The organism is Myroides pelagicus (genome assembly GCF_009711055.1).
GTDB classification, from domain to species: domain Bacteria; phylum Bacteroidota; class Bacteroidia; order Flavobacteriales; family Flavobacteriaceae; genus Flavobacterium; species Flavobacterium pelagicum.
Map to the genome: position 1 here is coordinate 1 of NZ_WMJY01000012.1, position 57671 is coordinate 57671.

General features: G+C 35.3%; 48 protein-coding genes, 1 tRNA gene and 1 pseudogene (1 of these 50 running past the window's edge). 33 read left to right on the forward strand and 17 right to left on the reverse strand.

Going from position 1 to position 57671, the window contains the following annotated elements; translation table 11 throughout:
- Window positions 1–76 precede the first annotated feature (76 nt).
- Entirely contained in the window at window positions 77–553 is a 477-nt protein-coding gene (locus GJV77_RS06885; RefSeq protein WP_155035639.1) for a regulatory protein RecX, read from the reverse strand.
- A 169-nt stretch (window positions 554–722) separates the two neighbouring features.
- On the opposite strand from GJV77_RS06885, the gene GJV77_RS06890 reads away from it, so the two are divergent.
- On the forward strand, window positions 723–1214 hold the full coding sequence (locus GJV77_RS06890) for a DinB family protein (protein ID WP_155035640.1): 492 nt from the start codon (window positions 723–725) through the stop codon (window positions 1212–1214).
- Between the two features lie 49 nt (window positions 1215–1263).
- On the opposite strand, the gene GJV77_RS06895 is transcribed toward GJV77_RS06890, so the two are convergent.
- Window positions 1264–1343 (reverse strand) — tRNA-Leu (locus GJV77_RS06895).
- 160 nt (window positions 1344–1503) lie between these two features.
- Here GJV77_RS06895 and GJV77_RS06900 point away from each other — a divergent pair.
- The 3 genes from GJV77_RS06900 to pth all read left to right on the forward strand — a co-directional run bounded on the left by GJV77_RS06900 (window position 1504) and on the right by pth (window position 3784).
- Window positions 1504–2445 carry a ribose-phosphate pyrophosphokinase gene (locus GJV77_RS06900; protein ID WP_155035641.1) on the forward strand — a complete coding sequence of 314 codons (942 nt, stop codon included), beginning with the start codon at window positions 1504–1506 and terminating at the stop codon, window positions 2443–2445.
- A gap of 29 nt (window positions 2446–2474) precedes the next feature.
- On the forward strand, window positions 2475–3083 hold the full coding sequence (locus GJV77_RS06905) for a 50S ribosomal protein L25/general stress protein Ctc (RefSeq protein ID WP_155035642.1): 609 nt from the start codon (window positions 2475–2477) through the stop codon (window positions 3081–3083).
- Between the two features lie 134 nt (window positions 3084–3217).
- Window positions 3218–3784, forward strand: coding sequence for an aminoacyl-tRNA hydrolase (gene pth, locus GJV77_RS06910; protein WP_155035643.1), 567 nt, complete (start codon window positions 3218–3220; stop codon window positions 3782–3784).
- Window positions 3785–3835: 51 nt separating this feature from the next.
- Here pth and aspS read toward each other — a convergent pair whose 3' ends face one another.
- The 3 genes from aspS to GJV77_RS06925 form a co-directional block, all read right to left on the reverse strand.
- A complete protein-coding gene (aspS, locus tag GJV77_RS06915; RefSeq protein WP_155035644.1) occupies window positions 3836–5593 on the reverse strand; it encodes an aspartate--tRNA ligase in 1758 nt (585 codons plus the stop codon).
- A 97-nt stretch (window positions 5594–5690) separates the two neighbouring features.
- The gene (locus GJV77_RS06920; protein WP_155035645.1) at window positions 5691–6845 is read right to left on the reverse strand and encodes an MFS transporter; all 1155 of its coding nucleotides are present in this window, start codon (window positions 6843–6845) and stop codon (window positions 5691–5693) included.
- Window positions 6846–6872: 27 nt separating this feature from the next.
- Window positions 6873–7946, reverse strand: coding sequence for an NADH:flavin oxidoreductase/NADH oxidase (locus GJV77_RS06925; protein WP_155035646.1), 1074 nt, complete (start codon window positions 7944–7946; stop codon window positions 6873–6875).
- Between the two features lie 138 nt (window positions 7947–8084).
- Between GJV77_RS06925 and GJV77_RS06930 the strand changes: the two genes are divergently transcribed.
- Window positions 8085–9017 carry a siderophore ABC transporter substrate-binding protein gene (locus GJV77_RS06930; RefSeq protein ID WP_155035647.1) on the forward strand — a complete coding sequence of 311 codons (933 nt, stop codon included), beginning with the start codon at window positions 8085–8087 and terminating at the stop codon, window positions 9015–9017.
- Between the two features lie 68 nt (window positions 9018–9085).
- Here the strand turns inward: GJV77_RS06930 and GJV77_RS06935 are convergent, their stop codons facing one another.
- Window positions 9086–9748, reverse strand: a complete 663-nt coding sequence (locus GJV77_RS06935) for a metal-dependent transcriptional regulator (protein WP_155035648.1) — start codon at window positions 9746–9748, stop codon at window positions 9086–9088.
- A gap of 104 nt (window positions 9749–9852) precedes the next feature.
- Between GJV77_RS06935 and GJV77_RS06940 the strand changes: the two genes are divergently transcribed.
- The 4 genes from GJV77_RS06940 (at window position 9853) to GJV77_RS06955 (ending at window position 15966) form a co-directional block, all read left to right on the forward strand.
- Entirely contained in the window at window positions 9853–12105 is a 2253-nt protein-coding gene (locus tag GJV77_RS06940; protein WP_155035649.1) for a TonB-dependent receptor, read from the forward strand.
- 9 nt (window positions 12106–12114) lie between these two features.
- Window positions 12115–12585 (forward strand): thioredoxin family protein, encoded by a 471-nt coding sequence (locus tag GJV77_RS06945; protein WP_155035650.1) that lies wholly within the window; start codon window positions 12115–12117, stop codon window positions 12583–12585.
- Window positions 12586–13497: 912 nt separating this feature from the next.
- The gene (locus tag GJV77_RS06950; protein ID WP_155035651.1) at window positions 13498–13860 is read left to right on the forward strand and encodes a BlaI/MecI/CopY family transcriptional regulator; all 363 of its coding nucleotides are present in this window, start codon (window positions 13498–13500) and stop codon (window positions 13858–13860) included.
- A gap of 24 nt (window positions 13861–13884) precedes the next feature.
- Window positions 13885–15966 carry a M56 family metallopeptidase gene (locus GJV77_RS06955; protein WP_155035652.1) on the forward strand — a complete coding sequence of 694 codons (2082 nt, stop codon included), beginning with the start codon at window positions 13885–13887 and terminating at the stop codon, window positions 15964–15966.
- A gap of 91 nt (window positions 15967–16057) precedes the next feature.
- Here the strand turns inward: GJV77_RS06955 and GJV77_RS06960 are convergent, their stop codons facing one another.
- Window positions 16058–16663: an ATP-binding cassette domain-containing protein gene (locus GJV77_RS06960; protein WP_155035653.1), complete on the reverse strand. Its 606-nt coding sequence runs from the start codon at window positions 16661–16663 to the stop codon at window positions 16058–16060.
- A 463-nt stretch (window positions 16664–17126) separates the two neighbouring features.
- On the opposite strand from GJV77_RS06960, the gene GJV77_RS06965 reads away from it, so the two are divergent.
- Together GJV77_RS06965 and GJV77_RS06970 are read left to right on the forward strand one after the other, a co-directional pair.
- Window positions 17127–17567, forward strand: coding sequence for a hypothetical protein (locus tag GJV77_RS06965; protein WP_155035654.1), 441 nt, complete (start codon window positions 17127–17129; stop codon window positions 17565–17567).
- A gap of 91 nt (window positions 17568–17658) precedes the next feature.
- Window positions 17659–18159, forward strand: a complete 501-nt coding sequence (locus tag GJV77_RS06970; RefSeq protein ID WP_377087486.1) for a septal ring lytic transglycosylase RlpA family protein — start codon at window positions 17659–17661, stop codon at window positions 18157–18159.
- A 121-nt stretch (window positions 18160–18280) separates the two neighbouring features.
- On the opposite strand, the gene GJV77_RS06975 is transcribed toward GJV77_RS06970, so the two are convergent.
- Window positions 18281–18748, reverse strand: coding sequence for a CYTH domain-containing protein (locus tag GJV77_RS06975; RefSeq protein ID WP_155035655.1), 468 nt, complete (start codon window positions 18746–18748; stop codon window positions 18281–18283).
- A 100-nt stretch (window positions 18749–18848) separates the two neighbouring features.
- Between GJV77_RS06975 and GJV77_RS06980 the strand changes: the two genes are divergently transcribed.
- Window positions 18849–20939 carry a recombinase gene (locus tag GJV77_RS06980; protein WP_155035703.1) on the forward strand — a complete coding sequence of 697 codons (2091 nt, stop codon included), beginning with the start codon at window positions 18849–18851 and terminating at the stop codon, window positions 20937–20939.
- Between the two features lie 81 nt (window positions 20940–21020).
- On the opposite strand, the gene GJV77_RS06985 is transcribed toward GJV77_RS06980, so the two are convergent.
- On the reverse strand, window positions 21021–22871 hold the full coding sequence (locus tag GJV77_RS06985; RefSeq protein WP_155035656.1) for a monovalent cation:proton antiporter-2 (CPA2) family protein: 1851 nt from the start codon (window positions 22869–22871) through the stop codon (window positions 21021–21023).
- A 235-nt stretch (window positions 22872–23106) separates the two neighbouring features.
- Between GJV77_RS06985 and dinB the strand changes: the two genes are divergently transcribed.
- From dinB to GJV77_RS07030, 9 genes and pseudogenes are all read left to right on the forward strand, one after another.
- Entirely contained in the window at window positions 23107–24177 is a 1071-nt protein-coding gene (dinB, locus tag GJV77_RS06990) for a DNA polymerase IV (RefSeq protein WP_155035657.1), read from the forward strand.
- 9 nt (window positions 24178–24186) lie between these two features.
- Window positions 24187–25083, forward strand: a complete 897-nt coding sequence (locus GJV77_RS06995; RefSeq protein WP_155035658.1) for a S66 peptidase family protein — start codon at window positions 24187–24189, stop codon at window positions 25081–25083.
- 8 nt (window positions 25084–25091) lie between these two features.
- Window positions 25092–25452: pseudogene (locus GJV77_RS07000) on the forward strand (YraN family protein).
- Between the two features lie 291 nt (window positions 25453–25743).
- Complete coding sequence (locus tag GJV77_RS07005; protein ID WP_155035659.1) at window positions 25744–28152, forward strand: TonB-dependent receptor; 2409 nt, start codon at window positions 25744–25746, stop codon at window positions 28150–28152.
- A gap of 86 nt (window positions 28153–28238) precedes the next feature.
- Window positions 28239–29381, forward strand: a complete 1143-nt coding sequence (locus GJV77_RS07010; RefSeq protein ID WP_193563673.1) for a PepSY-associated TM helix domain-containing protein — start codon at window positions 28239–28241, stop codon at window positions 29379–29381.
- Between the two features lie 98 nt (window positions 29382–29479).
- The gene (locus GJV77_RS07015) at window positions 29480–29890 is read left to right on the forward strand and encodes a BrxA/BrxB family bacilliredoxin (RefSeq protein ID WP_155035660.1); all 411 of its coding nucleotides are present in this window, start codon (window positions 29480–29482) and stop codon (window positions 29888–29890) included.
- A gap of 67 nt (window positions 29891–29957) precedes the next feature.
- On the forward strand, window positions 29958–30689 hold the full coding sequence (locus tag GJV77_RS07020) for a lysophospholipid acyltransferase family protein (protein ID WP_155035661.1): 732 nt from the start codon (window positions 29958–29960) through the stop codon (window positions 30687–30689).
- A gap of 69 nt (window positions 30690–30758) precedes the next feature.
- The gene (locus tag GJV77_RS07025; RefSeq protein WP_155035662.1) at window positions 30759–31757 is read left to right on the forward strand and encodes an acyl-ACP desaturase; all 999 of its coding nucleotides are present in this window, start codon (window positions 30759–30761) and stop codon (window positions 31755–31757) included.
- A 26-nt stretch (window positions 31758–31783) separates the two neighbouring features.
- On the forward strand, window positions 31784–32434 hold the full coding sequence (locus GJV77_RS07030) for an HD domain-containing protein (protein ID WP_155035663.1): 651 nt from the start codon (window positions 31784–31786) through the stop codon (window positions 32432–32434).
- 50 nt (window positions 32435–32484) lie between these two features.
- On the opposite strand, the gene pyk is transcribed toward GJV77_RS07030, so the two are convergent.
- The 5 genes from pyk to GJV77_RS07055 form a co-directional block, all read right to left on the reverse strand.
- The gene (pyk, locus tag GJV77_RS07035; RefSeq protein ID WP_155035664.1) at window positions 32485–33915 is read right to left on the reverse strand and encodes a pyruvate kinase; all 1431 of its coding nucleotides are present in this window, start codon (window positions 33913–33915) and stop codon (window positions 32485–32487) included.
- 3 nt (window positions 33916–33918) lie between these two features.
- Window positions 33919–34407: an IPExxxVDY family protein gene (locus tag GJV77_RS07040; RefSeq protein WP_155035665.1), complete on the reverse strand. Its 489-nt coding sequence runs from the start codon at window positions 34405–34407 to the stop codon at window positions 33919–33921.
- A 101-nt stretch (window positions 34408–34508) separates the two neighbouring features.
- Window positions 34509–35255, reverse strand: coding sequence for a ribonuclease III (rnc, locus tag GJV77_RS07045; protein ID WP_155035666.1), 747 nt, complete (start codon window positions 35253–35255; stop codon window positions 34509–34511).
- A gap of 12 nt (window positions 35256–35267) precedes the next feature.
- Window positions 35268–36521: a beta-ketoacyl-ACP synthase II gene (gene fabF, locus GJV77_RS07050; protein ID WP_155035667.1), complete on the reverse strand. Its 1254-nt coding sequence runs from the start codon at window positions 36519–36521 to the stop codon at window positions 35268–35270.
- A 193-nt stretch (window positions 36522–36714) separates the two neighbouring features.
- Window positions 36715–36951, reverse strand: a complete 237-nt coding sequence (locus tag GJV77_RS07055; RefSeq protein ID WP_155035668.1) for an acyl carrier protein — start codon at window positions 36949–36951, stop codon at window positions 36715–36717.
- A gap of 197 nt (window positions 36952–37148) precedes the next feature.
- On the opposite strand from GJV77_RS07055, the gene purN reads away from it, so the two are divergent.
- From purN to GJV77_RS07075, 4 genes are all read left to right on the forward strand, one after another.
- Window positions 37149–37715: a phosphoribosylglycinamide formyltransferase gene (gene purN / locus GJV77_RS07060; protein ID WP_155035669.1), complete on the forward strand. Its 567-nt coding sequence runs from the start codon at window positions 37149–37151 to the stop codon at window positions 37713–37715.
- Complete coding sequence (gene rnhA / locus GJV77_RS07065) at window positions 37708–38175, forward strand: ribonuclease HI (RefSeq protein ID WP_155035670.1); 468 nt, start codon at window positions 37708–37710, stop codon at window positions 38173–38175. Before purN ends, rnhA begins: the two co-directional genes overlap by 8 nt.
- Window positions 38176–38452: 277 nt before the next feature.
- On the forward strand, window positions 38453–39382 hold the full coding sequence (locus tag GJV77_RS07070) for a PfkB family carbohydrate kinase (protein ID WP_155035671.1): 930 nt from the start codon (window positions 38453–38455) through the stop codon (window positions 39380–39382).
- Window positions 39383–39444: 62 nt separating this feature from the next.
- A complete protein-coding gene (locus GJV77_RS07075; RefSeq protein WP_155035672.1) occupies window positions 39445–41343 on the forward strand; it encodes an amidophosphoribosyltransferase in 1899 nt (632 codons plus the stop codon).
- Window positions 41344–42005: 662 nt separating this feature from the next.
- On the opposite strand, the gene GJV77_RS07080 is transcribed toward GJV77_RS07075, so the two are convergent.
- Window positions 42006–43406 carry an SLC13 family permease gene (locus GJV77_RS07080; RefSeq protein ID WP_155035673.1) on the reverse strand — a complete coding sequence of 467 codons (1401 nt, stop codon included), beginning with the start codon at window positions 43404–43406 and terminating at the stop codon, window positions 42006–42008.
- Window positions 43407–43567: 161 nt separating this feature from the next.
- Complete coding sequence (locus GJV77_RS07085) at window positions 43568–44173, reverse strand: superoxide dismutase (protein ID WP_155035674.1); 606 nt, start codon at window positions 44171–44173, stop codon at window positions 43568–43570.
- Between the two features lie 110 nt (window positions 44174–44283).
- Between GJV77_RS07085 and GJV77_RS07090 the strand changes: the two genes are divergently transcribed.
- From GJV77_RS07090 to GJV77_RS07105, 5 genes are all read left to right on the forward strand, one after another.
- Window positions 44284–47451 carry a UvrD-helicase domain-containing protein gene (locus GJV77_RS07090; RefSeq protein WP_155035675.1) on the forward strand — a complete coding sequence of 1056 codons (3168 nt, stop codon included), beginning with the start codon at window positions 44284–44286 and terminating at the stop codon, window positions 47449–47451.
- A gap of 42 nt (window positions 47452–47493) precedes the next feature.
- The gene (kbl, locus tag GJV77_RS07095) at window positions 47494–48690 is read left to right on the forward strand and encodes a glycine C-acetyltransferase (RefSeq protein WP_155035676.1); all 1197 of its coding nucleotides are present in this window, start codon (window positions 47494–47496) and stop codon (window positions 48688–48690) included.
- A gap of 106 nt (window positions 48691–48796) precedes the next feature.
- Entirely contained in the window at window positions 48797–49813 is a 1017-nt protein-coding gene (locus GJV77_RS07100; protein ID WP_394349953.1) for a thrombospondin type 3 repeat-containing protein, read from the forward strand.
- On the forward strand, window positions 49711–50226 hold the full coding sequence (locus tag GJV77_RS15070) for an OmpA family protein (protein ID WP_394349954.1): 516 nt from the start codon (window positions 49711–49713) through the stop codon (window positions 50224–50226). The genes GJV77_RS07100 and GJV77_RS15070 overlap by 103 nt, the downstream gene beginning before the upstream one ends.
- A 65-nt stretch (window positions 50227–50291) precedes the next feature.
- Window positions 50292–53054 (forward strand): PD-(D/E)XK nuclease family protein, encoded by a 2763-nt coding sequence (locus GJV77_RS07105; protein WP_155035677.1) that lies wholly within the window; start codon window positions 50292–50294, stop codon window positions 53052–53054.
- 32 nt (window positions 53055–53086) lie between these two features.
- On the opposite strand, the gene GJV77_RS07110 is transcribed toward GJV77_RS07105, so the two are convergent.
- Window positions 53087–53878: an alpha/beta fold hydrolase gene (locus GJV77_RS07110; protein WP_155035678.1), complete on the reverse strand. Its 792-nt coding sequence runs from the start codon at window positions 53876–53878 to the stop codon at window positions 53087–53089.
- Between the two features lie 432 nt (window positions 53879–54310).
- On the opposite strand from GJV77_RS07110, the gene GJV77_RS07115 reads away from it, so the two are divergent.
- The 3 genes in view from GJV77_RS07115 to GJV77_RS07125 are tightly spaced (at most 51 nt apart) and all read left to right on the forward strand, a layout consistent with a single transcriptional unit that may run on beyond the window.
- Window positions 54311–55138 (forward strand): succinate dehydrogenase cytochrome b subunit, encoded by an 828-nt coding sequence (locus GJV77_RS07115; protein ID WP_155035679.1) that lies wholly within the window; start codon window positions 54311–54313, stop codon window positions 55136–55138.
- 17 nt (window positions 55139–55155) lie between these two features.
- Window positions 55156–57156, forward strand: coding sequence for a fumarate reductase/succinate dehydrogenase flavoprotein subunit (locus GJV77_RS07120; protein WP_155035680.1), 2001 nt, complete (start codon window positions 55156–55158; stop codon window positions 57154–57156).
- A gap of 51 nt (window positions 57157–57207) precedes the next feature.
- Window positions 57208–57671 carry the 5' portion of a succinate dehydrogenase/fumarate reductase iron-sulfur subunit gene (locus GJV77_RS07125; RefSeq protein WP_155035681.1) on the forward strand. 280 nt of this gene lie beyond the right edge of the window, so the window shows 464 of its 744 coding nt (coding positions 1–464); its start codon is at window positions 57208–57210; its stop codon lies beyond the right edge, outside the window.

A 57671-nucleotide genomic window follows, 5' to 3' on the forward strand; every position in this document is an offset into this window, starting at 1 on the left:
TTACATATGTAGTCAGGCTTTTTTTGTTTTTATTATTTTCGAAGGTAAATAGAATGGTTTAACAAAGAGATTTATCTTATTTTGATAGCTCTTTTATTTTGTCGTAGATAATGTCTGATTCGTATCCTTTACGATATAAATAAGCATGTAGTTTTTGTTTTTTCTTTTCAATATCTGAATCTCTTAAAGATTCCCATTTTATAGTACTTATATGTTCGAAAGTTTCATAATATTGATCCTCTGTTATTTCCTGTAGGGCCAATTTGATTAGGGAAGATGATATTTTTCTAAGCTTCAGTTCTGAAACTATTCTATTTTTACCCCAAGCGCTGATTCGATGTTTTCCTCTTGCAAAACTTCTCGCAAAGCGCTCTTCATTTAGAAACTTATTTTCAATTAGGTAAACAATAATTTCATCGTGTTCGTTACTGGGTATATTTAGTGTGTATAACTTAGTCGTTACTTCACTATGACAGCGTTCCTGATAAGCACAATAGATTTCTAATTTTTTGATAGCCTCTTTTGTCGAAATATGTTTGTTCGGTTCTGTCATGGAATAAAAGTTTATCGTTTAAGGATAAATAGTTTGTTGATAGATTAGGTTGTTTATTCTGATTGTTGCTAAATTAAAAAAATAAGAAGAAGGATAGTTACTGTTTAATTAAAACTTAATCTTAACTGTTGTGTTTTCTTTTTTGTTACATTTAAATAAATTTTAAACAATGAGTATTAGCAAAAGTTTTTTATTAGAATTAGGACGTGAAGTTAGTAGTACAAAAAAGATTATAGCTTGTGTACCAAATGATCAATGGGGATGGAAACCTCATATGAAGTCTATGAGTCTTGGTGATTTATCTAAACATATTGTAGGACTTACAATTTGGACGGAAAATATATTGACGAAAGATCATTTAGATTTTCAAGTTGATTATAAAGTGTTAGAGGCAACTACTACTGATGAATTATTAGTATTACTTGATAAGTATGAAAAAGCTGTTATATCTGCTTTAAATATGTTTGATGAAGAGAAATGGATGAATGATTGGAAACTTAAGTCAGGGGAGCATGTAATTGTTGAAATGCCAAAAGTAGCAGCAAATAGATTTATTGTGAATAATCATATTTATCATCATAGAGGACAGTTATCTGTTTACTTAAGATTATTAGATATTGTTATTCCTGGAATGTATGGTCCTTCTGCTGATGATAAATAAAAATTGATTGTAATAAAAAAGCCTAACTCATTGAGTTAGGCTTTTTTTGTGCCCGGAGTGGGAATCGAACCCACACTCCGAAGAACACGAGTTTGAGTCGTGCGCGTCTACCAATTCCGCCATCCGGGCTGATGACTTATTGTTTGTGAGTGCAAATGTATGTAAAAAAAATTAACTTCAAAGATTTTTTTTAAAAAAATATCGTATAGTGAATATATATTTTATAAATTTGCAACGCCTTAAACAATGAGTAAGGTTATAACTAACAACATAACAACTAATTATACAAATGTCATATTTCGAACCAGATGCAAAGATATTCGCTTGTTCACAAAGTGTTGAATTAGCAGAGAAAATAGCGAAAGAATACGGGTGTGAACTTGGAAAAGTATCTTTGTCACATTATAGTGATGGAGAATTCCAACCTTCTTTTGAAGAATCAATTAGAGGAAAGAGAGTTTTCTTGGTATGTTCTACATTCCCATCATCAGACAACTTAATGGAATTGTTACTTATGTGTGATGCGGCAAAACGTGCTTCAGCAAGACATATCACTGCAGTTATTCCTTATTTTGGATGGGCTAGACAAGATAGAAAGGATAAACCAAGGGTGCCGATTGGCGCTAAATTGGTTGCAAAACTTTTAGAATCTGCCGGTGCAACTCGAATTATGACAATGGACTTACATGCGGATCAAATTCAAGGGTTTTTTGAAAAGCCAGTGGATCATTTATATGCATCTACAATCTTTTTACCATATGTAAAAAGTTTAGGTCTAGATAACTTAACTATTGCTTCTCCTGATATGGGAGGGTCTAAAAGAGCGTATGCTTATTCGAAGTTTTTAGGATCTGATGTTGTTATTTGTTACAAGCAACGTAAACAAGCAAATGTTATCGATAAAATGGAACTTATAGGTGATGTTAAAGGTCGTAATGTCATTCTTGTTGACGATATGATTGATACAGGTGGAACTCTGGCCAAAGCAGCAGACATGATGATGGAAAAAGGAGCTTTGAGTGTAAGAGCAATTTGTACACATGCTATTTTATCGGGTAGTGCTTACGAGAAGATCGAGCAGTCTGCAATTAAAGAGCTAATTGTTACCGATTCAATTCCATTAAGTAAGCCATGTGAAAAAATCAGAGTACTTAGCTGCGCCTCATTATTTGCAGAGGTTATGCATAATGTGCATGCTAATGAGTCAATTAGCAAAACATTTGTAGTATAAGAATTTATTAATTTTTTAAATATATTTAAATGAAATCAATTACAATTAAAGGATCAGAAAGAGAAAGCGTGGGTAAAGTATCAACTAAAGCCTTACGTAATGCTGGAATGGTACCTTGCGTAGTATACGGAGGAACTGAGCCAGCTGTGCATTTTGCAGCAGAGGAAAAAGCATTCAAAAACTTAGTTTATACTCCAAACGTACATACAGTTGTGATTGAGTTAGCTAATGGTAAATCAATCAATGCAGTATTGCAAGATATCCAATTCCACCCAGTGACTGACGGGATCTTACACATCGATTTCTTCCAATTACACGATGATAAAGAAATCACATTAGAAGTACCAGTTAAAGTTACTGGAAACTCTAAAGGTGTTATGGCTGGTGGTGTATTAAACCTTAACTTACGTAAATTAAAAGTTAAAGCTTTACCTGCTAATTTACCTGACTTCGTAGAAGTAAATATTTCTGAATTAGATATGGGTAACAAATTATACGTTACTGACGTACCAGTAAATAACTATAAATTGTTACATCCAGACAATACAGTAGTTTGTCAAGTAAGAATCTCTCGTGCTGCAATGAAAGCGGCTCAAGAAGCAGCGAAAGCAGCAAAAACAGCTACAAAGAAAAAATAATTCTTGTAAAGAATTAAAAATTGTATTTTTAAAAGCACCTGTTTGTTCAGGTGCTTTTTTATTTTGTCAAATAAGGTTACTTTGCTGCATTAGTGTATTTTTGTAGAACAGTAAACGATGTAATTAGTAGAACAATGAAGAAGTTTTTGATTATCGGTTTAGGAAATATTGGTGTTGAATATATCCATACACGTCATAATATTGGTTTTAAGGTTGTAGATGAAATAGCAAATGAACTGGGAGGAGATTGGCAAACTGTTAAATTAGGTAGTCTTGCTGAAGTAAAAATCAAAGGACGTACATTGCTTTTATTGAAGCCTAATACATATATGAATTTAAGTGGTAAAGCTGTTCTCTATTGGATGGAGAAGGAGAAAATACCTGTAGAGAATATATTAGTGGTCACAGATGATTTGAATTTAGCTTTTGGAACTATTCGTATCAAGCCAAAAGGTTCTGATGGTGGGCATAATGGACTAAAGAGTATACAAGCAACTTTAAACTCTGCCGTCTATCCGCGTTTTAGATTTGGTATTAGCGACGAATTTAAGAAAGGACAGCAAGTAGATTATGTTTTAGGGGTATGGAGTGATCAAGAGAAAGAACTTATGCCAGAGCGCCTTAAAATGGCATCTAAAGCAGTGCAAGAGTTTGCTTTAGGTGGGTTAAGTAATGCAATGAATACTTACAATGGTAAATAATCGATTTAAAGAAAAAAGGAGTTACTCAACGAGTAACTCCTTTTTTTATAATTATGCCTGTGGTTGTACCACAGTGATGTGTAATTCTTCTAACTGTTCTGGTGTAATTGTCGCAGGAGCGTCAATCATAACATCTCTACCAGAGTTATTTTTAGGGAACGCGATAAAGTCTCTAATCGTTTCTTGTCCTCCTAAGATAGCAACTAATCTATCTAATCCGAATGCTAATCCTCCGTGTGGTGGTGCTCCGTATTGGAAGGCATTCATTAAGAATCCGAATTGTTTCTCAGCTTCCTCTTTGCTAAATCCAAGGTGCTTAAACATCAATTCTTGTGTAGCTTTATCGTGGATACGTATTGAACCTCCTCCAATTTCGTTACCGTTTAATACCATATCATAAGCATTTGCACGTACTTTACCAGGATCAGTGTCTAGTAATGGAATATCTTCTACTTTAGGTGAAGTAAACGGGTGGTGCATAGCGAAGTAACGACCAGCTTCTTCATCGTATTCAAATAATGGGAAGTCGATAACCCAAAGAGGAGCAAACTCATCTGATTTTCTCAATCCCATGCGGTTACCTAACTCCATACGCAATGCACTTAATTGTGCTCTTGTTTTATTAGCAGGTCCTGAAAGTACTAAGATTAAGTCTCCAGCGTTAGCACCAGTTACTTCAGCCCATTTCTTAAGATCATCTTGGTCGTAGAACTTATCTACAGAAGATTTATATGTTCCATCAGCTTCACATTTACAGTACACCATACCAGAAGCACCTACTTGTGGGCGTTTTACCCAGTCGATAAGCGCGTCTATCTCTTTACGCGTGTATGTAGCAGCACCTGGTACAGCGATACCAACTACTAATTCTGCATTGTTAAATACACCGAATTCTTTGTGTTGAGCAACAGCATTTAACTCGCCGAACTCCATACCAAAACGAATATCTGGCTTGTCATTACCATATTTGCGCATAGCTTCTTCAAAAGTCATACGAGGGAATTTTTTCACTTCTATTCCGTGAATAGATTTTAGTAAGTGTCTTGTCATTCCTTCGAATGTATCCATGATGTCTTCTTGATCTACGAAAGTCATCTCACAGTCTATCTGAGTAAATTCAGGTTGTCTGTCAGCGCGTAAATCTTCGTCACGGAAACATTTGACGATTTGGAAATAACGATCCATGCCTCCCACCATCAACAATTGTTTGAAGGTTTGCGGAGACTGTGGTAGTGCATAGAATTCTCCTGCGTTCATACGAGATGGGACTACGAAGTCACGCGCTCCCTCAGGAGTTGAACTGATTAAGTAAGGAGTTTCTACCTCACAGAAATCTTGAGCAGAAAGATAATTTCTTACCTCTTGAGCAACCTTGTGTCTGAACAATAGATTGTTTTTTACAGGGTTTCTACGGATATCTAGGTAACGATATTTCATACGAATATCTTCACCACCATCAGTTTCGTCTTCGATTGTAAAGGGAGGAACTGCAGATTCATTTAAAACAGTTAAAGTATCAACCAAAATCTCTATATCACCTGTTGGTATATTAGGATTTTTCGAAGTACGTTCTATTACTTTTCCTTTTACTTGAATTACAAACTCTCTTCCTAGGTTTCTAGCAGTTTCAAAAACTGTTTTATCTGTTCTCTCTGCATCAAAGATTAATTGTGTGATACCATATCGGTCACGTAAATCAACCCAAATCATAAAACCTTTATCGCGATGCTTGCTTACCCATCCTGATAGGGTAACTTCTGTATTTATATCCGAAGCTCTTAAGGCTCCGCAATTATGCGTTCTGTACATTACTGAAAATTATTTCCTACAAATTTATAAACTTATTGTGAATGATTGAATAAAAAGCGAGTACAATGTCGTATAGATTTTATTATTCAATAGTTTTTTAAGAGGTAGCTTTCTTTTTCATTTGGATAAATGTGTATGCTAAGAATGCTCCGCATAGTGCTAAACCAGCACCAACCCACTCAGGCGAATTATAGCCATATCCCATCGTGATTGGTATTCCTCCTAGTGATGCACCAAGTGCATTTCCAATATTGAAAGAGGCTTGTCCTGCTGAAGCAGCTAACATTTCTGAGCCTTTAGCATTGTTGATTAATAACATTTGTAATGGCGAACCAATTGTAAATGCGACTAATCCAGTTATTAATGACATTGCGTAAGCCATCCATTGAATATGTACTGTATAGTAAACGATAATCAAACAAGTAGCCATTGCACAAAATGAAAATATTACCGCCTTGGCTGGTGGGAATGTATCGGCTAGTTTACCTCCTACAAAATTCCCAAGGAACATACCCAGTCCTACTAAAGTCATGATAATTGGAATTTTAGCTTCTTCTATTTGTGCTATATTAGTCATCATTGGTGCGATATAACTAATCCAAGCAAAGAGACCTCCCGTGCCTATTGAAATAAGAGCAACCAAAACCCATGCTATTGGCGTCTTAAAAAAAGCAGTTTTTTTTTTTAAATTAGTTTCTTTATCTGCTTCTAATTTTGGTACCCAGATAAATATTGCAAGTGCTGAAATGATACCTAACGAAGCAATCAAGGTATAGGCAGTTCGCCATGTGTATTCTTGTCCGATATAGGTGCTTATGGGTACTCCGATTAAATTAGCTGTTGTTAGTCCAGCAAACATAATAGCTACTGCTTGTGCCTCTTTTCCTTGTTTGGCTAGTCGAGTAGCGACTACTGAACCCACACCAAAAAACGCTCCATGGGGTAGTCCTGACATAAATCTAGAAATGATTAATGTCGTGTAGTTTGGAGATAAAACAAAAAGCACATGGAATATTGAGAACATTAGCATTAATGCCATTAGTACTTTGTGTGGTGCATATTTGTTAGATGACATTACTAATAATGGTGCTCCTACCACTACTCCTAGTGCATAAGTAGAAATGAAGTTTCCTGCTTTCGGAATACTTATTGCCAAGTCCTTAGCGATGTCAGGTAGTAATCCCATCATTGCGAATTCTGTCATCCCAATGGCTAACCCCCCTACAGCTAAAGCTAGTAAACTTTTGTTCATTGTTGTTTGAGTTTGTATGTAATAATTTTATATTGTTTCTTTTCCTCTTTCGTATTGATTAGCCCATGCTAAATCAACACCCAATTCATGAGCTGCTTTCATAGCAAAGTGCGGATCTCTCAATAATTCTCTACCGATTAGGATGCAATCTGCAAAGCCCTCTTCTAGTATTTCTTCCGCTTGCGTACTGGTTTTAATTAGACCTACGGCTCCTACTAGAATATTTGTTTGTTGTTTGATTGCCGCCGCAAATGGCACTTGGTAATTCTGTTTAACCTTTATCTGTTGATGTTTCACGAGTCCACCTGTGCTTACGTCGATTAGCTCAACTCCTTTTGTGTGAACTATTTTTGCTAGTTCGATACTCTCTTCTAAAGTCCATCCTCCTTCTGCCCAATCTGTAGCAGATATTCTTAACCATAAGCTTTGTGTTGTCAATACTGATTTGACAGCTTCTATTATTTCAAGTGTTAATCGTATTCTATTTTCAAATGACCCTCCATATCGGTCTGTACGTTGGTTGGTCAATGGTGATAGAAATTGATGGAGTAGGTAACCATGTGCGCCATGTAATTCAATGATTTCATATCCAGCTTGTACTGCACGTTTTGCACCTGAATGAAAAGCATTGATTAGATCTGATATATCTTCTTGACTCATTGCTTTTGGTGGATTGTCTTCTTGGTTAAAGGGAATTACCGTAGGAGCAATAGTTTGCCACCCATTTTTCTCTCGAGGCGCAATTTGAGCCCTAGTAATCCATGGTTTTTCACAACTTGCCTTTCTACCGGCATGTGCTAATTGTATACCAGGTATGCAACCTTGACTTTTTATAAATGTTGTGATCTGTTTTAGTTTTACTATTTGTTCATCAGACCATATTCCCAAGTCAGCATAGGTAATTCTTCCTTCTGGACTAACAGCAGTAGCTTCTTGTATAATTGCCCCTACTTTTCCAATGGCAAATTGTCCATAATGTGCAAGGTGCCAATCTGTTGCTAATCCATCGATTGCAGAATATTGACACATAGGAGATACTATGATTCTATTTCCTAAAGTATTGTTTGACAACACTAAAGGTGTGAAGAGTTTTTTAGTCATAAGGTTGGTTTGAGGGTACAAAAGTATTAATTAATAGTTTGTCGTATAGGTCTTTTGTCCTAAAAGATGATTTTAATTATGCGCTTTGAAAAATGAATTCTATATTTGTTATTTGTAATCGTTTTAAATAATTTAATAATGAATAGATTTATTATTGTAAGTGCATCACTCTTGTTCGTTGCTTTAATGACCAGTTGTAATCAAGTTAATAAAGAAGGAAAATCTGAAGAGACTTTTAGTGTTGAGAATATGGGTAGAACCATTTCGTTAGATAAAAATATTAAGGATGTTGTTGTTTTCGACGTTGGTGCCATGGAAAATATGATTGAATTAGATATCCCGTTTAAAGGGATGGCCAAACAATATGCGCCAAATTTTTTAGATAGTTATATTAAAGATGATAAGATTACAGATGTAGGATACTTTATACAGCCTAACTATGAGCAAGTAAGTAAACTCAATCCTGATTTGATTATTATGAGTAATTGGTATGATAAGGATTATAGTGAGTTTTCTAAGATCGCTCCGACAATTTCTGTTGGAATAGCTGGTAGTGATTATATGAGTAGTGCTATTCGAGATCTAAAAACCTTAGGTCAAGTTTTTCATGTAGAAAGTAAAGTTGATTCATTAATTAGCCAGCTTGAAAATAAAGTGACGGCTGTTAAAGAAACGATTGCCTCTAGCGATGAGACTGCAATGCTTATTTTGTACAATAATCGCAACCTTAGTGTTTTTGGAAAAGAATCCCGTTTTGGTTTTATTTTTAAAGAATTAGGGGTAAAGTCAGCTATGGGGGATATCAAGGAAGGAAGTGATCATGGTAGTATTGTTTCTAGTGAGTTTGTAATGGAACAAAATCCTGATATTATTTATATTATTGACAGAGGTCTAGTAATGGATAATACTCCTTTAAACAAGGAAGAGTTGGAGAATCCACTTATTCAAAAAACGAATGCTTATAAAAATGGAAAAATCGTTTACTTAGATCCAAATATTTGGTATTTAGCAGGCGGTGGTTATACTTCGTTTAATAAAATGTTGGACGGAGTGCTTGAAGCATACAACTAGTTGTAATAATTGAATGACAAAAAGGGGGAGTAGACTATAAAAGTGTACTCCCCTTTTTGCTTCATTCTTTAAGCAGAGATTACTTTTACATATAAGTTACTTGCTATTTTTTTTGTAATAGTGATTGTATGTTGATGTAATCCGATGGTATAAGATTGATCAAATGGCTCGATGTCCACAATTTCAATAACTGTACCTAGCGATATTTTGTGTTTATCTAAGTATTGTAGAAATTCTGATGAAGAATCTTTTACTCCTACACAGACTACTTTTGTGTTAATATCAATTTCTGATAAAAGTTGTTTATCAACTAGTTTAATCTCTCCTTTAGCATTTGGTATCGGATCACCGTGTGGGTCTTGGGTAGGGTATTCTAGAAATGCATCTAGTTTATTGATCAATTTTTCAGATTTAATATGCTCTAATTCTTCAGCAACATCGTGAACTTCATCCCAATTGAAACCTAGCTTTTCAACTAAAAAAACTTCCCACAGACGGTGCTTTCGTACTATCATCTTTGCAGCCATAATTCCTTCAGCTGTAAGTGTAACTCCTTGATATTTTTGATACTTGATCAGTTGCTTCTCGTTTAGCTTCTTAATCATATCTGTGACAGAGGAAGCTTTAGTTTCTATTTTAGCAGCAATGGCATTTGTCGAAACTCCCTTCTTTTGACCTAGCGAAAGGTGGAAGATTGTCTTTAAGTAATTCTCCTCTGAATAAGTAAGCATAAATGGTGTATTTTATTTAATAAACAAAGTTATCATTTTTTCTTTACAAATATATTTTTAGATTTGTCTAAAATTTAGTTTAGATAATCAATTTAAATATTTTTATGCGTATAATAATTACTTTGGGGGTAGCCATATTTTCTGTTGCAAGTGTTCTTGCACAGCGTGTAACCGGAACCGTTCGAACGAGTGGAGAGCGTTTGCCATTTGCAACTGTTGTTATTGGAAACAACGAAAAGGCTTTAGTCACCGATGAAAAAGGAGATTTTGAGTTTGATGGTTTAAGGGAAGGGACATTTTATATTAGTGCTGAATTTGTAGGATATAAGAAGCTCGTAAAAAAGTTTCATGTGCATCAAGGAGAAGATGTTGTTGTAAATTTCAACTTAGAGGAAGATAGTAAATTAGATGAAATTGTGATTTCAGGTACCTTAAAGCCTGTTTCGAAATCTGAAGCTGTCGTGCCTGTTGAGATTTATAACCCTACTTTTTTTGCGAAGAATCCTACAGCCAATTTATTTGATGCAGTACAAATGATTAATGGGGTACAGCCTCAATTGAATTGCAATGTATGTAATACGGGTGATATTCACATTAATGGAATGGAGGGACCTTATACCATGATTTTGATTGACGGTATGCCTATTGTTTCTTCTTTATCTACTGTTTATGGACTTTTTGGTATTCCGACTAGTCTGATCGATCGTGTTGAAGTGGTTAAAGGGCCTGCTTCTTCACTTTATGGAACTGAGGCCATGGGGGGAATTATAAATGTAATAACTAAAGATCCTGAAAAGGCCGCTCAATTAGCTTTAGATGCCTTTAGTACGACTTGGCAAGAGCACAATGTAGATATGGGGGCTAGTTATAAATTGGGTAAAAATGCCAATGGTTTGTTTGGTGGTAACTACTTTAAATTTGGAAATTTAAAGGATAGTAACAACGATGGTTTTACTGATGTAACTCAACAAGAGCGCGTATCAGTATTTAATAAATTTTCTTTTAATAGACCTAGTGAAAAGGCTGCTAGTTTAGCTTTGCGTTATGTATATGAAGATAGATGGGGGGGACAGACAAATTGGAAAAGGAAACAGCACCGTGGTGGAGAGGAAGTATATGCGGAGAGTATATTTACGAATCGCTTTGAAGCAATTGGAATGTATCAATTGCCGACTACGGAAAATATCTATACTCAGTTTTCCTATATTTATCATCAGCAAAATTCAATGTATGGACCTGAATCTTATAATGCAAAACAACAGGTAGCTTTTGCTCAAGCATATTGGGATAAAACTATAGGAAATCACAGTCTGTTAGTTGGTTCTTCTTTTAAATATACTTACTATAACGACAATACCCGAGCAACTGGAATATACGATGAACATGGTTTGGTGAAAAATCAAGCACAAGAGACACCGATCCCGGGAGTGTTTATTCAAGATGAGTGGAAATTAAATGATAAGAATAAAGTCTTATTAGGTTACCGTTTTGATTACGATCAAAAGCACAAAGGAATTCATTCTCCTCGATTAGGATATAAATATACACCACATCCGCATCATACTATCAGAGGTAGTTTTGGTACAGGATTTAGAGTTGTCAATGTTTTCACAGAAGATCATCGTGCACTTACAGGAGCCAGAGAAGTTGTATTTGCTGAAGATTTAAAACCTGAAAAATCATATAATGTTAATCTAAATTATACTTTTAAAGTTCCCGCTAATTTTGGTGTTTTAAATTTTGATATTAATGGTTTTTATACCTATTTCACCAATAAAATTGATGCTGATACGGATACAGATCAATACAAAATTATTTACGCTAATCTTGATGGCCACGCTATTTCGCAAGGAGTTTCAGCCAATGTTGATTTAACCCTTGACATTCCGTTGAAGATAATGGCGGGAGTAACGTATATGGATGTATATCGCAAAGAAGAGGGAGAGCGCAATCAGATTTATCATTCGCCTAAGTGGTCAGGAAATGTTATTGCTAGTTATAATTTTGGGCATGGATTTACAGCAGATGTTACCTCTGATTGGAAAGGACCGATGCGTTTACCACGCGTAGAGAATGATTATAGACCAGAGTATTCACCATGGACGGTATTAGCTAATGTTCAGGTAACAAAGAAATTTAATAAGGGGTTTGAGGTTTATGGAGGAGTTAAAAATCTTTTTAACACCCTACCAAAGGAAGACCCAATCGCACGATGGTGGGATCCTTTTGGAGAGCCTGGCAATGGTGTGACACCGCCAGATGGACGTACAGATATTATTTTTGAGCCTAATGATTATAGCTATACTCCACTACAAGGTATTAGAGGGTTTTTAGGTGTTCGCTATCATTTGTTTTAGTCTTATAAAATGAGATGTATTATTTTTTTTATTTTTTTCAATTGCTTTGGTTTGGGTGTTTACGCCCAGGCCAAGGCAATTTCTTTTGAACAGTTAGATGAGTTGCAAGCAATAGAAGCTCGGCCAGTAGTTGTTTTTTTGTATACAAATTGGTGTAGCTATTGTACGCTTATGGAGCAAAAGACATTCAAGAATGACCATGTAATTAATCGATTAAATCAAGATTTTTATTTTATTCCTTTTAATGCTGAGCAAGATAAAGTGTTGCTTTATAAAGGGAAAGAATATGCTTTGAAAAAGCGTGGGATTAATACTAGTCAGCATGAATTAGCTATCAAATTTGTACAATCAAATGCTTATCCTGCTATTGTTTTTTTAGACGCTAATGGGGAAGTTATTTACCGGCATTTTGCTTATTTACGCGCAAAGGAATTATTGTATATGTTAGGTGTTATTCACTCACAAGAAAACAGGTTGTAAAGGAAGTCTTTTATTTCTTGTATTGATTATTAGTCAAATTTTTTAGGTTATTTATTGGAGTCTTATGCATTAATGGATGTATAAGGCTTTCTTATTGTATTCGGGGTAATAGAAGGTTCTACTTGATGGTTTCTTTTTTACTCTCTATTTTGTTTTTGTTATTTTCTTTTGTGCGTTGATGCTTGACCAATGCGTGCAGTATGGGTGCAGTTTTGTTGCCAAGAAGTGAGCTGTGGGCTAGTAAACTGCACGTATTCTGCACTGATGGCTCAATCTTGCGAGGAAAAAGTATGTGGAAGATGAAAATGAGCAAGGAATATTGTCATTTATTAACTTTGGTTTAGTGTGTGATGACTCTTGTTCGACTGCTTCGTTTGAGCCATTGTTGGATAGGAGTATTTTGTATAGTAAAAGGATTGAGCTAAGTTTAAAGTTGTAGACAACAGTTTATTCGTTAGATTTAAAGATATCGTTATTGTACCTGCCTGCTCTTTGTTGTGAAACAACAAAGAGCAGGCAGGTAGTGAATAATTGTTGAAGTATGGTGTAAAAGAGGTAATTGTCTTTACGATTTATTGAAATTTTTCATTTGTTATTTTGGGAAATTTGAGTGTTGGTCGAGGATTGCTTTTGTTCTGTTTTAGTCTTAATGGGAAGCGATCAGTAGAGTGCGTATAAAAAAACTAACATACTATAAAGACTACAGCTATTTTCTGTTGACCAGTTTAAGCATTAAAAACCATTGTTTACTTTTTTTTAAAAATAGTAAAATTGTGCAAAGAGCTTATTTTTCAAGGGTTATATAGGTGTTGATGAAGGTATAATATTGCTCTTTATACGAGGTAAACTAAATTAATAGTTGTGTAACTAATTTTTTAGTTATACATTTGAATTCAATATAAAGCAATGATTATGGAGAAGTTAACAAATAAAGAAGAAGATATAATGCGTATCCTTTGGAGGATAGAGAAAGGATTTATCAACGATATACTTGATCAGATGCCTGAGCCCAAGCCTCATTATAATACACTATCAACATTAGTAAGAATATTAGAAGAAAAAGGTGTGGTCGCTCATCAAGCTTATGGAAAATCACATCAGTATTACCCTATATTAAGTATCGAGGATTATAGAAAGCAGTTTATGGAAGATACGCTGCACAAATACTTTGACAATTCGTTTGCCAATTTGGTTAACTTTTTTGCAAAAGATAAGCAGTTGACTAGAACTGAATTAGATGAATTGAGTCAATTGATAGAGAAAAATAGAAAGTAAACCACCATTAAATTTGAGATTCAGATGACAAGTTTGCTACTGTATTTTTTGAAAGTAAATCTTTTATTAGCCTTTGTTTTTGCTTTCTACTATGTATTTCTAAGGAAAGAGACTTTCGTTAGAGCAATACGTTGGTACTTTAATCTAGGAATGCTATTAAGTTTTATTTTACCCACTATATTTTGGACACGCGAGATTATAGTTGAGCGAGAGGCAATTGATTTCGATGAGTTACTGGCGAGCTCATTAAGCTCGGCGTTACAAGAAAGTGAAGCGGTAACAACGATCTTTCCATGGGATGAATATCTCTTGTTGTTTTATGTATTGGTAAGTCTATTTTTTATTGGTCTGTTGTGTTATCGAGCTTTAAGACTTATGTATAGAGTTCGTCGATTACCACAGTCACCTTTTGGATCACATATACATATTGACGAGCAAGCTATAGATGCTTATTCTTTTGTTAGGTGTATTGTATTACCAGCTAACTATAAAGAGCTAGATCGATTGGATTTAGTTCTTTTGCACGAAGAGATTCACTTAGCGGAAAAACATTCATTTGATATGTTGTTTGTCTCTATAGTTCGCGCACTATGTTGGTTCAATCCGTTTATGTGGTTACTTCAAAAATCAATTAATCTAAATCTTGAATATATCGTTGATCAGCAAGTAAGCAGAGCGTGTGACTCCTATGAATATCAATCCGCATTAGTGCGTTTTCAATATCAAAAAATTGACGATGTACCTATCGTTAATGCGTTTCAATCCTCTGATTTAAAAAAGAGAATAATCATGTTAAATAAGCAAAAATCAACTATAATGAAAAGAGTAAAGTTTTTATTAATCGCTCCATTTATCACAGCCTTTTTTGGTCTATTTCAAGTAGAGGTAAAGGCTAAAGTAATCGAATTGCCGACAAGTGATTACTCAACGGATCAGCGTCCTCAAGAGATAAAAGTAAGCCACGTAAGAAATACTCCACAGGTACTTGATGTGGAAGAAGTTTCTAATGAGCCACAGTTCAAGCAAGTGAAAAGTGATGGGGTAGAGATTCGTACCGTTCATACAAATGCTACGTCAAAAGGGGTAGTAATTAAAGAAGAAAAGAATGTTAAAAAACAATATGTCTCTAATAATAAGGAGAAAGTAGAAGGTAATAAGGGGGTAGAAGAGAAAGGTGAGCCTATCTATATCGTAGACGGTGTTGAGCTTACGAAAGAGGAGGTGATGCGTATTAATGCAACTAGTATTGAGAAAATGGCTGTATTGAAAGGTCTCAGAGCGGTGGCTAGATATGGAGAACAAGCCAAAGACGGAGCTATCTTAATTATCACGAAAAAGACAGATAATGAAACAGCTAATCGCAGGAGAGACTTATTTCGAAAAGAATTAGAAGAATCTAGCGAAAACAGTATTGCGCTGCGCAAAGAACGAATTGAAAAAAGAAAAGAAGCTTTAACAGTTGATTTAGAAAAATTTGAAGCTGAGCATCAGGCACGCGTAGATGAGCATAAGTTAGAAGCAGCTGCTCGTAAAGAAGAACACCAATTGCGCAGACAGGAATTAGAAGAGGAACGACAAGCATATAAGGAAGCAGCAGAGTCTAGAAGAGAAGAGATAAAAGAAATGCGTAATAAGAGTATTAAAGCTCAAAAGAAAAATCGAAAAGAAAGAATAGACTTTCATGATTTAGATAGAGTAATGCGTGAAGCTGAAATGCAGAAAAAGGTAAAAGATCGCAATCGAAAGTTGGAGGAGGATAGTGCGAAACGTAGAAAAGAGAATGCAGAGCGACTAAAAGCAATGGAAGGAAAAGGTGCTGCTTCAACTAAAGAGAGAAAGACAGATATGTCAAAAATCATACATGTAGTTGATGGTAAGTTTTATGATTCAGAAGAATTCATGGCACAAGGTATAACTACAAAAGACATTAAAAAAGTAAAGGTTTATAATAAAGAAGATGCAAAAGCTAAATTCAACTATACAGGTGAGAAGACAATCTTTGAGTATACTTTTACGACAGAAGAGGATATTAAAAGAGCACAAGAAGTAGCTGAATTAACAAAGAGATATAAAGAAAAAATAAATGCTATTGAATTAGTAGACTAATATTTGATAGGTATTAAATTAATTTAACAACTGAAAAGATCTAGAGTGTTATCACTTTAGGTCTTTTTTTGTCTGTAATAAGAAGATTAGGTTAAAGGGCGCTGGAATTGGAAGGGACTCCTTTTAAAATACCTTGGTCTAATGTATATAGTTTAGTACAGGTATGTTGAAGTAGCGTGTGGTTGTGATCGGCAATTAGAATTCCTTTATTTGTTGATACACTTTTGATTAATTGGATAAGTTTTTCTTGAATTATGGGAGAAATTCCAGTAAAAGGTTCATCTAGGATACAAAAAGGTTGAGGTAAAATCAGTGTATAAATATTTTGCACTAAAAGCTGTTCACCAGAAGAGAGCTCTTTGAGTTTAGCTTTACTTTCAAGGTTGAAGTCATTTATTAATTGTCGAGGTAAGATAGTACTCAGCGAAAATTGAGTAGGGAGAGAAACAAATTGGGGAGCATAGGAGAATATCTTGTTCAACTTATGTTGTTTGATAACAGTGTTATCGAAACGGACGAAGCAAGAATCTGCTTTTTTTAGGCCAAATAGAATTGAAAAAAGAGTTGACTTACCAGTACCGTTACGACCAATTATGCCTATGATATCACTAGTTTGCATAGACAAAACAATACCGTTCAATAGTAGCTTCGAAGGTAATTGATAAACAAGGCTGTCAATGTGTAATTGATGCGACATATTTTAAAACAATTGTTTAAGAAGTGAGATAATAAAAAGATTGACAATATATATACAAATGTAAAAGATCAAGTAGTTTACTTGATGGTTTCGGAGAAAGATTGTTTCCTTCTTTCCCAAAGTGATGAGGTAAATATGAAATAAAGCTATTGCAATGGCAGCAATTAAGAATTGAGGTATAGCTGTAGTAATAAGACTTAGTAAGCACGTTATTATTAGAATAATAAGACTATGGTAAGCAAGGTAACGTTGAAGTAGAGTCATTAATCGTGTGATTATTTACAAATAATTATTGTGTAATGTACTAACAAATTAAAAATAAGGTATTTTTTTAAGGAATAGGAACAAAGTGTACATTATTTTATTTAGCATACACCATCAAGTGAATTAATTGTAATTCTTATAGATAGACTATTGTATTTAATAGTTTTACTTATATTTGCTCGAAACTAATAACATCAATATGGAATTCAGTACAATTATTAAACAAGCGCATTCAGGAGTAGCGTATTTAGCTCTAATCTTTTTGCTAATTGCAATTATTAATGCATTTGCAGGAGCTGCTTCAAAAAGACAATTTACAGAAAAGGATAGAAAATTAGGGTTATTTGCTCTAATCTTTACACATATCCAGTTATTACTAGGGTTAATCTTATATTTCGTATCACCAATGGTACAAACTTTAAGTGGAAATATGGGAGAAGTAATGAAAAATTCAGCATTGAGACTTTATGGAATAGAGCACCCATTGATTAATATCATTGCTATAGTGTTAATCACAATTGGTTGGTCAAAGCATAAAAAAGCAACTGATGATGCAAGTAAGTTTAAGAAATTTACAATTTTCTATACTTTAGGTTTGATTTTGATTTTATCAAGAATCCCATGGTCAGCATGGTTCTAATTACATAAAGAGCTTACCAAATAAAAAGGAGTCCGACAGGACTCCTTTTTATTTGGTATATTTATTGACTTACAAAAAGGAATAATTCATGATCGAAATGAGAAACGTAGTATTATTAATTGTCTTTTTTAGCTTCTACAGTTTTGTAGGAAAGCCACAGTTGATGAATAATGAATCGAAGAGCTATGATGAAGTACAGTCTGTATTAACGGATACAGTAGTGATGAGTATTGATTCGGTTGCTACCGAGTCAAAGGTAGAATTAGAAGAGGAGGAGATACAGTACGAACTGATAGATGAAGAGACAAAAGCTTCTTATTATCACGATAAATTTACAGGTAGAAAAACGGCTAGTGGAGCGGTATTCAATAATGCAGAGTACACGGCAGCCCATAAAACATTACCATTTGGAACTAAAGTAAAAGTTACTAATATTACAAATCAACGATCAGTAATACTTACAATAACAGATCGTGGTCCTTTCATTAAAGGAAGAAGTATTGATTTGTCAAAACGCGCTTTTTTTGATTTAACGGATAATAAGAAAAGTGGTGTTTTAAATGTGAAAATCGAGCGTATATTAGAAGAATAATAGACAAAGAATACCTTCGTTTATTCAATTAATAGGAGTGGAATTATAGATGAATAAATAGACAGAATGTAAAAAAAATCCACACAATGTGTCTTTTAAGAAATAAGTGTTAAAGCTCTTTTTACCAATTTTTAAAGGGATTTTTTGCAATGTAAGAATTGTAGTAACGAATATCTCCTGTAACTTCCTGTCCTAGCCAATCTGGTTGATCAAAAGTTTCGTTTTCATTAGTCAATTCAATTTCGGCTAAAATTAGACCTTCATTATTTCCATGAAAGATATCGACTTCAAAGGTATGTCCTTTAAAATCCACTAAGTATCTCGTTTTGTCAATTACAAAATCTTCACAAAGATGTATAAGTTGTTCAACTTCGTTAATGTCAATTTCCTTTTCCCATTCGAATCGACTAGTTCCTGCTAAATTAGACTTACCTTTTACTGTTATATAACCATGATTACCTTTTATTCTTACTCTTACCGTTCGATTTGAATTCGAATTAAGATATCCTTGTGTTATTTTAGATTTTTTATAACTTTTTGAGATAAAATCATTGGATTTTACCAAGAATTTTCTTTCTATTTCAATCATGTTTATTCAGAATAAAATGTAATTTTATGCCAAGTTACAATGATTAACTTAAATAGCTGTTTTAAAACGAAGAAAAATTATTCGAATGAAATTAAGACATATGTTACAATCGCCTCACGGTGTTGAAGAATTGTTTAATAAGTATGTGATAGACGGCCAAGTATATGCTACGGATGATTTACTATTTATCGTAGATTTAGTTCATATTTTTAGACCCAAGAATGTAAAGAGAATAAATCGTGTATCAATTGATGCATTGTTATCCTATTTAAAAACACATGATGTAGAGCGAAAGGCTATATCAGTATATTTAAAAGAACTCTTATCAGATCGCCATTTTAGTCGTATGGTATCGGATGCTGGAATTCTACAAGATTCTGACTTTTTTTACGAAGTAAAGAAGCGCTTATGGGCAAAAGTATTACCTTATCAGCCAGAAAAGGAAACTTATGAGTACGTATTAAATCAAGTATTTTATAAGCAAACTGATGTAGAGTGGGTTGATACCATTCCAATGGATCAATTGCTTGAGCTCTTTAGCTTGCTAGAATTCGAAGATTTCTTTGTGAGTAATAAGGAAGGGACAGTACTTAGTGAGCTGTTAAACTCAATAGATATTATTACTCAACGAATGAGCGGACGTGCTATGGAAAGTTATATTATCAATATGGTTCCAGAGTATTCCCATTTAGAAAGTCCATTTAGAGCATTAGAAATTGAGTTTAGTAGTGTGATGACTTCTTTTATTAATGGAGATATAAAAGTATTGTTGGATAGTGATATTAGTTATAAGCAGATTGTTATCTTACACAAACAATGTCAGGACTTTGTTAATCAAGCTTTCAAAAATAGTTCGAAATATGGTATCTCTATTAAAGTAAATCAAAGTTTATTGCGCTTGCGTCAGCAACTTCAGCGTGTAAATGTATTAATTTCTCTATTGGTTGTTCAGGAGGATGTTCAAGAACAAAAACAAGTAAATACGATTGATTTAGCTAGACGATTGGTCAAGTATAACTGTTATAAGTATAACGTTACGGGATTGATTAAGGAGAGTACACAGTTGATTTCATATGAGATTACTCAACATACAGCCAAAACAGGAGAACACTATATAACAAATACAGCTAAGGAGTATTGGCATATGTTTCGTGGATCGATGGGAGCGGGTATTATCGTAGGTTTTCTATGTATATTCAAAGTTTATGCACATCATGCAGATGTAAGTGATTTTGGAAAAGCGATGTTGTATAGCTTGAATTATGCTTTTGGTTTTTGTTTAATATATTTAATGGGCTTTACGCTAGCGACAAAACAACCAGCAATGACTGCTTCAACGATCATTAAAGCTATTGAAGATGGTCGTAAACAACACTTGGAAAGTGGAGAAAAGCACGTTGGTTTTGCTAAGTTATTCGCACGCTTGTTTCGCTCTCAGTTTATTGCATTTGTAGGTAACGTGATTTTAGCCTTCCCCGTTGCTTTATTTTTGATATGGGGGATAGATCAGTTGTTTGCAGTTAATATAATGGGCGAAGAAAAAGAGTGGACGAAGATGTTGGTAGATGCTGATCCACTTGCTTCTAGAGCTTTATTTCATGCAGGTATTGCCGGTATATTTCTGTTTTTATCAGGGATTATTTCTGGGAATGTCTCAAATAAAAATAAACATAATAAGGTGTTGTATAGAATAAAAGAACACCCATGGTTGAAGAGAAACTTAGGTCTTCAACGCACCTCTAAGTTAGCTAATTGGGTAGATACAAAATGGCCTGGGATTGTTTCGAATATTTGGTTTGGTGTATTTATGGGAATGTGTGGAACAATAGGTGTTTTTTTGGGTTTAGGTATAGATATTCGACATATAACTTTCGTGAGTGGAAATATCGCATTAGGGTTATACGGATCAGGATTTCAAGCACCAGTTGATATGTTAGTTTGGGCATTTATTGGGATGTGGTTAATTGGTTTTATGAACTTTATGGTGAGTTTTAGTTTATCCATGTTGCTTGCTTTTCGTTCGAGAAATATACCTATTACTGAAACTAAAGATCTTGCTAAGGCGACTTGGAGACATTTTAAAAACTTCCCATTAGAGTTTTTATTGCCAACTGCCTCTGGAGTAATTGAAAATACTACAGTAAGTACCTCAAAAGGAGCAAAAGAAAAAGAAAGTCAAGCGAACAATTAAAGGTTAACTTGATGTATGATGCTTAATTATAAAACATAAAAAAGAGCTAGTTCTTATTGTGAGCTAGCTCTCTTTTCTTTATTAATCTGTTTTCTGCTGTCCATTTCTCTTTTCGGAGAGCTTTTGTTGTAATAGCTCGGACTGCTCAGCAAACTCTATTCTAGACACATTAATATAATCTTCAAGGTTATGGATGTTTTTAGCTAATTTTCGCAGTGACTTTCTATCGCTACTGATGAATAGCTCACTCTGTTGTCTTGCCTCTTCATGGCTAAATCCTAATTTTTCAAGCATTACCGCCCCAACATAGACTGCAGTAAAGAAAGTCTCTCTATAAACTTCTGTTAAACCATCTTGTAGATATTCATAAGCATTTTTTCTGTTCTTTGCACGTACAATGATCTCTACGTGAGGGAAGTTTTCCCGAATAACTTCTACTAACTGTTGATTAAGTTCTGGAGGATCCATAGCAGCAACGATATAATCTGCTTGCTCAAGGCCTATAGACTCAAGTATATTAATTGATGTAGCATCACCATAATAGACATTAAAGTCAAGTTTTCGTAAGTGTTCTACACGCTCAGCATCATTGTCTAAGACAAGGATTGGGATGTCATTAGCTTTTAATAATCTACCAATGGTGTTACCAAAATCTCCAAAACCGGCAATGACAATCTTTTTTTCTGCACTGATATGAGTAAGGTCGTCATACTCTTGATGATCTGTGTCAGAAGGTGTGAGTCCTAGATAAGGTGCAATCCACTTTTCGTTTAACAACATCAAAATAGGTGTGACAACCATAGAAAGTGCAGTTGTGGCTAACATATAGTCATACCATTCCGGAGTAACGAGGTTTATTGTCTTTGCCAATGCAAGAATTACAAAGGCAAACTCACCAATTTGTGATAATAAAATGGCGAATAAGAAGGATTGGTCTTTTGGGAATTTCTTCCATTTTCCTATCGCTAATAAGACAATAGCTTTGATCGTCATTACACTAATTAACAATCCTACGATAATCAGTGGCTCATTGATTATAATATCAAAGTTAATAGTAGAACCTACTGCGATAAAGAAGATACCCAATAAGAGAGCCTTAAAAGGTTCGATATCACTTTCTAATTGATGCTTGTAAGGGTTGTTTGCTAATACGATACCAGCTATAAAAGCGCCTAAAGCAGGGGACAGTCCCACTTGTTGCATTAAGAGAGCTACACCAATTACCAATAGAAGAGCTGATGCGGTATAGATTTCACGAATCTTTAAGCGACCAACAGATTTGAATAGCGGATTAACAATATAATTACCAATTAAAAAGATTACAGAAATAGCACCTAAAATAGCTAGTGTTTTCATGAATACAGGTGCTCCATCTAACCAATTGTCTCCTCCTGTTTGTATTGGAGTTTTTGAAGATACAGCTAATAAAGGGATGATGGCCATCATTGGGATGACGGCAATATCTTGAAATAGAAGTACTGCGAAGCTGGATTTTCCGGCATTAGATTGATTAAGACCTCTTTCTGATATAGTCTGTAAAATTATAGCTGTCGATGACATAGTGATGATGAAGCCAAGGGTAACGGAAGTACCTATAGACATGGAAAGTCCCCAATGTGCTATGGCAGCAACGATTGTTGTGGTTCCAATTAATTGTGCACTACCTAGTCCAATAATCTCATTTTTCATCTTCCAAAACTCCTTTGGATCTAGTTCTAATCCAACTAAAAATAGCATCATCACTACACCAAATTCGGTAGCGTGCATGATGTCAGCACCGTCATTACCTACAAACTTGAATACGAACGGCCCGATTAAGACACCTGCAAATAGGTATCCTAGGACAGACCCCATTCCTAATCGTTTGGAGATAAGAACACATACTACAGAGGCAAATAAGAAGATAAATGCTTGCGTTAAAAAATCATTCATTTGTTTGAGTTATCTTATGGTTAATTGTGAAACAATGAGTTTAAGAAAAAAATAAAACAAAAAACAAAGATTAAGCATTATCGCTTATTATTTTAAGTGTTTTTTTTCATAGCTATTACAAATTTAAAAAAATATTTGACGGTGGGATCTACTTTTGTTTATTAAAAATCAGGTCTTAATTATCTATTTTTAAATCTTTTTAATTAAAAGAGTTAACTTAAATTTGTTTTTAGTTATGCTTCGTAAGATTATACATGTAGATATGGATGCTTTTTATGCTTCGGTGGAGCAGTTAGACTTTCCTGAGTTAATAGGAAAGCCTATAGCTGTAGGCGGAGATGGTGCTCGTGGAGTAGTAGCTGCTGCAAGTTATGAGGCGCGAAAGTTTGGTGTTCGCAGTGCGATTAGCGGAGTACAAGCAAAGAAGAATTGTCCAGGTTTAATATTTGTAAAGCCGAGGTTTGAACGATATAAGGAGATTTCTACTCAGATTAGGCGTATTTTTTATGATTATACTGATTTAGTAGAACCACTAGCTTTAGATGAGGCCTTCTTAGATGTTAGTAACAATAAGATAGGGTGTCCAAGTGCTACTTTAATAGCTTATGAGATTAGGCAACGTATTTATCAGGAGTTAGGTCTAACAGCTTCTGCGGGTATTTCAATCAATAAATTTTTAGCTAAAATTGCTAGTGATTACAATAAGCCGAATGGGCAGAAGACTATCGAGCCCCAAGAAGTAGAAGAATTCCTTGAAGAACTTGAAATTAAGAAGTTTTTCGGTATAGGTAAAAAGACAGCTGATAGAATGTACCACCATGGAATTTTTACAGGAAAGGACTTAAAAAGCAAATCTATTGAATTTTTAATCGAAAACTTTGGAAAGGCGGGAGCAGAGTACTATAACTTAGTTCGTGGAATTCAAGACTCTCCTGTACGACCGAATAGAACAATCAAGTCTCTTGGAACAGAACGTACATTTGATGAGAATCTTTCTTCAGAGATCTTCTTATTAGAGAAGCTTGATGGGCTCGTACAAGAGTTATCGCTGCGATTAAAAAAATCTAATGTTTCAGGAAAGACTGTAACTTTGAAAATTAAGTATAGAGATTTTGTTCAACAAACAAGAAGTAAAACACTTCCTTATTTTATGTCAGATTCAGAATTGATATTAGACGTTGTTAAAGGATTGCTTTTTCAAGAAGAGTTGAAGGATTCTGTGCGTTTGATTGGTGTGACTATATCAAGTTTGAATACTGAAATAAAGAAGCTTCCATTTGTAATCCAATTGGAGTTTGATTTTTAAAAATAAAAGATGATAAAACCAAATTATTTAAAAGAAGGTGATAAAGTAGCTATCGTGTGTACAGCGCGTAAGTTCAGTAAAGAAGAGGCAATTCCAGCAATGGAGTTATTAGCTTCATGGGGGTTAGTACCTGTATTGGGAGAAACTATTGGACTTGATGAACATCAGTTAGGTGGGACTGACGATGAGCGTATCGCTGATTTCAATAAACAACTTAGGGATCCCTCCATTAAAGCGATATGGTGTGCAAGAGGGGGGTATGGTACGGTTCGTATTATCGACCATATTGATTTTGAAGTGTTACTAGCCAATCCTAAATGGATTATAGGTTTTAGCGATGTGACTGTTTTGCATAGTCATATTCATAATTTGGGAGTAGAAACGATACATGGTATAATGGCTTTTAGTGTACCTAAGGCTACAGAGGATTCGAAAGAGAGTTTGCGTAAAATGTTGTACGGAGAAAAGGTTTCGTATGATGTTGATGCGAATAATAATAATATTGAAGGTGCGGTAGAAGGAGTTTTAGTTGGTGGGAATTTATCAATTTTATATAGCTTGTTAGGTTCTGTGTCCAGTATAAAGACAGAAGGAAAAATACTCTATATAGAAGATTTAGATGAATATTTCTACCACTTAGATCGTATGATGCATAATATGGATCGTAATGGTATGCTATCGGGTATTAGAGGATTGATTGTTGGAGGGATGACAGATATGCACGACAATTCGATTCCTTTTGGTTATGATGCGATACAGATCATAAAGAGTGTTTGTGCTCAGTATTCTTTTCCTATTATGTTTGATATGCCTAGTGGCCACGGACAAGAGAATGTAGCTCTACCTTTTGGTGGTAAAGTAAGAATGACTATAACAGCTGAAGGAGCAAAACTAATACAATTGTAAAATTGACTATGGCGGGACACAACGATTTAGGAAAGTTAGGTGAAGCAAAAGCAGTAGAGTATCTTGAAGCAAAGGGATATGTGATACTTGAACGCAATTGGGTAAAACAAGGAAAGGAAATTGATATAGTTGCACTGCTCGATAATGTATTAGTATTTGTAGAAGTTAAGACTAGAAGTTCCTTAGAGTACGGCCTTCCTCAAGAGTTTGTCAAACATCATAAAATAAAAACATCTTTTAACAGCAGCCGATATTTATATCACGATGCATGACCGTGAAGAAGAAGTGCGCTTCGATATTATTGCCGTTTATGCGAATGAAGAGTCTTTTGAGTTAGAACATTTAGAAGACGCATTTTATTTCTTTTAGTGTAGTTTTCCTTTGGTAATTCTTTGTATTTGGAATGAATTAAGAAAAATAAAGATTTAGGATTAAATCTAACCAAGGACAATACATGTTTTATAATTGAATTGCTGTTTAAACCTTTATTGTATATAGTCTCATAGGAGTATATATAAAGACAACTTATGTTAAATTTCGTCTTTCAGAATTTATACTACTTATTTTATTTAAAAAAAGTCTTAATAAAACTTGTTAGTTATTTAGAATGAATTTACTTTTGCTTCGAATTTAATCAGTCTAAATAATTCTTAACAAGAAATGAAAGTAATTTCTACAATAATTTTTAGTGCATGTTGTTCAATTGTTGGATTTGCACAAACTTCTACAATAAAGGGAAGAGTAGTTGATGAGGTTAATAAACCATTGCCTTTTGCTACTATTTATATTGAGAATACAAATATAACGACACAAACGAATGAGAATGGTGAGTACGTTTTGACTGATGTACCACAAGGAAAGCAATCAATTAAAGCATCTTTTGTTGGTTTTTCTTCTTCAGTTAGGGAGTTTAATTTTTCAAAGAAAGAAGAAGTAGCTAATTTCCTATTAGCGAATGATGGTCAGTTAGCCAACATTACTGTATATGGTCGTTCTAATAAGAATGTAAAGAAATTACAATACTTAACTAGATTACCTTTAGGGCTGCAAGATCAAGTGCAGACAATTAGTATTGTATCAGATGAAATAATCAAAGAGCAAGGAGCACTTTCTGTAACGGACGTAACACGTAATGTAGCTGGGGTGACTCAGTTTGCGAGTTACGGAGGTGTAAAAGAGAGTATGTCAATCCGTGGTTTTCGTGGTACGCCTGTATTAAGAAATGGTGTAGCAATGGATTCTGATTTTAGAACTGCTTCAGTTGTTGCAGATATGCAAGGGGTGGAGAGTGTTGAAGTAATTAAAGGTTCAGCTGCTATTTTACAAGGAATAGGTAATGGTCTAGGAGCAGCAGGTGGAGTTATTAACTTAGTAACTAAAACGCCTAATTTTCAAAATAAAAGAGAGGTTAGTTTCCGTGCTGGTAGTTATGGACAAATTAGACCTACAGTCGACATTGAGCAAGTATTAAATAAAAAAGAGACATTATCATTTAGATTTAACGGGGCTTATGAGCGTAATGATGGATGGAGAACTTATGTGAATAATGATCACTATTACTTAAACCCATCGTTGTCTTGGAAGATTGATGACAAGACAAAGTTGACTTTAGAGATGGATTATTTGAATGGAGATTATACACCAGATAGAGGAACTGTGAATTTAGCTCCTGATTTTGTTGATGGATTATATGAAATGCCTCACAACAAATTTTTAGGATATAAACAAGATAATCAAAATGTACAGTCTTTAAATTATATCGCTCGTTTTGAAAGAAAATTATCAGAGAAGTTAAGTATGAGAGTTTCTGCTGTAAACTCAATTTATAAGACAGACGTAGAAAGTTCTTCAATTGGTCTTCTTAAGAAACAAGAAGATATTACAGACTGGAGTGACTATGCACATAGAAAACGTGGATTGAGTAAGAGTGATAGAGATGATAGAAACTCAGTGATTCAAGTTGATTTCGTTGGGAAAGATGTGTTTACTGGAATTCTAAAGCACACTTTTCAAGTAGGGTTTGATTATAGAGAGAATAGGTTAGAAACGCATAATTACGACGCTTATTTAGATGGTAAAATATTCTCTGAAGAGATTAACGTTTTAGAAGATATACACAATAATCGTCCTGATGGAATTGAATATAGAGCTGCAAAGAAAGGAGCATTCAGTGAATCAGTAACTCCTACTTATGGATTTATGGCACAAGACTATATTCAGATTGGTGAAAAATTTAGTGCATTATTAGGTATTCGCTATAGTCGTTTGAATGGTAATACAACAGAAAATGCTACAGTAGATCGTTGGAATCCTGTAGTTGGGTTAATCTTTAAACCACAAGAGAATATTAGTACTTTCGCTTCTTATACAACTACAAGTAGTTTGAGACAGTCAAATTATAAAATGGCTGATGGTGGATTTGCAGGTCCGGCTGATACAAGACAATTTGAATTTGGATTCAAATCCAATTGGTACAATGATCATTTAGGAGTGAACTTTAGTTATTACTTCATTACACAAGATAATTTATTGGCGGAAGTAATGACAGCTGGAGGACAAGGGACGAATACTTACGATAAAGTGGGTAGTTTAAAAAGGAATGGCTTTGAGTTAGAAGTAAACGGTAAGATTACAAATAATCTAGAAGTGATGTTAGGATATGCTAACTTATATGCTAGATATATTGATAGCCCAAAATATGTAGATGGTTCAGCACCAATGAATGCTCCAGAACACAGTGCTAACGGATGGGTTAACTACAAATTTACTGATGGAAAAGTAAACGGACTATCTTTAGGGTTAGGGGTTTACTATGTGGGTAAACGTCCAGTAAATGAGTACTCTCGTACTGCTGATGGACATGGTTCATATGTGAATATGCGTCCATTTGATATGCCTGATTATACAACAGTAAATGCACAAATTGGTTATACATATAAGAATGCTTCTTTAAAGGTATTTGCTAATAATGTATTTAATCAATTAGGATATACTTCATACTACCGTGGAGGATATATTAATGAGATAGCACCAAGAAATTTTGCTGCTCAGTTAACGTACAAATTTTAATATTCTTGTCATAAGATATAGTTAGTTATAATAAGCAAACACGATTTTATAGTTAGTGAAATCGTGTTTGTTTTTTTGATATTTATATGGGAACAAAACACAAGTACACGTTTAGAAAATTCATGAATGATATTCATTTGTGGTTAGGGATAGCTAGTTCAGTTATTCTTTTTATTGTATGTTTGACTGGAACAATTTACACGTATAAAAGTGAAATTCAATACATGCTTGACCCAAGTATGTACAAGGTTTCGGAAGTAAAGGATTCTAAACAGTCAATAGAAAAATTACAGCAGTTTGTTGAGGCTAAATACCAAGGAGATGTTTCTAGAGTAGTTATTCCATATGAGTTAGATGAGCCTTATGTGTTTTCCGTTTCATTTGCTGATAAAGAGAAACGCGGAGAGACAGTTTATTTGAACCCTTATACTAGTGAGGTAATGGGAGAGGGAAGAGGACCTGCAAATGAATTTTTTATGACTGTATTTAAGATGCATCGTTGGTTATTGTTGGATATTAAGATCGGTCGTCCAATTGTAGGTATAGCGACTATTATTTTTGTAGTCTTATCAATTACAGGATTTATTCTTTGGTTACCTAAGAAAGTAAAAGGATGGAAGAGCTTTAAGCCTGGTTTTAAAATTAAGTTTAAGGCAAATTGGAAGCGTATAAATCACGATTTACATAATACTCTTGGTTTTTATACACTTATTTTAGGTTTGATTTTATCGTTTACTGGACTGTGTTGGTCTTTTGAATGGTATAGAGATGGTTTAAGTCAGGTTTTAGGTACCAAAGTATTTGGCGGACGTTCGGAAGTGAAGCCCGTATCTACTATTGTATCTGACGGGAAGACTATCACACTGACAGAAGCTATTGAGTTGGCGAATAAAGAATTACCTTATGAAGCGAGAAAACTTACCATTACTTTTCCTAAAGGGGCAGATGGTAGTTATGAGGTTAGAAAGAATGAATTGGCTCGATTTAATGAATCAGTTACTGATAGAGTATTCATTGATCAATACAGTGGAGAAACGCTATCCAAAGATATATTTGCCGATAAAACGATTGGAGAGAAGATTGCAGCATCTATCCGTCCGTTACATTTTGGTGATATCTACGGTGGTTTTTCAAAGTTTTTCTATTTTATTGCTTGTTTAATAGCGACAAGTTTACCAGTGACGGGTATCTTTATTTGGTTAAATAAAATGAAGAAAACAAAGAAATAATAGTACTCGTTAAAGTATAACATTTCTTTATAATTGTACTATTTCTTTCTTTAAGAAAAAGTGTAACTTTGCTCTATAACCTATTTAGATTAAATATTATGTATCCAGAAGAAATAGTAAAACCAATGCGTCAAGAATTAGTTGATGCAGGATTTGAATCATTACATACAGCAGAAGAAGTAGAAGCAGTAATCGCTAAAGGAGAGACTACATTGGTAGTTGTAAACTCTGTTTGTGGTTGTGCTGCTAGAAATGCTCGTCCAGGGGCAATCATGAGCTTAGCAGGTGCAAAAAAACCGGCTCATATTGTTACTGTATTTGCAGGAGTTGATAAAGATGCTGTAGACGCAGCACGCAAGCATATGTTCCCATTTCCTCCATCTTCTCCGGCTATGGCGCTGTTTAAAGATGGTGAATTAGTTCACATGTTAGAAAGACATCATATTGAAGGGCATCCAGCTGAGGTAATCGCTGAAAATCTTAAAGATGCATTTCAAGAATATTGCTAAAAAAGTAGACCACCATTAAGGGTGGTCTTTTTTTTAATGTATATTTGCTTCTTAACGATAAAAGCAAATGCAAAAGATAATTTCTTACCCAATTTCTGTATTGTTCGTAATTCTGATGCTTGTAGTCTTATACATATTTCAGGCATTACAATGGTTGGCTTTTAACTTATTTGGCTACCAAGCTCATAAGAAGGTTGTTGATGCACTCGTATGGTGGCTAATGTTAGTTACAGGTGTGCTGGGAACTACTTATAAATTTAAAGGTCATAGAGACTTACCGACTGACAAACCAATTATTTTTGTTTCAAACCACCAAAGCATGTTTGACATTCCTATGATTATTTGGTTCTTTAGAAAAAATCACCCAAAATTCGTTAGCAAAAAAGAACTAGGAAAGGGATTTCCAAGTGTTTCTTATAACCTTAAACACGGAGGTTCTGTTTTAATTGATCGAAAAGATGCGAAGCAAGCTTTAGGGGCTATCCGTGATCTAGGGCAATATATAGCAAAATATAATCGCTCTGCTGTTATTTTTCCTGAAGGAACGCGTAGTAGAGATGGTAAACTAAAGCGCTTCTCTGAGAATGGTGTGAAAATGCTTATCAAGTATGCACCTGAAGCTTATGTTGTACCTTTGACCATAAACAACTCTTGGAAGTTGTTTAGATTCGGTAAATTTCCTTTTGGATTACTATCGAATATTAATTTATATGCTCATGAACCAATGAAAATTTCGGAATATTCTTTTGGTGAGATTTTCGAAAAGTGTCAAGAGGATATTAAATCAAAACTAGATTAATACTAACTACCTGACTGCGAAAACAAACTAAACCAAACCCGTTGCAGTACAGGATATAAACCACTATTTATGTCTATTAAAAACGTACGCTTAGAAGTTATGCACTTCTTAGAAAAGAATATCGATAGTTTTGTGGATAACTATCTTATTCCCGTCGAAAAAATTTGGCAACCTTCAGACTTGTTACCTGATTCTGAAAGTGAAGAATTTATTGATGATGTTATTGAATTAAGAGAATACGCTAAGGAACTACCTTATGATTTTTGGGTTGTACTTGTCGGGGATACTATTACAGAAGAAGCTTTACCTACCTACGAATCTTGGTTGATGGATGTTGATGGTGTAAAGCAAAAAGAAGGAGAAGGAGGTAACGGATGGGCAAAATGGATCCGTCACTGGACTGGAGAAGAGAACAGACATGGTGACTTGTTGAATAAGTACTTATACCTTTCTGGTCGCGTAGATATGAGAGAAGTAGAGATTACAACACATCACTTATTGAATGATGGTTTTGATCCAGGTACAGATAGAGATCCTTATAAGAACTTTGTCTTTACAAGTTTCCAAGAATTAGCGACGTATGTTTCTCACCATCGTGTTGCTAAATTAGCGAAGCAATATGGTGATCATAAATTGTCTAAAATATGTAGACTTATTGCAGGTGATGAGATGAGACACCACCATGCTTATTCTGAGTTTGTGGATCGCATTTTTAAAGTTGATCCGAGTGAAATGATGTTGGCTTTTGTGGATATGATGAGAAGAAAGATTACGATGCCTGCTAACCTTATTCGTGAGTCAGGAGGAAAGATGGGAGATGCATTTGAGCGTTTTTCAGATTCTGCACAACGTATAGGAGTATATACCGCACATGACTATGTTGATATTATGGAAAAGCTAATCCAGCGTTGGAAAATTGCGGATTTGACTGATCTTAACGATGAAGCTGAGAAAGCTAGAGATTATCTGATGAAGTTGCCGGCTCGTATGACACGTGTTGCTGAACGAATGGTAATTGATACTACACCTCATGAGTTTAAATGGGTACGCCCAGCTTTGATTAAATAGTGATTTAACTCTAAACTTAAAATAACATGGACAAAAGGATTGATCAAGTGATTCTTTATGTTAAAAAGGAATTAGCAAATGCAGAAAGTGGACATGATTGGTTTCATATCGAACGTGTCTATAAAACAGCTCTAACTATTGCTAGTGAAGAAGGAGAGGTTGATCTGACAGTTGTTAAGTTGATTGCTTTGTTACACGACATTGCGGATAGTAAATTCCATGGGGGAGATGAAACAATGGGGCCTAAAAAGGCGAAAGCATTATTAGAGCAATTAACATTTGATTCGGAGTGTGTCAAGCACGTTGTTTTAGGTATTGAGAATATCTCTTTTAAAGGGGGTAATTTTGATCAAAAGTTTCGTTCGAAGGAATTGGATATCGTACAAGATGCGGATCGCTTAGATGCTTTAGGAGCGATCGGGATTGCACGTACATTCAATTATGGAGGATATAAGAATACAACTATGTATGACCCTACAATTGATCCTGTTTTTGGAATGACTAAGGAGGAGTATAAGAATCATCAAGGGACAACACTTAATCATTTTTACGAGAAACTTTTGAAGTTAAAGGATCTAATGAATACACCTACAGGTATGAAGCTAGCAGAAGGGCGTCATCAATTTATGGAGCGGTTTCTCTCTCAGTTTTATTCAGAGTGGGATGGAAAAGCATAAAAAAAGGAGTCTACTAGAGACTCCTTTTTTTATGCTTTAAAATGAAGGTATTACTTCACTTCAGATATTCTTAATGTATTAACCATACCTTTCTCCACGATTGGCATTGCTGCTAAGTTGATAACCATATCTCCTTTTCCTGCAAACCCTTTTTCTACTACCATATTGTTGATATCGTCAATTGTCTCATCAGTACTTACGAATTTATCGTAATAGAACGCTTGTACACCCCATAGTAAGTTAAGCTGAGTGATAATACGTTTGTTTGATGAGAATACTAGGATATTGCTATTTGGTCTCCATGCAGAGATTTGGAATGCTGTATATCCACTATTTGTTAATGTACAAATTGCTTTTGCTTCGATATCATTAGCCATTAGTGCTGCGTGATAACAGATATTTTTAGTGATATAGCGATTTGTTTTGATAGTGGGTGGACTCTGAGGAACCTTAATCAGTGGTGAGTTTTCAACACTTTGAATAATTTGTGTCATTTTCTCAATTACTTGAACAGGATAGCTTCCTACAGAAGTTTCTCCTGAAAGCATTACTGCATCTGCTCCATCCATTACAGAGTTTGCTACGTCATTTACCTCTGCTCTTGTAGGGGTAAGGCTAGAAATCATTGTCTCCATCATCTGAGTTGCAATAATTACTGGGATACGCGCATTTTTAGCTGCTTGTACTAGTTCTTTTTGAATTAGTGGAACTTCCTGTGCTGGAATCTCTACTCCTAAGTCACCACGAGCAACCATCAGTCCATCACATGTGTTTACGATGTCTTTAATGTTTTTAACTGCTTCTGGTTTCTCAATTTTTGCAATGATTGGAATTTTATGGTCAGCGTGTTCATTGATAAGGTTTTGTAGATCTAATAGATCTTCTGCTGTTCTTACAAATGACAAAGCAATCCAATCTACCTGTGCTTTGATTGCAAAGATTGCATCTCTAATATCTTTCTCTGTTAAAGCTGGAAGAGATACTTTAGTCATTGGTAGATTTACTCCTTTTTTAGATTTAAGAGGTCCTCCTTGAATAACTTTTGCTTTAACTTCGTCTGTTTTGTTAGTCTCTAATACTTCAAAGATTAATTTACCGTCATCTAGTAAGATGCGCTCTCCAGGGTTAACGTCCTGTGGAAATTGTTGATAGTTCATATAAACGCGTTCAGCATCTCCTTTGAACTCTTCTTTTGTAGAGAAAGTAATGACATCTCCAGGATTAACGATTACATCTTCTGCCATCACCCCTACACGTAATTTCGGCCCTTGTAAATCTCCTAAGATTGAAGTTGTGTATCCGTATTCATTGTTTAGATCACGGATAATATTTATTTTCTCCTGTACGTCAGTGTAATCTGCGTGTGAGAAGTTAATTCTAAATACGTTTACACCCGCCTTAATCATGTTATGCAACACCTCTTTTGAACTTGAAGCAGGTCCTAATGTTGCAACGATTTTTGTCTTCTTTTGTGCTACCATATTTTAAAAAATTAGGTTTTTTCTATTTTTGATTTGATCCTGTCTAATTTCGTAGGCAGTTGAAAATATTTTAATTGAATTTAGCTTTTCAATGACTGTGCCAATGTTAAAGTACTCATCTATTTCCTCTATCTTTATCAGATAGTCTACATTTTTTAACTCAGGCACTAAATACCCTTGTTTGGTTATTGCATGTTTTTTATCGCTGAATAGTGGGGAGTCTATATCTGTATCTGGCTTTATAAATGCTTTATTTGACACAATCTTCCATAAGATATGATGATCGTTATCTTCATATTCAAAGTGAGAAAAATTAGCAATACCTTCTTCTGTTGTTAAAGCAATGTCATTCTTTTCTTTTTCAAAATACAAGTCTAAGGTAGCGTTTATAAAGTAGACAACTTTGTAGTCTTCTTTTCGGGAAGAATGGATAGCTATTAACTTATAATCGTCTGTATCAAAATCAGCTAATGTTAATTTTGGAGTAGCCATAGAGAATGTTTTTGATATACAAATATACGATATATATGTGCTTTTATGAAGCTAACTTGTATGCTTGTTATTATCAAATTGTTAATGAATTTACGGTCGATCTATTTGCTGATTTTTTCTTGCAATGCAAAGTAGGCGCGTTGAGCAGCTTTTTCTTCTGCTTTCTTTTTAGAGGTAGCTCTAGCTCTAGCGACAACTTTGTCGTCGATGTATAACCTTACGCCAAAGTATTTTGTGTCTTCAGCGGTATCTTCTTCGAATGTATCAAATTTGAAAGAGTGTTTGTTTTTCTGACACCACTCGATTAGCAAACTTTTATAACTAGTAATTTTTGTTTCTAGCTCTTCGATATCAGCCACTTTTGAAAGGAGTTTTTCGTGTATGAATCGCTCGCAAGCGGGGTATCCGAGGTCTAGGTAGATTGCGCCGATCAGAGCTTCTAATAAATTGCCGTGAATGTTATCACCAAATTGTTGATTGCCCATTTTGCTTTCTACATTCGAAATCAAATCAAGCTCTTTACCAAGGGCATTTAAATTTTCTCGGCTAACTATTTTAGAGCGCATTTTAGTTAAGTACCCCTCGTCTCCATATGAGACTTGTAGGTAGAGATAAGAGGCTATGACAGACCCTAACATCGCATCGCCTAAAAACTCTAAGCGTTCGTAGTTGATAGGATTTCCATGTTCGTCCACTATGTTCATTGAACGATGTGTAAAGGCCAATCTATAGTATTTAGCATCAGCTGGCTTTATCCCTGTTATTTTAAATACTGTGCGACAAAAATTCCCGTCTTCATCTGAAAGACGGGAATTTTTCATGAACTTATTTAAAAGCTTACTCAACATAATGAGATATGCTTAGTTTTCTAATTTTTTAACCAATACACATGCATTGTGTCCACCAAAACCAAAAGTATTACTCATACCAACTTTAACATCGCGCTTTTGTGCTTTATTAAAAGTAAAGTTAAGTTTCCCATCAATTTGATCGTCATCAGTGAAGTGGTTGATTGTTGGAGGTACTATTCCGTGTTCGATAGATAAGATTACAGAAATAGCCTCAATCACTCCAGCAGCTCCTAGCAAGTGACCTGTCATTGACTTTGTCGAGTTCAGGTTCATGTCATAGGCATGCTCCCCAAATACGTTTATAATCGCTTTAGATTCTGCAATATCACCTAGCGGTGTTGAAGTTCCATGCATGTTCAATACATCTACATCTTTAGCTTCTAATCCAGCATCTTTTAGACAGTTGATCATCACGTTTGTAGCTCCTAGTCCTTCAGGATGTGGGGCTGTTAAGTGATGAGCATCAGCTGACATACCACCTCCACCGATTTCACAGTAGATTTTTGCTCCACGAGCTACAGCATGTTCGTATTCTTCTAAGATGATAGCTCCTGCTCCTTCTCCTAGTACAAATCCTTCTCTGTCTTTATCCATTGGTCTAGAGGCAGTTTTTGGATCATCATTACGTGTAGATAAGGCGTGCATAGCATTGAATCCTCCAATACCTGCAATAGTTACAGCTGCTTCCGATCCTCCTGTTACGAAGATATCGGCCATACCTAAACGTATATAGTTAAATGCATCGATGAGAGCATTAGTTGATGATGCACATGCAGAGACAGTTGTGAAGTTAGGACCTCTTAGTCCGTATTTCATTGAAATATGTCCTCCTGCAAGATCCGCAATCATCTTCGGGATAAAGAACGGATTGAATTTAGGAACTCCATTTCCTTGTACGAAGTTTGTTACTTCATTTTGGAAAGTTTCTAATCCTCCGATTCCTGAACCCCAGATAACACCAGCTCTATCTAAATCAATAGTGTCTAAATTTAATCCTGAATCTTTGATCGCTTCATCTGCACTTACCATAGCATACTGTGCATAACGGTCCATCTTACGTGCTTCTTTACGCTCAATAAAATCTTCTACATTGAAGTTTTTGATTTCACACGCAAACTGAGTTTTGAAATTGGTAGCGTCAAAATATGTAATGGGTGCAGCTCCGCTTACTCCATTAACTAGGTTGTTCCAATACTCTTGAATATTATTTCCAATTGGCGTAAGGGCACCTAAACCGGTTACAACAACTCGCTTTAATTTCATAAAACTTAAATTTATGGTTTTTAATAAAAAAAACCCCAATTTTCACTTTGAAAAAAGGAAACGTGGGGTAGTTTGTTTGATGTATTTGTTAGATTGTTTCCAATCTGTCCTTTTTTGTACTTAAAAACTAGCTGACATTAAAAATAATAACGCCCACGTGTTTACCGAAATAGACACGTGGGGTATTAAGTTATTATTTTTTAGCTTCTTCAATATAAGAGATAGCTTGACCAACTGTAGAGATGTTTTCTGCTTGATCGTCTGGAATTTGAATGTCGAATTCTTTTTCGAACTCCATGATAAGCTCAACAGTATCTAAAGAATCAGCTCCTAAATCATTATTGAAGCTTGCTTCTGCTACAACTTCGTTCTCGTCAACTCCTAATTTGTCAACGATAATCGCTTTTACTCTTGATGCAATGTCTGACATAATCTTTAATTTTAAATTTAATTTCCTTTGGCAAAAATAAAAAACTTTATTTTAAAACCTTATTTTCAATGTTAATTGTCGGTGCGAAATTATGAAAATAATTAATACTTCTAGCTATTTTTCTATTTATTGTCACATATTATTCTTTTTTTTGTACTCAATTCTAATATGTATTATTGACTTTTAAAGCATTATTTATGAGAAAAATAGCTCTATTCGCTTCCGGTTCAGGGACTAATGTTGCAAACATTATTAAATATTTTGACGATAAATCAATTCCGAACCAGTATCTTGTTTTGGTTAATAATCCGAATGCTAAGGTAATAGAAAAAGCGCAAAAAAGAAATGTGCCTGTTGCGATTTTTAATAGAGAAATGTTGAATGGACAGGAGGTTAAACGTATTTTAGATGAGTTTGCGCCTGACTTAATTGTTTTAGCTGGTTTTTTATGGAAGTTTCCAGAGGCTATTATTGCTGACTATCCAAATCAAATAATTAATATTCACCCTGCCTTATTGCCTAAATATGGTGGTAAAGGTATGTATGGGCATTATGTTCATGAGGCTGTATTGGCTAATAATGAAGTAGAGACGGGGATAACAATCCATTATGTAAACGAACATTATGACGAAGGGGGGATTGTTTTTCAACAAGCTACTTCCGTTGTTGGTTGTAAGACGTGGGAAGATATTGCCAAAGAAGTACAAGTGTTAGAGCATACTTACTTTCCTGTTGTGATTGAAAAGTTGTTATTTGATGAGTAAATATCAAGTTATTCTATATACAGATGGTTCGTCACGGGGTAATCCTGGTCCAGGAGGGTATGGTCTTATACTTGAATGGGCTGGTCGAAATGTATTTAAAGAGTTTTCACAAGGATATCGACTGACTACAAATAACCGCATGGAATTGATGGCTGTTATCGTTGGATTAGAAAAGCTTAAAAATGCAGGAACAACAGTATTGGTTGTTTCGGATTCAAAATATGTAGTCGACGCAGTGAGTAAAGGTTGGGTGTTTGGCTGGGAAAAGAAAGGTTTTAAGGACAAGAAAAATCCCGATCTATGGATGCGCTTTCTGCGTATCTATCGACAGCATAAGGTATCTTTTCAATGGGTTAAAGGTCATAATGACCATCCGATGAATGAGCGTTGTGATCTGCTGGCTGTTCAAGCGGCTACTTCAACGAAACTTCTCATCGATGAAGGATACGAAAGTGATTAAAGTAAATATATTGAAAAAAAAACGAGTATTGTCTACATAGGTAATGCTCGTTTTTTTATCAATATACTCATAGTCTTTCTTTGTCGGAAAAAGCAGGCTGTTATTTTTTTAATAGAAGAATAGTGTTTAACAGAAAATCGTTAGTTCTTTTGGTGTATTGTTAAGTTCCCTAAGGAAAATTTCAGCTCCAATTTGCGTATACGATTAATTCTCTATTAAATTTTGTAGTCAAAAAAGTATTGCCCTATATTTGCAGCTTTATTTCTTAGCAAAAAATATGAACAAATTACTGATCGTGGGGACGGTAGCCTTTGACGAGATTGAAACTCCATTCGGAAAAACGAATAAAGTTTTGGGAGGTGCAGGGACGTATATCGGATTATCAGCCTCTCACTTTAATATAAAATCGGCAATTGTTTCTGTCGTGGGGGATGATTTTCCTCAAGAATACCTTGATTTACTGAAGAGTAAGAATATTGAGACTTGTGGGATTGAAGTAGTAGAAGGAGGTAAGACATTCTTTTGGAGTGGACGTTATCACAATGATTTGAATTCTAGAGATACGCTTGATACACAATTAAATGTATTAGCTGATTTTAACCCTGTAGTACCAGAGGATTTTAAAGATAGTGATGTTGTAATGCTAGGGAATTTACACCCAAACATCCAAATCAGTGTATTAGACCAGCTAACGGCTAAGCCAAAATTAGTTGTGCTAGATACAATGAATTTTTGGATGAACTGTGCCCTTGATGAATTGAAGACTTTATTGAAGCGCATTGATGTGATTACGATTAATGATGAAGAAGCGCGTCAGTTGTCAGGTGAATATTCATTAGTTAAAGCAGCAGAAGTAATTCAAGCGATGGGACCCAAGTATGTGGTAATTAAAAAAGGAGAGCATGGTGCATTGTTGTTTTCTGGCAATGATGTGTTTTATGCACCAGCATTACCACTGAAAGAGGTTTTTGATCCTACAGGTGCAGGGGATACGTTTGCAGGTGGTTTTACAGGCTACCTAACTCAAACACATAATGTATCGTTCAACAATATGAAGAACGCTATTATATTTGGATCTAATTTAGCGTCCTTCTGCGTCGAAAAATTCGGTACAGAACGCATGGAAGAACTGACAAGAGGTGAAGTGCAGACACGATTACAAGAATTTAAAATGCTAACTCAATTCAATATTGAGCTAACTAAATAAAAAAGGGCCTCATTGTGGGGCTTTTTTTAGTCAAAATAACACTTAACACACAACTAAAATTTATGAGTGACGCACTTAAACACGAATGTGGGATTGCTTTCTTACGATTAAAGAAACCCCTTTCTTATTTTAAAGAGAAGTACGGAAGTACGTTCTACCCGATACAGAAAATGTACTTGATGATGGAAAAACAGCACAACAGAGGCCAAGATGGTGCTGGATTAGCAAGTATAAAACTGGATATGAATCCAGGAGAGAGATATATCAGTCGTGTTCGTTCTAATAAAGCACAACCTATTCAAGATATCTTTTCACAGATTAACGAACGCATCAATCAAGAGATGATTGATCATCCTGAATATGCGGACAATGCTGATTTACAGAAGACTCACATTCCTTACTTGGGAGAAGTTTTCTTAGGTCATGTGCGTTATGGAACTTTTGGTAAGAATAATATTGAAAGTGTACACCCTTTCTTGCGTCAAAACAATTGGGTGCACAGAAATCTTATCGTAGCGGGTAACTTTAATTTGACGAATGCTAGGGAGTTGTTTAACGACTTGGTCAGTTTAGGGCAACATCCAAAAGAGATGTCGGATACTATCACTGTGATGGAAAAAATTGGACATTTCTTAGATGATGAAGTAAATGATTTATACTATAAAGTAAAGCAAGAAGGTTTTTCTAAAAAAGCTGCTTCACCGAAGATTGGTGAGCGCCTAGATGTAGCTCGTATCTTAAAGCGCGCTTCAAAAAATTGGGATGGAGGTTTTGCTATGGCGGGTATGATTGGTCATGGAGATGCTTTCGTTTTGCGTGATCCAGCAGGTATTCGTCCAGCATTCTATTTTGAAAATGACGAGATTGTTGTCGTTGCTAGTGAGCGTCCAGTAATCCAAACAGCCTTTAATGTACCATTTGATTCTATCAAAGAATTAGATCCTGGAAAAGCAATCATTATTCGTAAAGATGCGTCAGTTCACTTTGAGCAAATTTTAGAACCTCTTCCTTTAAAGGCGTGTTCTTTTGAACGTGTGTATTTCTCAAGAGGGAATGATGCAGATATCTATCAAGAGAGAAAAGACTTAGGAAAGCTAATCTTTAAAGATGTTTTGGAGGTTATCAATAATGATACGGATAATTCAGTATTTTCATATATTCCTAATACCTCTGAGACTTCATTCTTTGGTATGGTAGAAGGAGCACAAGATTTCTTAAACCAACGCAAAATTTCAGATATTCTTGCAAATAAAGGGAATCTGTCAGAAGAGAGATTGAGAGAGATCTTGTCTGTGAAACTGAGAACAGAGAAAATCGCTGTAAAAGATGCGAAACTTCGTACGTTTATCACTGATGATAGCAGTCGTGATGACTTAGTGGCTCACGTATATGATGTGACTTATGGTGTGATCAAACCGACAGATAATTTGGTTATTATCGATGATAGTATTGTAAGAGGTACGACGTTGAAGAAAAGTATTATACGCATGCTAGATCGTCTAAACCCGAAACGCATTGTCGTTGTATCAGCTGCACCTCAAGTGAGATACCCAGATTGTTATGGTATTGATATGGCAAAACTAGAAGGGTTAATCGCTTTCCAGGCGGCTATTGAATTGCTGAAAGAACGAGGGTTGTCACACGTTATTGAGGAGGTGTATGCGAAGTCGAAAGCGCAAGCTGATCTTCCAGATAGTGAAGTGGTAAATTTCGTAAAAGAAATCTATGCACCATTTACAGATAAGGAGATTTCGGATAAAATTGCCTCTATGGTGACAGACGAAGGAATTAAGTCTGAAGTGAAAGTAGTCTTCCAATCAGTAGAAAACCTACATGTGGCTTGTCCTAAAAACTTAGGAGACTGGTACTTTACAGGAGACTATCCTACAAAAGGTGGAAACCGCGTAGTTAACCGTGCATTCATTAATTACTTTGAAGGTATTGACGAAAAGCCGTACTAATAGAAATTAACTGCTTTTTTTATGCGGATTGACTTGGTGTTATTCGCGTTGTAATATATTGCATTTGTAGATGGAAAAACTATAGTTTAATTACAGCAAGAATAGTAGGAGCTGTGCCCTATTCAGCGCTTTTAGGCTTATTAGAGGAGGGTTCGAAGGGAATTGTTCGGTAAAAGCTCGTTCTGCCCAATAATTGTAGGGGTATTCTCGACGAATTGCCGAAGAACTTTAAAAAATCACTCGTGTTTGTTGACTTTAACAGGTGTTGATAAGTGTGTTTAAAATTCTTGATTTTATGTAAGTTATTGATTATTAGTATTTTTTATGGGGTGTTCGATTTAAAAAAAGGGCCTTGTTTTTTGTAATTGTTCTTATAATTACTTCTTTAAGGTGTGCTTTTGGAAAAATAGCGAGTGTTTTTAGGTTACAAATAGGTTTTCTAATCGCTTTTGTCATGAGAATAAGGAAAAGATAGCTTCTTTTTTAGATATTGAAAGAATGTTGATTTGGCGGGTGTTATTAAATAGAATTGTAAATTAGGGGGTATGAAGGAGCTAACTATTATTTGAAGATGTTTTAATCAAACATAGCTAATATTGATAAAACACAAACGAGCGCCAATGCGCTCGTTTGTGTTTTTATGGTATTAAAAGTGAGGTGGATTACATCCAAAAGAAATAAACAATTGAGGCGATGATAATCGCACACAGAATGTTTAGGAAGAAACCAGCTTTCATCATTTCGGTTTGTTTGATATCTCCTGTACCAAATACAATAGCATTCGGTGGTGTAGCTACCGGTAGCATGAAGGCACACGAAGCTCCTAATCCGATAATCATCGACAAGGCTAATGGTGGCATACCCAGTTCTTCAGAGATAGAAATGAATAGAGGGACTAGTAGTGCGGCACTAGCTGTATTTGAGGTAAACTCTGTCAGGAAGATAATAAAGAAAGCAACAACTAGAGCGATGGTAAAGAACGAATGCTCTGAGATCATCGAAACTAATAGGTTGGCTAATACTTCACTAGCACCTGAGTTTTTTAGTACGGTACTCAAGGTAAGCCCTCCTCCAAATAAGAGCAGTACTCCCCAATCAACGTTGTGCTGTAGTTCTTTCCATTTAGAAACCTGACTCAAACAGATAATAATAAAGGCTCCAAGAGAGATGAAGGTATCGAAACTTTTAAATTCTTTCGCTTCATATCCTACTAATTCGGCAAATATAGGGTTGATTTGCTTGCTAAATATCCATGAAAGAGCGGTTGCCAAAAATATGATAAGTGTAATCCAACGATCGGTTGTCATAGGAATATCTTTATTGACAGTCTCAAATTTAAAATTTAGCTGAGGTTTGAAGATGAGATAAATTACCCCAATCATCAAGGGTAGTAAGATGACTACCATTGGCATTCCCATTTTCATCCAATCGGCAAAGGAGATATTTAATTGAGAAGCAACGATGGCGTTGGGTGGGCTACCAACGACAGTTCCCATTCCGCCAATGCTTGCACTATAAGCAATACCTAGCAATACAAAGACATAGGTACTTCTGAATTTTTCTTTGTCAAGCTGTCCCAACACTCCGATCACCAATGGTAGCATCATGGCTACTGTAGCGGTGTTGCTAATCCACATGGACATAATAGCGGTAGTGAGGAATAAGTAAAAAGCAGCTAGCGATAGTTTACCTTTGGCTAAATACATAATCTTATTGGCGATAATCATGTCGAGCTTTTGCACGTGTAATGCACCTGCTAATACAAATCCTCCTAAGAATAAGAAAATAGTAGGATCAGCGAATGAAGCTAAAGCAGGTTTGGTGTCGGATAGCCCGAGCGCGATAGCAAGTACGGGGACAAAGATCGCCGTGGTCGTCACATGAATTGCTTCGGTTAACCATAGTACCGCAACGAAAATTAATAAGGCAAGTCCTTTATTTACTTTTGGCTCGAAGGGTAAGTAGTTAATAAAAACAAATAAGAAAATAATATTTAGCGCTATTATAGCATAGTTGCGGATAGACTTTGCAGGTCTTCTTTCTGGTTCATAGTCCAAATGCATTATCTTGAATTTAATTGTGTTAATTGTTGTTAAAGTTAATGGATTTGATTGATATAAAATAGATAATTTTTATTTATCTTAAATATAACGTGTTATTTTTGGTTTTACACAAAAAAAGGCCTTCACATCGTGAAGGCCTATACTATAATCAGTAAGCTAGATTATTTAGCTTCTGCGTATCTTCTTGCTACCTCTGTCCAATTGATCACGTTAAAGAAAGCTGTGATATAGTCAGGACGACGGTTTTGGTAGTTTAAATAGTAAGCGTGTTCCCAAACATCCATTCCTAAGATTGGAGTACCTTGACAAGCTACACCTGGCATAAGAGGGTTGTCTTGGTTTGGTGTACCACATACTGCTAGTTTACCATCTTTTACACATAACCATGCCCATCCAGAACCAAATTGTGTAGCTCCAGCTTTAGCGAAAGCTTCTTTGAAGTTAGCAAATGAACCAAAGTCTTTGTTGATTGCGTCAGCTAATTCTCCTGTAGGCTCTCCTCCTCCGTTTGGAGTCATCACAGTCCAGAATAAGTTATGGTTGTAAAAACCACCACCATTGTTGCGTACTGCACCATTTGTCATATCAAGATTTTTAAGGATTTCTTCGATAGATTTTCCTTCTAAATCAGTTCCAGCAATTGCTGCATTTAAGTTTGTTGTATAAGCATTATGGTGCTTAGTATGGTGGATTTCCATTGTGCGAGCATCAATATGTGGTTCTAATGCATCGTATGCATAAGGTAATTTCGGTAATTCGAAAGCCATAATTCGTATTATTTAAAGATTAGTATTATTTTTATTTCAAATTTAGACAATTTCTACGTAATATGAAAAGTTAGAGTGTTTAATAAAAGTTAACTTATAGTACAATCTCAATGTCTGGAAATACCTCTTTTTCAATATATAACGCTTCGGCTGGGGCGGGAAAGACTCATACGCTAGTAAAAGAATATCTCAAAATCTTATTGAAGGCTAATCATGTAGATGCATATAAAAAGATTTTAGCGATTACTTTTACCAATAAGGCAGTGGCAGAAATGAAGAATCGTGTTGTAGCTTGTTTGGATGCTTTTTCTAAAGATGAGGTGCCGGCAAAGTATCGCGTGATGCTTAATCAGATCTTGGAAGAAACTGAACTAAGTGAAACTTTTGTAAAAGAGCGTTCGGCACGTATTATCAAAAGTATCATTCACAATTTTGCGGCTTTTGATATTTCGACAATTGACCGATTTACGCATAAAGTGATTCGTTCTTTTGCCTTTGATTTAGGCTTGCCGATGACCTTTGAGGTGTCGTTAGATGCCGATGAGTTATTGCAGGAATCAGTAGATGCTGTGATAGCAAAAGCGGGAACAGATAAGGAATTGACAGATTTACTTATCGATTTTTCACTCGATAAGGCAGATGACGATAAAAGTTGGGATGTGACCCGTGAATTAAAAGACGTAGGTGGATTGTTGCTAAATGAGAATAACCGCGAGGAGATTAGACTTTTTGCTAATAATACGATTGCAGATTTTGTTCAAGTTAGAGATTATTTGCGCAAGGTCATTAAGGAGGTGGAAGTTGAGACTAAGGCGTTAGGTCTGCAGATGATGGAGTTGGTTGAAAATAAGGGAATGGAGAAGAAGTCTTTTTCTGGGCAACACTTTATAAAGCATATCGGTTATCTCATTGACGATGTTTTAAAGCCCACTCATAAGCGCTATTATGAGTTTGAGGATATTAAAATAAATAAAACGGCAAAGGATAGGGATCTTATAGAGGGATATATTCCAGACTTTTTAATGTTTCTGAAGCAGGTATATGCTCTATATGCTAAGCGAGCATTTTGTAAAGCTTTTTTACAAAACTTGACTCCTTTGTCCTTGTTGAATACGTTAAGTCTTGAGATGGATCAAATCCAAGAAGAAAAGAATATACTGTCTATTTCTCAGTTTAATGCTATAATTCATGATGAAATACAAGGACAACCAGCCCCGTTTATTTATGAACGACTTGGGGAGCGTTATTCCCACTTTTTTATTGATGAATTTCAGGATACTTCTGAAATGCAGTGGAAGAATTTAATTCCGTTGATTGATAATGCGCTAGCAGGTGAAGATAATGCAGGGGTAAGAGGGAGCCTAATGATTGTAGGTGATCCTAAACAGTCAATATATCGCTGGAGGGGAGGAAAAGCAGAACAGTTTATAGCTTTGAGTAAAGAGGATAATCCATTCTCTAATCCAAGTAAAGAGACTATAGTACTGGATACAAATTACCGCAGCTACGAAGAGGTAATACAGTTTAATAATGGTTTATTTAAAGGAATAGCGGCAAATTTTAGCGATCTAGACTATAGAGAATTATATGAAAAAAACAGTTACCAAAAACCCAATAGTAAAAAGGGAGGCTATGTGGAACTGCAATTTTTAGAAGGCGATAGTACCAATAATGAAGTTGAAGAAGAGATAGATTTAAAAGAACAATATGCTAAAGCCACGTTGGAGACTATACAGCAAGTATTAGCTCAGGGGTTTGAGAAAAAGGACATTGTAATACTAATTCGCAAGCGTGACTATGGAGTGATTTTGGCTAACTATCTAACAGAACACGATATTGATATTTTATCATCGGATTCGTTGTTGATTGATAATGCTAGTGAAGTACGATTAATCATAAATGTATTAAAATATCTGAGAAATGATAAAGATAAGGAAGCGAAAACACTGTTGCTTTATTATGTAGCTAATCGCAATAAATTAGGGGAAGGAATACATGACTTTATTGCTGAAGGTTTAGGCATTGAAGAAGAGGGAGTTTTTGAAACTTGGTTGAGAGCAAATCAAGTACCGATCTCTTTTCAAGTATGTCGTGCTAAGTCACTATACGATGCTGTGGAGTCAATTGTCTATGCTTTTATGCCATCGATGAGTGCAAATTCATATGTGTTGTATTTCTTAGATTTAATTTTAGAGAAGAGTTTAAAGAGTCAGTTTGGAATTAGTGATTTCTTAGATTATTGGAGTTTGAATTACATGAAGTTTAGTATTCCAACACCAGAAGGGAAAGATGCTGTTCAGATTATGACTGTACATAAATCGAAAGGATTGGAGTTTCCAGTGGTAATATTTCCATTTGCAGATGAAAATTATTCGCGTGCGAAGCGGGATAAGCTTTGGGTAGATGTAGAATCTGGCTTAGAAGGAGAAGTGGTTTTTCCTAAGGCTTTAGTGGATTCTAAAAAAGACGTAGTTGAATTTGGTGAGAAAGCACAAGTACTCTATGAGCAAAAAGAACAGGAGATCTTATTGGACAATATTAATGTACTGTATGTAGCCTTAACTAGGGCGGAAGAGCAACTCTATATCATTAGTAAAAAACAAATCAATGCTAAAGGAGAGTTTGGAAATACAATGGCAAGATACTTTTTGGATTATCTTGTTCAGGAAGGTATGTATAACGATAATCAGTTTACTTTTTCCTTTGGAGAAAAAAAGCGCTTATCAACAGCAGATGATAAGGAAGGAGATATAGCTAATCGATTAATAGTACCTGTGAAGAGTGCTATTAATTTTGATGCGACGATTAAGATTGCACAGCGAGAAGCATTAATGTGGGATTCGAATAATCAAAAGGCAATTGAGTATGGTAATGTAGTTCATAAGATTATGTCCTTTGTCGAGCATAAAAACGATGTAGAGAAAGTGCTAAATATGGCGTTAGAGCAAGGGTTAATTCAAGAGCTACAGCGTGAGGAGTTTCGAACAATTATCACTAGGATAGTCAATCACCCTGATCTGAATGATTTCTTTGCTGAAGAGAATACTGTATTTAATGAACGGGCAATTCTCAGTACCGCTAGAAAGAATATAATTCCCGATAGAGTAGTGGTGCAAGGTAGGCAAGCGATGGTTTTGGATTATAAAACGGGGAAAGAAGAAGAGAAGTACAAAGAGCAAGTACAGCAATATGCACAAGCTTTAGAGGAGATGGGGTATGATGTAGTTAAAAAAGTACTCTTGTATACGGGAGAAGATTTAAATATGATACATTTGTAGAATAGAATTAACAAGAAAAACAACACAAAATATAATAATCGTATGTACGGAAAAATTCAAGAATACTTACAAAGTGAATTAGCTTCAATAGAAGAGAATGGTTTATTCAAGAAAGAGCGTATTATCACTTCTCCACAAGGAGCAGAGATAACAGTGTCAACAGGTGATAAAGTTTTAAATTTTTGTGCAAATAATTACTTAGGGTTGTCATCACATCCAGAAGTAATACAAGCAGCTAAGGACACACTAGATACTCATGGGTTTGGAATGTCATCAGTACGTTTTATTTGTGGTACTCAAGATATTCACAAGGAACTTGAAGCGACAATTGCAGATTTTTACGGAACAGAAGATACAATTCTTTATGCTGCAGCTTTTGATGCGAATGGAGGGGTGTTTGAACCGTTATTAGGAGCAGAAGATGCTATTATTTCAGATAGTTTGAATCACGCATCAATTATTGATGGTGTTCGTCTGTGTAAAGCAGCGCGATACCGCTATGAGAATAACAATATGGAAGCTTTAGAAGCAGAGTTGATCAAAGCTAATGAAGCAGGTCATCGTTTCAAGATTATCGTTACAGATGGAGTATTCTCAATGGATGGATTAGTAGCGCCATTAGATAAAATATGTGACTTGGCAGATAAATATGATGCATTAGTAATGGTCGATGAGTGCCACGCGGCTGGATTTATCGGAGCGACTGGAAAAGGAACATTAGAAGCTAAAAACGCAATGGGACGTGTAGATATCATCACAGGAACACTTGGAAAGGCACTAGGTGGAGCGATGGGAGGATATACGACAGGTAAAAAAGAGATTATTGAGTTATTAAGACAGCGCTCTCGTCCATATTTATTCTCCAATTCATTAGCGCCAATGATTGTGGGAGCGTCATTGAAAGTGTTTGAACTACTTAAAAAAGACACGAAATTGAGAGATCAATTAGAGTGGAATACAAACTACTTTAAAGATGGGATGAAAAAAGCAGGATTTGACATTATTGATGGGGATTCAGCAATTGTTCCGGTAATGTTATATGATGCAAAGTTGTCACAAGATATGGCAAATAAATTATTGGATAACGGAATTTATGTTACAGGTTTCTTTTATCCAGTGGTTCCTCAAGGTAAAGCAAGAATACGCGTACAACTTTCAGCAGCCCATACACAAGAGCATTTAGATAAAGCGATAGCGGCATTTACACTGGTAGGAAAGGAGTTAAAGGTAATTGAATAGTGAATAAAAATGTCATCAAAGGGAAGGATAGTTTATTTTTTTTTGAAAAATTCAATATATAGTCTTACTTTTGGTACTTATTACGATAAAAGTAAAATAAAAAGTTATGAAACATTTCAACAAATTGATTGCAGCTGCTGTACTTTGTGCAGGTATTTCTGCTCAAGCTCAAGATGCTGATCACCCATGGTCGGTAACTGTAGGAGCTAATGCAGTAAATACTAAAGTAAGTGCTGCTAAAGGATTCTCTCACAGAATGGGAGGATATTTTAACACATCTGATTATAATATCTTACCATCAGTATCTTACTTAAATGTATCTAGATACTTAGGAGATGGGTTTTCATTTGGAGTAGTTGGTTCTGTAAACAAAATCGACACATTTATTAAAAGCGAAGCAGAAGGATATGCTAAATACAATCCTGGTGATTTAAGCTACTACGGTATCGATGCTGAGATCAAATATAGCTTCAAAGAATTACTTAAATCAAAAGTTGTAGATCCATTCTTATTAGTAGGTGGAGGTTATACTTTTATGGGAGATGCTAGTGCAGGTACTGTAAATGGAGGTTTAGGATTAAACTTCTGGTTTACACCAAACATTGCATTAACTCTTCAATCTACGTATAAACATTCATTTGATGATACTAGATTGCCAAACGTTGATGTGGCTTCTCACATGCAACACTTTGCAGGTATTCGTTTCCAATTTGGAGGAAAAGATACAGACGGAGATGGAATCTTAGATAAATATGATGAGTGTCCAGAAGTACCAGGTTTAGCTGAATTCAACGGATGTCCTGATACAGACGGAGATGGTATTCCTGATCATTTAGACGAGTGTCCAGATGTACCTGGATTAGCTGAGTTCAACGGATGTCCTGATACAGACGGAGACGGAATTCCTGATCATAAAGACGAGTGTCCAGAAGTACCTGGATTAGCTGAGTTCAACGGATGTCCTGATACAGACGGAGACGGTGTGCCAGATCATCAAGACGAGTGTCCAGAAGTACCTNTGTGCCAGATCATCAAGACGAGTGTCCAGAAGTACCTGGTCCAAAAGAAAATAAAGGTTGTCCATGGCCAGATAGAGATGGTGATGGTGTGCCAGATCATTTAGATCAATGTCCAGATGTAGCTGGTCCAGCTTCAAACAACGGATGTCCGGAAATAAAAGAAGAGCAAGTTAAACAACTTAATGAGTATGGAAAAACTATCTTGTTCAATACAGGTAAGTATACTTTCCAAAAATCTTCTTACGAAGTTCTTGACAACATCGTTAAAATTGTAAAAGAGTATCCAACAGCTAAGTTCCACATCGCTGGATATACTGATGCTACTGGATCTGACAGAATTAACGTACCATTATCTGACAATAGAGCTAACGCAGTAAAAGCGTATTTAATTGAAAAAGGTGTAGATGCTTCTCGCTTAACTTCAAAAGGATACGGATCTGCTGACCCAATCGCTTCTAACAAAACAGTTAAAGGACGTGAGTTAAACAGACGTGTTGAAATCCAATTAAAAAAATAATTGTAAATCACATATAAGAAAAGCGCTTCGAGTTTCGGAGCGCTTTTTTTTATATCTTTATTTTTATGAATTCAGCTACATTTTTAAACAGACTAAGTGCTCAGATTAAACAGGATTTTCCATTAGATATGAATAATTTAGTGGTCGTATTACCTAATAAAAGAGCTAAGATTTTTTTGCTTGAATCATTGAAAAAGCAATATGTAAATACAGTTTTTGCTCCTGAAATTATTAGTGTTGAAGAATTAATTCAAGATATTTCAGATATACGCACGATAGATTCTGTAGAGTTGGTCTTTGAGTTTTTTGCTGTTTATAAAGAACAACATCCGCAAGATGCACAGGAGTTTGATTACTTTGCGAATTGGGCTAATATGTTATTGCAAGACTTTAATGAAATAGATCGTTATTTACTTAAGCCTGATCATGTTTTTTCTTATTTGAAAGATATTGAGGATATTAAACATTGGTCGTTGGATCCAGAGAAGAGAACAGAGTTAATAGAAAAGTATTTGGAATTTTGGCGTGTGATGCCGTCTTATTACGAGGCTTTGTATAATCGCTTGCTGAAAAAACGAGTGGGGTATCAAGGATTGGTTTATCGTGAGGCAGTGGGCAGAAAAGAAGAATTCATAAAATCTACTGAGAAGGTTTATTACTTTGCCGGTTTTAATGCATTGAATGCTGCAGAAGAGGTTATATTTCAGTTTTTCTTAGAAGAAGGAAGGGCTAAAGTTTTTTGGGATTTTGACAAGCGATTCTTAGAGGATCCTTATCACGATGCAGGACTTTTTTTGAGAAAAATAAAGTCTTCATGGCGTTATTATCAAACACATCCATTTGAGTGGATTGTCGATGAGTTTGGGCAGGAGAAGAATATTACGGTCATTCAAACACCCAAAAGTGTAGGGCAGGCAAAGATAGCAGGGCAAATAATTGAGGGTATAATAAAGGAGCAAGGAAGAAAGAAGTTAGATCGAGTCGCTGTAGTATTAGGAGAAGAAAATTTATTATTGCCTGTTTTGCACGGACTACCTGATGAGGTAGAGAGTTTGAATATTACCATGGGGTATAGTGGGAGTAGTAACCCAGTTCAAATCTTATTGAATAAGGTGTTTAAAATGCATCTTTCAGCAATTCGACGTCATGAGAAACGCTATACGATCTATTATAAAGAAATGCTTGATGTTTTGAGTCACCCAGTGATAACGTCAATTATAGATGGAGAAAGTATCGTTAAGGAGATTAATAGTCGCAACTTGACTTTTTTTAGTTTGGATCGTTTTCAAGATTGGATAAACGATGCTAATTACCCACTGCGTTCGTTGGTATTTGGGACATGGAGAACATTAAGTTCAGTGCAGATTTTAGAGCGACTGATTGAAATTGTGTTGGCAATTAAGGTGAGTTTGAATGATGATGAAAAAAGTGAGCGTCTAACGAAGACCTTTTTGTACGCAGCATATCAAATGTTGATGCGACTGGTTTCTTATTGTGAAAAGTACACATATGTTCAGAATTACGAAACCCTTTATGCATTGTATAAGCAAATTATGGATATGGCTGAAGTGTCTTTTGAAGGGGAGCCATTGCAAGGGCTTCAGGTAATGGGGGTGCTAGAGAGTAGGGTGTTGGATTTTGATACGGTAATTGTTACTTCGGTCAATGAAGGGAAATTTCCTGCTGGTAAATCTCAGAATTCATTTATACCATTTGATGTGAAGTATGAATTGGGATTGCCAACATATAAAGAAAAAGATGCTATTTATAGTTATCACTTTTATCATTTACTTCAGCGAGCGAAAAATGTTTACCTTTTGTATAACTCTCAGTCAGAAGGTATGGATGCAGGTGAAAAGAGTCGATTCTTAACTCAATTAGAAATAGAGAAGTGTAAGCAACACAATTTGAATATGGTTACTTATTCTGCTGATTTACCAGAGAAAGCTTATCAACCGATAGATATTCCTAAATCAAATTTATTGCAAAATCGTTTGCAAGAAATTGCTATGGGAAAAGGTTTTTCCCCTTCTGCTTTGTCTAATTTTTTAAGAAACCCCATTCAGTTCTATATGCAGAGAGTGTTAGGTGTACATGAGTTGGAAGAAGTGGAAGAGAGTGTAGCGCTGAATACTTTAGGGACTATTATACATAATTCTTTAGAGAATTTGTATAAGCCATATAAGGGAGAGATGTTGTCTGTAGAAATTGTGAAACGTATACAGGTTTTAGCTGATGCAGAAGTTGAGAAACAGTTCGAGCTTGAGTATAGTGATGAAAAGGAAAAGAAAGGAAAAAACTTACTTGCTTTCGAGGTAGCTAAGCGGAATGTTTTTCACTTTTTAAATCAAGAGTTAACTAGTTTAGAGCGTGGTGATGAGATCTTGTTATTGGAGCTAGAGACTAAGCTTGAAGTCGCTATAGTAGATGACCGATTACCTTACCCTGTTAATTTGTTTGGATATGTGGATCGTATTGAAAAGCGAAATGGAATAGTACGTGTTATCGACTATAAGAGTGGAAAAGTACAGCAAGCTAATTTGCGTTTGTCAGATTGGGAGGGCTTTACTTTAGACTTAAAGAATGAGAAGATTATTCAATTACTTAGCTATGCTTTGATGTATGGAAAAGGTGGGATTACTGAGCCTTTTGAAGCAGGGATTTATTCGTTCAAAAACAGAAAAGAAGGTTTCTTGTTTTTTGGATTAAAGGAAGGCAAAGAATATGATGAAAAAATATCTCAGGAAACCCTTAATCGATTTAAGCATGAGTTGATCGAGTTGTTGCTGGAAATCTTATCACCAGAAAAACACTTCAAGGAGGAATAGTATAAATAGAGAGCTCTAAGTGATTTAATCACTTAGAGCTCTCTATTTATAAATTGACTGAGTTTTTCTTGAAGTAGTAGTTTATTGTCGATGTGAAGCATGTGTCCGCCATCGAGTATTTCGTAAGTAGTGGTTGTTCCTTCTGTCTGAACTAAGGCTTCTTCTAGTTTGAGTAAAGAATCATATCTACCAAAGATTAGGTTAATGGGATAGGGGGCGAAGTGTAAAAGTATTTCTCTGTCCGTCCTTACTTTCATCCCTTCTAAAGCAGCTATAACTCCTTGGGCTGAAGTTGTTAGTGCAGTTGAAGTAGCTAGTTCAATTTCGCGGTAATAAGTTAGCCTATCTTCCTCAGTGAACATATTTGCCATAGCTAACTTTATATAGGTAAGACAGTTTTTCTTAACCAAGTTAACTGATCGCTCTCTAATGAGTTTTCGTTCTGTGCTATCGGATTGTGTAGAAGAAGCAATGAGAATAATTCTATTCACTAAATCAGGATATAGTTCTCCAAATGCTAAGGCTACATAACCTCCCATACTATGTCCTATGAGTGTGATTTGTTCTATTTCATTTTCTAGTATAATGGCGTGAATAGCATCGGCCATATCTTCCATGGTGTGTATATACCCTAGACATTCTGTGCTTCCATGTCCTAATAGATCCACTGCAATTGTATGGTGTGAAGTTGAAAAATGTAGGGCATAATCATTCCACATGGTTGCATTAGCTAAAAAGCCATGTAGAAAAAGAATTGTTTCCCCATGTCCTTTTTCATAATAGGAAAGACTTATATTTTTGTAATTTATTGTTTTGTGGGACATTGTTCATTACTTTGAAAATGCAAAAGTACTAAGACTTGTGTGAAAATTGAAATATCTTTGAATGACCTAGATTAAATGAGGATATATTCATGTGTTTAAGGTTGTTTTGGGCTAAATTGCTTAGGATAATTTGTATTATAAACAACGATAAGCTGTTAGGATATTTGGAGGTGATTTTTTTTGAATTCATAATTTAGAGAAGACTAACTTTATGAGTGTTATAGATACGACTAATCTAACTCTAATTTAACTGTTTTGCGTAAAAAATTATTTTATATCTTAAAAAAGTTTTAGTTTACTTATAAAATTGTTCGTTATGTTGTGATTTTATTTGTTTAAACCGAGTATAAATAACTGAATGTGCATTGTAGATAACGTTAATAAGGTGTATTTTTGAGAGATTTTTTCAAGAAAAACAATTAAAATTACATTATGGCAAAATCTGCACTTCTAAAGTCATCCTTAGCTAAGAAATATTGGATGGCTCTTACAGGTTTATTTTTATGCTTGTTTTTGGTTGGTCACTTGGCGGGAAACCTTCAATTGATTTTTGGTGATGCATCTGCATTCAATGAGTATGCATTATTCATGACAACTAATCCAGCAGTAAAAGTATTATCTTATGTTACTTACATTTCAATCCTTTTTCACGCGATTGATGGTATCTTATTAACAATCCAAAACAAGAAAGCACGTCCAGTAGGATATGCAAAGAACAATGCTGCTGCTAATAGCTCATTTTCATCTAGAAATATGGCTGTGTTAGGGACTCTATTGTTAGTGTTTATTGTTACTCACATGGCAAACTTCTGGGCAAAGATGCATTTCTCTGAAATGCCTCTTCAAACGGTAGAGGTTAACATTAAAGATCAAGAGGCTCCTGTAGTAGTTTACAAAACTGTTCAAGGTCAACCAATAGATCCAAGAGCTGTAGAGATGGGACAACTTGAGTTAAAAGGGACACAATTTTTCCAAGCAGGAACTGATTTGAAAGTAGCTGATGGATACAAAGACTTGCACAAGATTACTGTTGCGTTTTTCCAAAATGAAAAAACAGGACTTATTGCTACAATCGCTTATGTGATAGCGATGATAGTGTTAGGATTCCACTTATCACATGGTTTTGGTAGTGCATTCCAATCATTAGGAGTAAACAATCCAAGATATAAAGGAGTTTTGAATGGTGTTAGCTTCTTAATTGCATATGTTGTACCTGCATTATTTGCTATTATTCCATTATACATTCATTTTATTAAATAGTCCTAAAGAAATTGATCATGAAATTAGATTCTAAAATACCTAATGGACCAATTGATAAAAAATGGTCTGATTATAAAAACCATATTAAATTAGTTAACCCTGCGAACAAGCGTAACATCGATGTTATCGTTGTAGGAACAGGATTAGCGGGTGGTTCTGCTGCTGCTACATTAGCTGAGTTAGGATATAACGTAAAAGCTTTTTGTTATCAAGATTCTCCTCGTCGTGCGCACTCTATTGCTGCTCAAGGGGGGATCAACGCTTCTAAGAACTACCAAGGAGATGGTGACTCAGTTTACAGATTATTCTATGATACTGTAAAGGGAGGAGATTACCGTGCTCGTGAAGCAAACGTTTACCGTTTAGCTGAAGTTTCTGAAAATATTATTGACCAATGTGTTGCTCAAGGTGTACCGTTTGCACGTGAGTACGGAGGTCTTTTAGATAACCGTTCTTTTGGAGGGGTACAAGTATCTCGTACTTTCTATGCTAAAGGGCAGACTGGACAACAGTTACTATTAGGAGCATACTCTGCTATGAACCGTCAAATCGGTCGTGGTAAAATCCAAATGTACAACCGTCATGAGATGTTAGACATCGTGAAAGTTGATGGTAAAGCAAGAGGTATTATTGCTCGTAACTTAATTAACGGAGAGATTGAACGTCATTCTGCACATGCTGTTGTGATTTGTACAGGTGGTTACGGAAACGTATTTTTCTTATCTACAAATGCAATGGGATCTAACGTTACTGCTGCTTGGAAAGCGCATAAACGTGGAGCATTCTTTGCGAACCCTTGTTATACACAGATTCACCCAACTTGTATTCCTGTAACTGGTGACCACCAATCAAAACTTACTTTGATGTCTGAGTCATTACGTAACGATGGACGTATTTGGGTTCCTGCTAAAATGGAGGACGCTGTAGCTATTAGAGAAGGTAGACTTAAACCAACTCAAATTGCTGAAGAAGATAGAGATTACTACTTAGAAAGAAGATATCCATCATTCGGTAACTTAGTACCTCGTGACGTTGCGTCTCGTGCTGCTAAAGAAAGATGTGATGCTGGATATGGAGTTAATGCTACAGGTGAAGCTGTATACTTAGACTTTGCTTCCGCTATTGAGCGTTATGGTAAAGAACAAGCTCGTATTCATCACTTAGATGAAAACGATGCGAAGTTAGTTTACAAATTAGGTAGAGACGTAGTTGAGAATAAGTATGGTAACTTATTCCAAATGTATGAGAAGATCGTTGATGAGGATCCATATACAACTCCAATGATGATTTATCCTGCAGTTCACTATACAATGGGTGGATTATGGGTAGATTACAACTTAATGTCTACTATCGAAGGATGTTACATATTAGGAGAGGCTAACTTCTCTGACCACGGTGCTAACCGTCTAGGAGCTTCTGCACTGATGCAAGGTTTAGCTGATGGTTACTTCGTATTACCATACACAATTGGTGATTACTTAGCAAATGATATTCGTACTGGAAAAATCCCAACAGATTTACCAGAGTTCGATGAAGCTGAGAAAAATGTTCGTGGTATTATCGACCATTTATTAAGCAATAAAGGAACTCATTCAGTTGATTATTTCCATAAAAAGCTTGGAAAAATCATGTGGGATAAAGTAGGTATGGCTCGTAATGCTAAAGGATTAACTGAAGCTATGGCTGAGATTGCTCAGTTGAGAGATGAGTTTTATAAAGACGTGAAAGTATCTGGTACTGCGGAAAGCTTTAATCAAGAGTTAGAGAAAGCATTAAGAGTAGCTGATTACTTAGAATTAGGTGAATTATTCGCTAAAGATGCTTTACACCGTGAAGAATCATGTGGAGGTCACTTCCGTGAGGAGCATCAAACTGAGGATGGAGAGGCAAAACGTGATGACGAAAACTTCGCATACGTAGCTGCTTGGGAATACAAAGGAAAACCAAGTGATGCAGTACTTCACAAAGAAGACTTAGTTTATGAAAACATTAAATTGGTAACTCGTAGTTATAAATAATATTGAGGCTTAGGTCTTCGGGCCTTACCTTATTGTAAAAATTCGATACAAATGAATCTTACACTTAAAATATGGCGTCAAAATAACGCTAAAGAGCAAGGGAAAATGGTTGATTATAAAATCAATAATATTTCTCCTGATATGTCTTTCTTAGAAATGCTTGATGTATTAAACAATGAGTTAATCGAGAAAGGTGATGATCCTGTAGCTTTCGACCATGACTGTCGTGAAGGTATTTGTGGTATGTGTTCTTTATTCATTAATGGTGAAGCTCACGGACCAGATAGAGGAATTACTACTTGTCAGTTACACATGAGAAAGTTCAAAGATGGTGATACTATCTATATTGAACCATTCAGAGCTAAGGCTTTCCCTGTAATTAAAGACTTAGTAGTAGATCGTACTGCTTTTGATAAAATTCAACATGCGGGTGGATTTATATCTGTGAACACTTCAGGTAATACACAAGATGCAAATGCTATTCCTATTCCTAAACACGATGCTGACCGTGCATT

Coding starts and splice junctions, on each gene's coding strand:
- GJV77_RS06930 (WP_155035647.1), top strand. CDS start 8,085: ATGAATAGATTTATTATTGTAAGTGCATCACTCTTGTTCGTTGCTTTA.
- GJV77_RS06940 (WP_155035649.1), top strand. CDS start 9,853: ATGCGTATAATAATTACTTTGGGGGTAGCCATATTTTCTGTTGCAAGT.
- GJV77_RS06890 (WP_155035640.1), top strand. CDS start 723: ATGAGTATTAGCAAAAGTTTTTTATTAGAATTAGGACGTGAAGTTAGT.
- GJV77_RS06955 (WP_155035652.1), top strand. CDS start 13,885: ATGACAAGTTTGCTACTGTATTTTTTGAAAGTAAATCTTTTATTAGCC.
- pyk (WP_155035664.1), bottom strand. CDS start 33,915: ATGGTAGCACAAAAGAAGACAAAAATCGTTGCAACATTAGGACCTGCT.
- GJV77_RS06960 (WP_155035653.1), bottom strand. CDS start 16,663: ATGTCGCATCAATTACACATTGACAGCCTTGTTTATCAATTACCTTCG.
- GJV77_RS06905 (WP_155035642.1), top strand. CDS start 2,475: ATGAAATCAATTACAATTAAAGGATCAGAAAGAGAAAGCGTGGGTAAA.
- GJV77_RS07090 (WP_155035675.1), top strand. CDS start 44,284: ATGTCTGGAAATACCTCTTTTTCAATATATAACGCTTCGGCTGGGGCG.
- GJV77_RS07030 (WP_155035663.1), top strand. CDS start 31,784: ATGGACAAAAGGATTGATCAAGTGATTCTTTATGTTAAAAAGGAATTA.
- GJV77_RS07120 (WP_155035680.1), top strand. CDS start 55,156: ATGAAATTAGATTCTAAAATACCTAATGGACCAATTGATAAAAAATGG.
- GJV77_RS07025 (WP_155035662.1), top strand. CDS start 30,759: ATGTCTATTAAAAACGTACGCTTAGAAGTTATGCACTTCTTAGAAAAG.
- fabF (WP_155035667.1), bottom strand. CDS start 36,521: ATGAAATTAAAGCGAGTTGTTGTAACCGGTTTAGGTGCCCTTACGCCA.
- GJV77_RS06925 (WP_155035646.1), bottom strand. CDS start 7,946: ATGACTAAAAAACTCTTCACACCTTTAGTGTTGTCAAACAATACTTTA.
- GJV77_RS06920 (WP_155035645.1), bottom strand. CDS start 6,845: ATGAACAAAAGTTTACTAGCTTTAGCTGTAGGGGGGTTAGCCATTGGG.
- GJV77_RS06985 (WP_155035656.1), bottom strand. CDS start 22,871: ATGAATGATTTTTTAACGCAAGCATTTATCTTCTTATTTGCCTCTGTA.
- GJV77_RS07085 (WP_155035674.1), bottom strand. CDS start 44,173: ATGGCTTTCGAATTACCGAAATTACCTTATGCATACGATGCATTAGAA.
- GJV77_RS06885 (WP_155035639.1), bottom strand. CDS start 553: ATGACAGAACCGAACAAACATATTTCGACAAAAGAGGCTATCAAAAAA.
- pth (WP_155035643.1), top strand. CDS start 3,218: ATGAAGAAGTTTTTGATTATCGGTTTAGGAAATATTGGTGTTGAATAT.
- GJV77_RS06900 (WP_155035641.1), top strand. CDS start 1,504: ATGTCATATTTCGAACCAGATGCAAAGATATTCGCTTGTTCACAAAGT.
- kbl (WP_155035676.1), top strand. CDS start 47,494: ATGTACGGAAAAATTCAAGAATACTTACAAAGTGAATTAGCTTCAATA.
- GJV77_RS07010 (WP_193563673.1), top strand. CDS start 28,239: ATGGGAACAAAACACAAGTACACGTTTAGAAAATTCATGAATGATATT.
- GJV77_RS07020 (WP_155035661.1), top strand. CDS start 29,958: ATGCAAAAGATAATTTCTTACCCAATTTCTGTATTGTTCGTAATTCTG.
- purN (WP_155035669.1), top strand. CDS start 37,149: ATGAGAAAAATAGCTCTATTCGCTTCCGGTTCAGGGACTAATGTTGCA.
- GJV77_RS07115 (WP_155035679.1), top strand. CDS start 54,311: ATGGCAAAATCTGCACTTCTAAAGTCATCCTTAGCTAAGAAATATTGG.
- GJV77_RS07040 (WP_155035665.1), bottom strand. CDS start 34,407: ATGGCTACTCCAAAATTAACATTAGCTGATTTTGATACAGACGATTAT.
- GJV77_RS06935 (WP_155035648.1), bottom strand. CDS start 9,748: ATGCTTACTTATTCAGAGGAGAATTACTTAAAGACAATCTTCCACCTT.
- GJV77_RS07015 (WP_155035660.1), top strand. CDS start 29,480: ATGTATCCAGAAGAAATAGTAAAACCAATGCGTCAAGAATTAGTTGAT.
- GJV77_RS06965 (WP_155035654.1), top strand. CDS start 17,127: ATGGAATTCAGTACAATTATTAAACAAGCGCATTCAGGAGTAGCGTAT.
- GJV77_RS07105 (WP_155035677.1), top strand. CDS start 50,292: ATGAATTCAGCTACATTTTTAAACAGACTAAGTGCTCAGATTAAACAG.
- GJV77_RS07075 (WP_155035672.1), top strand. CDS start 39,445: ATGAGTGACGCACTTAAACACGAATGTGGGATTGCTTTCTTACGATTA.
- GJV77_RS06975 (WP_155035655.1), bottom strand. CDS start 18,748: ATGATTGAAATAGAAAGAAAATTCTTGGTAAAATCCAATGATTTTATC.
- aspS (WP_155035644.1), bottom strand. CDS start 5,593: ATGTACAGAACGCATAATTGCGGAGCCTTAAGAGCTTCGGATATAAAT.
- GJV77_RS07070 (WP_155035671.1), top strand. CDS start 38,453: ATGAACAAATTACTGATCGTGGGGACGGTAGCCTTTGACGAGATTGAA.
- rnc (WP_155035666.1), bottom strand. CDS start 35,255: ATGTTGAGTAAGCTTTTAAATAAGTTCATGAAAAATTCCCGTCTTTCA.
- GJV77_RS07110 (WP_155035678.1), bottom strand. CDS start 53,878: ATGTCCCACAAAACAATAAATTACAAAAATATAAGTCTTTCCTATTAT.
- GJV77_RS06950 (WP_155035651.1), top strand. CDS start 13,498: ATGGAGAAGTTAACAAATAAAGAAGAAGATATAATGCGTATCCTTTGG.
- rnhA (WP_155035670.1), top strand. CDS start 37,708: ATGAGTAAATATCAAGTTATTCTATATACAGATGGTTCGTCACGGGGT.
- GJV77_RS07005 (WP_155035659.1), top strand. CDS start 25,744: ATGAAAGTAATTTCTACAATAATTTTTAGTGCATGTTGTTCAATTGTT.
- GJV77_RS06980 (WP_155035703.1), top strand. CDS start 18,849: ATGTTACAATCGCCTCACGGTGTTGAAGAATTGTTTAATAAGTATGTG.
- dinB (WP_155035657.1), top strand. CDS start 23,107: ATGCTTCGTAAGATTATACATGTAGATATGGATGCTTTTTATGCTTCG.
- GJV77_RS07055 (WP_155035668.1), bottom strand. CDS start 36,951: ATGTCAGACATTGCATCAAGAGTAAAAGCGATTATCGTTGACAAATTA.
- GJV77_RS07080 (WP_155035673.1), bottom strand. CDS start 43,406: ATGCATTTGGACTATGAACCAGAAAGAAGACCTGCAAAGTCTATCCGC.
- GJV77_RS06995 (WP_155035658.1), top strand. CDS start 24,187: ATGATAAAACCAAATTATTTAAAAGAAGGTGATAAAGTAGCTATCGTG.
- GJV77_RS06945 (WP_155035650.1), top strand. CDS start 12,115: ATGAGATGTATTATTTTTTTTATTTTTTTCAATTGCTTTGGTTTGGGT.